Raw genomic sequence first — 57,178 nt, forward strand, 5'->3', positions numbered from 1 at the left:
TCGCCGACGCCACCCGGCCCGGCGACAACACCCCCCGGATCATGCGTACGACAGGGGCAGTAAGTCATACCGGACCGAGCGACCGAGCAGTCCCCTGCTGGGGGACGATCAAAAAGGTAACGGGGCGCCGGGCCGGCCGGGCCTGCCGGGCCGGGCTCGGGTCAGATGACGGTGAAGGCTGGAGGGAGGGATGCTCGGCCGGTCAGGGCGCGGAGGACGGTGGGGCCCTCGCCGATCGCTGCTGCCATGCGGGCTGCCAGGGCTGCGGTCTCGGCGAGGGTGTCGGGGTCGAAGGTGATCGGCTGGCCGGAGGCCGTGGCGGCGTCGGTGGCGTGGACCACCAGTTCGAAGGTTCTGGTGGGCAGCCAGTCCTGGACTCGCATGCCGCCCGCCGGGGTGGCGATCAGGTCGTCGTTGCCGGCGGCGGCCAGGGCGGCGGTGGCCTGGCCCACGAAACCGCTCACGGCGCCGGCGGGGTCGTCGCCGAGGGCTCGGCCGGTGGTGCGGGCGTCCTCGGTCGAGGCGGTCCGGGCCGCGGCCAGCAGGTCCTTCGGGGCGCGGTGGATCGCGGCGAAGTAGGCCTCGGGTGTGGGCACGGCCAGCATCGGAGCCTGCTGGGACAGCGCCTGCGGTACCTGGCGCAACGCCGAGCTGACCGTGTGGCCCAGCAGGTCGCGCAGCGTCCACTCGCCCAGGCCCGGGCCGTCGAGGCGGTCGGCGGGGATCCGGGAGACCAGGTCGGCGAAGGCGATGGCGGCGGAACGGTACGTGCGGCGGTAGTCCATGTCACCAACCTGCCATGTGCGGGGCGGGGGAGCGAGCAGCGGCCGTACCCTGCGGTCGTGTTGCTTCCCGTGCCGGACGGCGAATTTCAGGCGTATCTGTTCGACTGCGACGGAACGATCACCGACTCGATGCCGGCGCACTACCTGGCCTGGCAGGCGGCGCTCGCCGAGTGGGGCTGCGACTTCCCGGAGGAGTTGTTCTACTCGTGGGGCGGCCGGCCGCTCGCCGACATCGTGGCCTCGCTGAACGAGCAGCAGAACCTGGACATGCCGGTCCACCGGGTCGCGGAACGGCAGGAGGAGCTGTTCCGGGCCGGGCTGCCCAGCATCAAGGGCGTGCCGGGGGTGCTGGAGCACATCGAGGACGCGTACGGCCGGCTGCCGATCGGGGTGGTCTCCGGCAGCACCCGGCTGTCCGTGACGGCGTCGCTGGAGGCGCTCGATCTGCTCGACCGGTTCGAGGTGCTGGTGTGCGCCGGGGACTACGAGCGGCCCAAGCCGTTTCCGGACGCGTACCTGCTCGGGGCGTCGCTGCTCGGCGTCGATCCGGCGCGGTGCCTGGTGTTCGAGGACACCGAACTCGGCATGCGGGCCGCCGCGGCCGCCGGAATGGCCGCGGTCCGGGTGCCGCCGCCGTGGGAGCGGAAGGTGCAGGAGGGGGCGTAGCCGCAAATCACGCTCCGCCCCGGACGGGAGGCCGGTGGGGTTGCCGGGGTTCACTAGGCTCGAAGGATGCTGACGGCCGAACGTAAGAGCATGTGGCGATCGCAGTATGCGCTGTCCCGGGACGGGGTTCCGGTCGCCTCATGGGACTCCAGCAACTGGACCAGCGGTGGTCGCTTCACGCTCGAGGGCCGGGAATATCGGGTGCGGGCCAACGCCTGGGGCAGCCGGTACTCGATGACGGACAGCGACGGCGCCGTCGTCGCCTCGGCCGCGAAGGTCCACCGCAAGAACTGGACCGTCGAGGCCGGCGGGCGGGTCTACGACTTCGAGCGCACCTCGATCTGGCGCAACGAGCAGCAGATGATGCACAACGGGATTCCGGTCGGTGTGATCCGGCGGACCAGTGCGTGGACCGGCAATCTCGAGGCCGACCTGCCCGGGCTGCCGCTGGCCGTGCAGATCTTCGTGGTGGGTGTGCTGATCGCCGTGGCGGAGGCTTCGGCCGCGGCCGCCGCCTGACCGATTCGTCCTGCCGGGTGGGCGGGTGCTTCGGGTACGGCTTGCGGGGCGTGCCGGTGGCGGGCAGCCTGATCATGGGTGCCGCCTGCTGATGGAGAGACGCATGCCGGGGTTTGAGAGTGTTCCGCCGACGACGCTGGCCGATGTGCTGGGACGTTCACAGGTCATGGACATCGGGATTCGGCCACTGTGGACGCCTGTTCCGCGGGTGGCCGGGCCGGCGTTCACGGTTCGCTGCCCGCCGGGGGACAACCTCATGCTGCACGCGGCGATCTATCGGGCCGCGCCCGGTTCGGTGATCGTGGTGCAGTCCGGGGATCTCGACCATGCGCTGGCCGGGGGCAACGTCTGCGCGGTGGCGCATCGGCGCGGGGTGGCGGCCTTCGTGCTCGACGGGTTGATCAGGGATCTGGGCGAGGTGCGGGAGATCGGGTTCCCGGTCTTCGCGCGCGGCGTCATTCCGATTCCGGGATCAAAGACCCAGATGGGTACGCACGGAGCAGCGATCACCTGCGGCGGGGTGACGGTCAGCGCCGGTGACATCGTCGTGGCGGACGAGGAGGGCGTCGTGGTCGTCCCCGGCGGGCGGCACGACGAGGTGCTGGCGGCCGCCCGGGCGAAGCTCGCCGCGGAGGAGGCGCAGTCGCTCGACGACTGGGAGCGGGCCCACCGCGCCCGCATCGAGAAGACGCTGGCGGACCACGGCTTCGCATAGACGCCGGCTCCGGGAGGGCGCCGGCTCCGGGAGGGCGCCGGCGGAGAGAAGGGGCGCGGGCTCCGAGAGGGTGCCGGCTCCTAGGAACGGGGCACGCCCTCGGAGGGTGACGGACCGCCGGGGCCCGCGGTTGCGGGCGCCGGCGGGAAGGGGCCGCAGGGTTTGTGGGGCGGGGACCCGTCAATCCGGCGGGGCGTGCCGCTCATTTCGTACAAATGGGAAGAAACGATCGGCCAGGATGTGCGCTGCGAAAAGGTGGAAGCCGACCAGCAGCGGAATCGTGGCAGGGACGGTCAGGGCCAGGAAGAAGGCGAGCACGCTGGTGGCCGCGATCGCCGCTGTCGCCTTCGGCCGGGTCCAGGCCTCGCGGGCCGCTTCACGCCAGGGCTGGGGCTCCCGGCGACCGAGAATGACCAGGGTGAGGGCTGCCACGCCGGCCAGCCAGGCGATCGCGGCGGCGGTCAGGAGCAGCAGCGGGGGACCGCCCGGGACCCAGCCCCGGGCCACCGCCGTCAGGTCCAGCAGCAGGGCCGCGGCGGCCAGGACGACCGGCAGGCCGCGGAGCAGACCGTGCCGGAAGCGGTGGAGCATCGGGCGGAGCGGGGGGAGACCGCCGCTGGCGTAGCGATGCCGGATCGCCGCCGAACCGGCCGCCAGCGCTGCCGGCGCGGTGAGCACCGGCAGCGCGAAGACGGTCGTGACGATGCCGATCAGCGCGAGATCGGTCGCCAGGGAGAGGCGCTCCCGCCAGTCCGGGCGCGGGACCACGTGCTCCTCGACCGGCCACTGCATGGTCATCCCTTCAGGCCCGTCGTGTTGATGCCCTCGACGAGCATCCGCTGGAAGGCCACGAAGAAGAGGAAGACCGGGGCCAGCGACAGCACCGACATGGCGAACATCGGCCCGACCGCGGACTGGCCGCTGGAGTCGATGAACAGGGTCAGCGCCACCGGGGCCGTGTACTTCTCCAGGTCGGAGAGGTACACCAGCTGGCGGAAGAAGTCGTTCCAGGTCCAGATGAACGAGAAGATCGCGGTGGAGACCAGGGCCGGCCGGGACAGCGGCAGGATGACGTGCCGGAACACGCCGTAGGCCGTGCAACCGTCGATCTTCGCGGCGTCGTCCAGCTCGCGCGGCACGCCGCGCATGAACTGGACCATCAGGAAGACGAAGAACGCCTCGGTGGCGAGCAGCTGCGGGACGATCAGCGGGGCGTAGGGCCAGTCGCCGCCCACCCAGCCGAACGCCTTGAACATCACGAACTGCGGGACGATCAGCACGTGGCCGGGGAGGAGCAGGGTCCCGATCATGATGGCGAACCAGAAGCCGCGGAGCCGGAAACGGAGACGCGCGAAGGCGTACGCCGCGAGCAGGCAGGAGATGCAGTTCGCCACCACCGTGAGGATCGCGACGAGGGCGCTGTTCAGGAAGAACCGGCCGAACGCCACGTCGAAGTGACCCCAGCCGTCGGTGTAGTTGCCCGGGGTGAAGTTCCGCGGGAACACCGACATGTTGTTGAGCACCTCCTCCGGCGACTTGAAGGAGCTGCCGAGCATCCACACCAGCGGGTAGAGGACGATCGCGGTGAGCACGACCAGGATGACGGGCCTTACCGAGACGCGCATCAGTCCTCACCGTCCGAGTAGTGCACCCAGAACTTGCCGGTGCGGAAGATGACCACAGTGAGCAGGCCGATCGCGAGCAGGAAGACCCAGGCCATCGCGGACGCGTAGCCCATCTGGTACTCGGTGAAGCCCTTGTTGTAGAGGTGCAGGGTGTACATGAGCGTCGAGTCGACCGGGCCGCCGGTGCCGCCGGAGAGCACGAACGCCGAGGTGAAGCCCTGGAAGCCGTTGATCGTCTCGAGCACCAGGTTGAAGAAGATGACCGGGGACAGGATCGGCAGGGTCACCGCGAAGAACTGGCGTACCGGGCCGGCGCCGTCCACCGACGCCGCCTCGTAGAGCTCCTGCGGCACCTGCTTCAGGCCGGCCAGGAAGATCACCATTGGGGCGCCGAACTGCCAGACCGCCAGCAGGATCAGCGTGCCGAGCGCGTAGTCCGGATCGTTCACCCAGGCCTTGCCCTCGATGCCGAACCAGCCGAGGAACGAGTTGAACGCGCCGTCCCGGTTGAACATGTTGACCCAGACGATCGCCACCGCGACGCTGCCGCCGAGCAGCGACGGCAGGTAGAACAGGCCGCGGAAGAGGCCGTCGCCGCGGAACGCCTTGTTCAGCAGCAGTGCCACCCCGAGCGCCGCGGCCAGCTTCAGCGGCGTCGCGACCAGGGCGAACGTGATGGTGACCCGGACCGCGTGCCAGAACGAGGGGTCCTCGGTCATCATCTGGCGGTAGTTGTCCAGGCCGACCCACTCGGTCGACGACCAGTCGCTGAGCACGTCGTAGTTGGTGAAGCTGAGGTAGAGCGACATCAGCATCGGGATCGCCGTGATGGCGGCGAACCCGAGCAGCCAGGGGGAGAGGAAGATGTAGCCGGCCGCGCCGTCCGACTTGTGCCGGGCGGGCCGGCCCCGCCGCCGAGGGGCGGCGGGACCGGCGATCGGCGCTGGCGACGGCGCCTGGGTGACTGCCACGGGACTCACCGGCTGACTGCCGCCTGGCTGGCGGCGAAGAACTGCTCGGCGGCCTGCGCCGGGGTGGCGCGTCCGTACTGGGCCTCCTCGGCCGCCTTGATCAGCTCGCTGCGGACCGTGCTGTGGCCCTTCGGCGGGACGGTCGGCGACGGGCCGTAGCTCTTGGACAGCTCGTCGATGGTGGCGATGGTCTGCTTCATCGACGCGTTGTCGGTGGTGGCGGCGACCGAGGCGCGGATGTCCAGGTTCGACGGCAGGCCCCGGTCGGTGCCGAGGATCGCGCCGGCCTCCGGGTCGTTCGCCAGGAAGTTGATCACGTCGGCGGCGACGTCCTTGTGGTCGGTGCCGCGGAACACCGAGAAGTACATCGAGGCGCGCGGCCACTGCTTGCTCGCGTCACCGGGGTACGCGACCAGGCCGAGCTCGTCCTGCGTGTTCTTCTGCAGCTCGGGCATCTGGTTCGCCCACACCCACGAGGTGAGCGCCTTGTTCGTCACCACGAGCTGCTTGGTGATGTCGGTGGCGTTGCCCTCGTGGATCACGTCGGCGGACGGGGTCGCCTTGGAGTCGCGGGCGCCCTTCCACAGCTCGAACCAGGCCTGCACGTCGGCCGCGGTGAAGCCGAGCTCGTTGCCGTTGTACATCTCCTTGCCCTGCTGGCGCAGCCACACCCAGAACGCCTTGTAGTCGGCGCTCGGGTCCTGCGTGCCGGCCAGCCCGGCGGCGGCGCCCGCCTTCTGCGCCCAGGCGATGTGCTCCTCCCAGCTCATCCCAGTCGTCGGCAGAGGCTGCTTCGCCGCCTCCAATTTGGACTTGTTGAAGACCAGGCCCTGGGTGTTCTCACCGAACGCGAGGCCGGCCAGCTTGCCGTCGACCACGCCGTACTTCCACAGGCCCTCGGGGAACTTCGAGGTGTCCACCTTGCCGGAGGACTGGTACGGGGTCAGGTCGAGGGTGACGTTGCGGGTCGCGTACTCGGAGAGGTAGTTGTCGTCGATCTGGAAGATGTCCGGCGCGTCGTCGCCGGCCGTCAGCGTGGCCAGCTTGTCGAAGTAGCCCTGGTTGGCCTGCCAGGTCTTCTTGAACGTGACGTCCGGGTGCTTCGCGGTGTAGAGGTCGAGCGCCTTCGCGGTGAGCTCGGCGCGGGCCTCGCCTCCCCACCAGAAGAAGCTCAGCTCCACCTTGCCGTCGTCGTCGCCCGAGTCGTCGCCGCCGCAGGCGCCGAGGACCAGGGGAAGGGCGAGCATGCCGGCTACGAGGGTGCGCAGGAAACGGCGCCGGGGCGGGTGAGTTGCGGTCATGGCTTGTCGTCACTCCTTGACGTATGCGGCGACCTCAGCGGTGGTCGCACCGGCCGGCAGGTACGGACCCGGACCGGTGGAGTTGCGGATGACAAGGTCGGTGTGCAGGTTGATCTGTCCGGTGGAGCCGTCGTCGCCCTGTTGCAGGAGCATGTCGACGGCGGCCCGCCCGGCGGCCGCGGTCGGGTTCGCCACCGTGGTGAGCTGGGGACGGACCAGAACGCTGGCAGCGATGTCGTCGATGCCGACGACGCTGACCTCTCCGGGGACCGCGACGTCCCGGTCCTGGAGGGCCTGGAGCAGGCCGATCGCCATCAGGTCGTTGTAGGCGAGCACCGCGGTGGCGCCGGTGGCCAGCACGGCCTCGGCCGCCGCGGCGCCGGCCGACGTGACCGGCTGGTGCGGACCGAGGACGGTGAGGTCCGCGCCGGCCGCCCGGGCGGTGGCCCCGGCGGCTCTGCGGATCTCCCGGTTGGTCCACGAGCCACGTGGTCCGGACAGGTAGACCAGGTGGCGGTGACCCAGGTCGAGCAGGTGACGCACGGCGGACCGGGCGCCCTGCCCCACGTCCATGACCACCGCGGGCAAGCCGGTGATCATGCGGTTGATGACGACCAGCGGCACCTCGCGGCGGAGCTGCTCGATCTGGTCGTCGGTCATCCGGGGGCTGCAGAGCAGGATCCCGTCGACCTGTTTCGCCAGGGCCTGAACCAGGTCGGCCTCGACGATCGGGTCCTCATCGGTGTCGGCGACGAAGACGTGGTAGTCCCGCCGCCGGGCATGTGTCTCGGCCGCCTTGATCAGCGGCGGGAAGAACGGGTTCGCTATGTCGGCCACGATCAGGCCGATGTTGTGGGTACGACCGGTGATCAGTGCCCGGGCCGCCCGGTTCGGGCGGTAGCCGAGCTGCTCCGCGGTGGCCAGAACCCGGGAACGGGTCTCGGGGTTGACCAGGTGCGGCGCCGAGAAGGTGCGCGACACCGTGGAGATGTGCACTCCGGACGCTCGTGCTACGTCCCGGATCGTCACGGCCACGATGCCCTCCTCGATGGTCGAGCGAGCAGAAGCCGGTGTGACCCCTGTCTCTCTGGTGACACATTGATGCAAACGGTTGCTGGCGTGTCAACCCCTGTCGATGTCGATCTTGTGGCGCGGGGGTTTCCTGATACGGAGGAATCAGGACGATTTCGGGCAGGATATTGACTTGCGTCGAGGCGGTGCCGCTAACCTGCTGCAAACGTTTGCCGACAACGGAGGCGACGGAATGCCCCTCTCACCCCGCCGCCGGTACGCCCTCGTGGGCGCCGGCGCCCGGGCCGGTCTCTTCCTCAGGGCCCTGGCCACCGACCATGCCGACGTGGCCGAGCTGGTCGCCCTGGCCGACACCAACCCGGCCCGGCCCGCGGTCCACAACGAACGGTTGCGGCGCCTCGGCGCCCCGCCGGTCCCGGTCTACGACGCGGCCGACTTCACCGGCATGCTCAAGCGCGAGCGGGTGGACGTCGCCCTGGTCACGACCGTGGACCGGTACCACGCCGACTACATCGTGGCGGCGCTCGAGGCCGGCTGCGACGCGATCACCGAGAAGCCGATGACGGTGGACGCCGACGGCTGCCGGCGGATCCTGGAGGCCACCACGAGAACCGGCCGGAACGTCCAGGTCACGTTCAACTACCGCTACAACCCGTTGCACGAGGCGGTGAAGCGGATCATCCAGAGCGGCGAGATCGGCGAGATCGGCTCGGTGCACTTCGAGTGGCTGCTCGACGTGCGGCACGGCGCCGACTACTTCCGCCGCTGGCACCGGGACAAGGCCAACTCCGGCGGCCTGCTCGTGCACAAGGCGAGCCACCACTTCGACCTGGTCAACTGGTGGCTCGACGACGAGCCGGAGGAGGTCTTCGCGGCCGGCCGGCTCTTCTTCTACGGCGATCAGGGGCGGCGGCACGGGTATGCGCGCTCCTACGGCCGTGCCCACGAGGCCGCCGACGCCGCCGACGACCCGTTCGCGTTGAAGCTGCGCGACGAGCCCGGCCTCAAGGAGCTCTACCTCGACGCCGAGCACCACGACGGCTACCACCGCGACCAGAACGTGTTCGCGCCCGGCGTATCCATCGAGGACGATATGGCGGTGCTGGTCCGCTACGCCGGTGGCGCCTCGATGAGCTACCACCTGACCGCCTACGCGCCGTGGGAGGGCTACCGGCTCATGATCAACGGCAGCCGGGGGCGGCTCGAACTCGAGGTCGTGGAGAGCGACCACGTGGCGCCCGCGGCGGCCGGCGCGGTGAAGGGTGAGCCGGGCGCCGAGTCGACGGCGGAGCGGGGCTTCAAGCGGCTGCTGGTCCGGCCGTACTGGGCGCCGCCGCGCGAGGTGGTCGTCGAGGGGCTGTCCCGGGGCGGGCACGGCGGCGCGGACGTCCGGATGCTCGCGGATCTGGTCGGCGGTCACGAGGACCCGCTCGGCCGGATGGCGACCGCGACCGACGGCGCCCGGGCCCTGCTCACCGGCCTCGCCGCCAACGAGTCGATCAGGACCGGCACGGCCGTCCGCGTGACAGACGTCCTGAACATCGAGGAGATCATCAGGTGACCCATCTCTTTCCCTCCGACCCGGCGCAGCGGCGGATCGCCGCCGAGCTCTACGACCAGGTCAAGGGCCTGCCGCTGATCAGCCCGCACGGGCACGTCGACCCGGCGCTGCTGGCCGGCGACACCCCGTTCCCGGACCCGGCACGGCTCTTCGTGGTGCCGGACCACTACGTCACCCGGATGCTGGCGAGCCAGGGCATCCCGCAGAGCCGGCTCGGGGTGCCGAGCATCGACGGCTCCCCGGTGGAGCAGGACGGCCGGGAGATCTGGCGGCTGCTCGCGAAGCACTGGTACCTGTTCCGCGGGACGCCGTCCCGGCTGTGGACCGAGAAGGTGTTCGCGGAGGTCTTCGGCATTTTCGAGAAGCTGGGCCCAGCAACTGCCGACAACATCTATGACGAAATTTCGGAGAAATTGCGTCAGGCCGAGTTCCGGCCCCGCGCCCTCTTCACCCGCTTCAACATCGAGGTCCTGGCCACCACCGAGAGCCCCCTGGACGAGCTGACCTCGCACGCCAAGCTCGCCGCCGACGGCTGGGGCGACCGGGTCATCACCACGTTCCGCCCGGACGACCTCGTCGACCCGGAATGGCCCGGCTGGCAGGAGCGGGTCGCCGCGCTGGGCGCGCTCACCGGCACGGACGTCGGCACGTACCCGGGCTTCCTGAACGCCCTCCGCGCGCGGCGGGAGCTCTTCATCGCGGCCGGCGCCACCAGCTCCGACCACGGGCACCCGACCGCCGCGACGCTGGTGCTCGACGACGCCGAGGCGGCGGTGCTGTACCGCAAGGCGCTCGGCGGCGGGGCGGACGCGAAGGACGCCGAGGCGTTCCGGGCGCACATGCTCGTCGAGTTCGCCCGGATGTCCCTCGAGGACGGCCTGGTCATGCAGCTGCACCCGGGGTCGGTGCGGAACCACGCCCGGTCGCTCCACCGGCGCCACGGCCGGGACGTGGGCGGGGACATCCCCTCGGCCACCGACTACGTGCGCGGTCTGCGGCCGCTGCTCGACGCGTACGGCGACGACCCCCGGCTGCGGATCGTGCTCTACACGCTCGACGAGACGACGTTCACCCGCGAGCTGGCGCCGCTGGCCGGCGGCTATCCGGCCCTCTACCTCGGCGCGCCGTGGTGGTTCCTGGACAGCCCGGAGGGTCTGCGCCGGTTCCGCGAGGCGGTCACCGAGACGGCCGGCTTCTACAACACGGCCGGGTTCGCCGACGACACCCGCGCGTTCTGCTCGATCCCGGCCCGGCACGACGTGGCCCGCCGGATCGACGCGGGCTTCCTGGCGCGGCTGGTCGCCGAGGATCGGCTGCCGCTGGACGAGGCCGCCGAGACGATCGCGGATCTCGCCTATCACCTGCCGAAGCGCGTGTTCCGGTTGGACAAGCCGTGATCACCGACGTGCGCGTCCACGACGTCCGGTTTCCCACATCGCGCGAGAAGGACGGCTCGGACGCCATCAACCTCGGTGACTATTCAGCGACATATGTGGAAATAGAGTCGGACAGCGGACTCGTCGGCACCGGGCTCACCTTCACCAACGGCCGGGGCAACGAGATCACCTGCGCCGCCGTCCGTGCCCTCGCCATCCACGTCGTCGGCCGGGAGCCGGAGGAGGTCCGGGTCCGGGAACTCACCCAGGACCCGCAACTGCGCTGGCTCGGCCCGGAGAAGGGCGTCATCGCGATGGCGTCCGGCGCGCTGATCAACGCGCTCTGGGATCTGCGGGCCCGGGCCGCCGGCAAGCCGATGTGGCGGTACCTGGCCGAGCTTCCGGTCGACGACCTCATCGACTCCGTCGATTTCGGTCACCTCAGCGATGCGATCACCCCCGGCGAGGCGCGCGAGATCCTGGAGAAGGGCCTTGAGGGGTACGCCGACCGTCTCGCTCTTCTCGAGTCCGCGGGCTTTCCGGCGTACACCACGAGCGTCGGATGGCTCGGCTACCCGGACGACAAGGTCCGCGACCTGACCCGGCAGGCGGTGGCCGACGGCTGGCGGGCCGTGAAGATGAAGGTCGGCGGACCGCTCGAGGACGACGTCCGGCGGGCGGCGATCATCCGGGCCGAGCTGCCGCCCGGCGCGCTGCTCATGATGGACGCGAACCAGGTGTGGGACGTCGACCAGGCGATCGCCGCGATGGGCCGGCTCGCCGGGTTCGACCCGTACTGGATCGAGGAGCCGACCCACGCCGACGACGTGCTCGGCCACGCCCGGGTGGCGCAGGCCGTCGCCCCGGTCAAGGTCGCGACCGGCGAGGCCGCCGCCAACCGGGTGATCTTCAAGCAGCTGATGCAGGCCGGCGCGATCGGCGTCTGCCAGGTCGACTCCTGCCGGGTGGCCGGCGTCAACGAGGTCCTCGCGATCCTGCTGCTCGCCGCGAAGTTCGGGGTGCCGGTCTGCCCGCACGCCGGCGGCGTCGGCCTCTGCGAGTACGTCCAGCACCTCGCGATCTTCGACTACCTGCGGGTCGGCCGGTCCCTCGACGGCCGGATGATCGAGTACGTCGACCACCTGCACGAGCACTTCACCGACCCGGTGACCGTGGTGGGCGGCCGCTACCGGCTGCCGTCGAAGCCCGGCTACAGCGTCGAGATGAGGCCGGAGTCGATCGCCGAGTTCCGCTTCCCGGACGGCCCGGCATGGCGGTGATCTCCCGGCTGGCACTCTCCTCGCTCGGCGGGCTGCCGATCGCGAGCCGCCCGCTGGTCCAGCCCGGCGAGGTCCGCCCCGGCATCGTCCACCTCGGACTCGGCGCGTTCCACCGGGCGCACCAGGCCGTCTACACCGAGTCGGCGGTGGCCGCGTCCGGCGGGGACTGGGGGATCGCCGGCGTCGCGCCGCGCTCCCGCGAGATCCTCGACCGGCTCCGCGAGCAGGACCGGCTCTACAGCGTGCTGACCGCCGGCCCCTCCGGCGACCGGGCGCGGGCCGTCGGCATCCTGTCCGGGCTCGCGCACGCGGCCGGCGACCCGTACGGGGTGGTCGCCGCGATCGCCGACCCCGGCATCCGGATCGTCTCGCTCACGGTGACCGAGAAGGCCTACCGGCTGCCTGCCGACCTCCTGCCCCAGCTGACCGGGGACGCGCCGCCGGTCTCGGTGCCGGCCCTGCTCGTCCGCGGGATTCTGGGCCGCCGCGGCGCGCCGCTGACCGTGCTCTGCTGCGACAACCTCCAGGGCAACGGTCCCCGGGTGCGCGCCCTGATCGCCCGGGCCATGGAGGCGGCCGGCGCGGAACTGCCGGACGACGTCGCGTTCCCGTCCACGATGGTCGACCGGATCGTGCCGGCCACCAGCGCGGACCACCGGAGGCGGGCCGCCGCCGCGCTCGGTGCCGACGACGCCGTGCCGGTGGTGGCCGAGCCGTTCAGCCAGTGGGTGATCGAGGACGACTTCCCGGGCGGGCGGCCGGACTGGGCGGCCGCCGGCGCGATCCTGACCGGCGACGTCACCCCGTGGGAGACGCTCAAGCTGCGCGCCCTCAACGCCGTGCACTCGGCGCTCGCCTACCTGGGCGCGCTCGCCGGTCGCGAGCTGATCGCCGACGCCCTCGAGATGCCCGGCATGACCACGGTGCTGCAGCGGTTCCTCGCCGACGAGGTGGCGCTCACCGTCACTCCGCCGCCCGGCGCCACGGTGACCGGATACGGCGCGACGGTCCTGACCCGCTTCGCGAACCGCGAGCTCGGCCACCGCACCCTCCAGGTCGCCATGGACGGCACCCAGAAGTTGCCGCATCGGCTGCTCGGCACCATCCAGGACCTGCGCGATCGGGGCGGGACGCCCTGCTGGGCGGGGCTGTTCCTGGCCGCGTGGATGCGCTTCGCGCGAGGGTACGCCGACAGCGGCACGACCATCCCCCTCGACGACCCCTCGGCCTCCCGCATCCGGGAGTCCCTGTCCGCCGTCCCCGACACGCCGAATGGGGTGACCAGCGCGTTGTTCGCTCTCACCGAGGTCTTCCCGCCGTCGCTGGCCGGCGACGACGTGCTGCGCCGCGAGGTGGTCCGCTGGTACGCCGAGCTGGACCGGCACGGCGCCGAGGCGACGACCCGGGAGGCGGGAAGATGAGCCCCCGGGTCGCGCTCATCGGCGCCGGTGGGCACGGGCTGTCGCACCGCCGTACGCTGCAGCGCCTCTCCGACGAGGGCCGGATCGCGGTGGCCGGGCTCTGCGACCGGCAGCCGTTCGACCCGGACCCGTCGGCGCCGCTCGACGGCGTGCCGTTCTTCACCGACCACGCGGCGCTGCTCGCGGCCACCCGGCCGGACGTCGTGGTGATCTGCACGCCGCCGCACACCCACCTGCCGATCGCCCTCGACGTGCTCGCGTCCGGCGCGGACCTGCTGCTGGAGAAGCCGCCGGTGATGTCCTCGGCCGAGCACCGCGAACTGGCCGCCGCCGTCGCCGCCTCCGGCCGCCTCTGCCAGGTCGGATTCCAGGCGCTCGGCTCGGCGGCCCTCGCCGCCCTGCTCGCCGCCCTCGACCCGGCCGGGCGGAACGAGGCTCGCGGCGACCTGTCCGGCGGGCCGATCGCTGTCTTCGGGGCCTGGTGGCGGCCGGACAGCTACTACACCCGGGCGCCGTGGGCCGGGCGCCGGGTCGTCGGCGGGCGGCCGGTCTTCGACGGGGCGCTGGTCAACCCGTTCGCGCACGCGCTCATGCAGGCGCTGGTGATCGCCGGCCCGGGGTACCGGCCGGTCGCCCTGGAGCTGGAGGCCTACCGGACCCGGGACATCGCCACCGACGACACCACGTTCCTGCGGGTCACCGGGGAGGACGGCCGGCGGATCACGGCCGGGGTGACCCTCGCGTCGGCGGTCTTCCTGGCCGGCGAGATCCAGGTGGGCGGTGCGGCCCTGGAGTATCCGACCGACCGGCTGCGGCTGCCCGGCGCACCGGACTTCACCGCGGTGCCGGGCCGGGCCGGGCTCCTCGAGAACCTCCTCGACCACCGGGCCGACCCGGCGGTGCCGCTGCTGGCGCCCCTGGAGCGGACCGCCACGTTCACGGCGATCGGCGAGGCGATCGTGGGGTCGGCGCCGCCCGCCGTGATCGACGCGAAGTGGCTCACCGAGCATCCGGACGGCGGCGGGCGGGTGCTGCCCGGCGTCGACGAGGTCGTCCGGCAGGTCGCCGCCACCGGCGAACTGCCCTCCGAACGCGGTGTTCCGTGGTCGGTCCCGCCCCAGCGAATCCCTTTGTCCGAGGAAGGAAAACCGTGCGCAAATTAGCCGTCAAGGAATTGCAGGATCACCATCGCGGTCCGACGTTCACCAGCGTTCTGCCGGGGCACGTGGTGCAGCGCGGCGGATTCCGGGTCTACGCCCAGCCGCAATTCCGCACGCATGACGAACCGGGCCGGCACGTGCATTCCGTACCCGAGGTGTTCGTCATCATCCAGGGCAGTGGCGTCATCGAGATCGAGGGCGCCGAGGTGGACGAGTTCGAGGCGGGCGAGGCCATCGTCTTCGAACCGGGGGAGGACCACCACCTGATCAGCCGGGGCGCGGATCCGCTGGTCTTCACGTGGATGCACCTGGAACCGGCGGAGTAGGCCCGCCATGCGCTCCCGGCTCACGCTCTGCGCGGCGCTCGCGATCGTCCTCGCGTCCTCGTCCGCCGCCGTCGCCTCCGTCCCCGCGTCCTCCACCGCCTCTCTCCCCGCGGCCTCTCTCACCGCCTCTCTCCCCGCCGCCTCTCTCCCCGCTGCCGCCCGGCAGGCGCTGCCCGCGAACGACGGGTGGGCGGCCGCCACCACCGGCACCACCGGTGGGTCGGCGGCCGACGACGCCCATGTCTTCGTCGTGCGCAATCGTGCCGAGCTGGCCGCCGCGCTGGCCGGCGGCACCGATCCCACCCCGCGGATCGTGCTGGTCGCCGGCACCATCCGGGCCAACACCGACGACGCCGGCAACGCGCTGACCTGCGACGATTACGCCGACCCGGCCTATTCGCTGGACGCCTACCTGGCCGCCTACGACCCGGCCGTGTGGGGCACCGCCACCCGGCCGGCCGGGCCGCTCGAGGAGGCCCGGGTGCGGTCCGCGCGCAACCAGGCCGCCCGGATCCAGCTGCGCGTCGGGCCGAACACCACCATCTTCGGCCTGCCGAACGCCCGCCTCATCGGCGCCAACCTGCTGATCCAGAACGTCGACAACGTGATCGTCCGCAATCTGCGGCTCGAGGACGCGGCCGACTGCTTCCCGGCCTGGGACCCGACCGACGGCTCGGCCGGGAACTGGAACTCGGCCTACGACCTGATCACGCTGACCGGCGCCACGCACGTCTGGGCCGACCACAACACGCTGAGCGACGGCAACAACGTCGACTCCCTGCAGCCGCTCCATTTCGGCCGGCCCTATCAGGTGCACGACGGCGCGCTCGACGTGATCCGGGCGTCGGATTACGTGACGGTCTCCTGGAACACCTTCCAGGAACACGACAAGACGATGCTGATCGGCTCCACCAACACGGTCGGCGCCGACGTCGGAAGACTGCGCGTCACCCTGCACCACAACAAATTCGCGAACGTCGGGCAGCGGGTTCCGCGCGTGCGATTCGGGCAGGTCGACGTCTACAACAACTACTATTACCTGACCGACGAGGACGACTATTCGTACTCGTGGGGTGTGGGTGTCTATTCGGCTATCTACGCCGAGAACAACTTCCTGCTGCGCAGCGCCGACATCGGGCTGGACGAGTTCGTCTACGACTGGGGCGGCACCGCGATGACCGAGATCGGCACGGCCACCCGGGTCGGGACCGGTCCGGTCCGGCCGGTCAGCCTGCTCGCCGAGTACAACGCCACCCACGAGCCGGATCTCGGCGCCGACGCGGGGTGGACCCCGTCGTTGCGGGCCGCGCCGCCGGCGCCGGCCGCGGCCGTCCCCGCTCTCGTGAACGCGGGCGCCGGAGCGGGCCGCATTTAGAAAGCACCCGATCGCGGCGACGGGCGCACACGCCACGGGGACGTGTGCGCCCGTCGCCGTGTCCGTGCTGGTAGACCGGGGTTCGGCCTGATCAGAAACGGTCAAGTTTCTTAAGAGGGCAGCCCCTCAAATCTTAAGTTCTCCTTTATTTCGATCCCTCGTGGGAGCGTTCCCGTATGGACCGTCGAGAAGGTGGTCCGACAGGAAGGCACGAAGATGAGGCGCTACCGGAGCTACCGGAGCAACGGGGGAACGAACGCTCGGCGCTGGAAGGTGGCCGGCGTCGCGGGTGTCGCGGTGGCCCTGGTCGGAGTCGGACTCGGGGTGGCGGCCGCGGCCGACGGCGCGGTGCCCACGGTGAACTGCCCGGCCGTCAACATCGCGGTGGCGGTGCCGGCCTCGGCGCAGGCCGAGATCACCCGGAACCTCCAGCTGCTGAACACCCAGATCCAGGAGGCGAACGCCCGGATCGTCAGCACGCAGGGTCAGGGCGGCCCGAACTTCATCCAGAACGCGATCCTCGGCCCGCTGAAGGACAAGCGGTTCGCCACGATCAACCGGATGGAGACGGCGATCGGCCGGACCGCGGCGAAGCCGGATCTGAACGCCGAGGGTCTGTCGACGTGCGGCCTGAACGAGAACGGCGGCTCCTCCGCGGCGCAGCCGACCGCGGTCCCGGGCGCCGGGGCCGGCGACAACGGCGGCAACAACAACGGCGGCAACGGTGGCGACAACGGCGGGAACGGCGACGACGACGCCGCGGCCGACGGGCTGCCGACGGTGAACTGCCCGGTCGTGAACATCGGCGTGGCGGTCCCGGCGCAGGCCGCGGCCGAGGTGGCCCGCAACCTGGAGCTGCTCAACACGCAGATCGAGGAGGCGAACACCCGGATCCGCAACACGGTCGGCCAGGGTGGCGCCAACTTCATCAACAACGCGATCCTCGGGCCGCTGGAGGACAAGCGGTTCGCCACGATCAACCGGATCGAGACGGCGATCGGCCGCAACGCCGCGAAGCCGGACCTCAACGCCGAGGGCCTCGCCCCGTGCACGCTGAACGAGGACGGCGGCGCCTCCGCGGAGCGGCCGACGGCGGTGCCGAGCGCGGCGGCCGGCGGCAACGGCAACGCGGGGAACGGCGGCAACGCCGGCAACGGCGCGGTCCCGACCGTGAACTGCCCGGCCGTGAACATCGGCGTGGCGATCCCGGCTCAGGCCGCGGCCGAGGTGGCCCGCAACCTGGAGCTGCTGCAGACCCAGATCGACGAGGCGAACGCCCGGATCGTCAGCACGCAGGGTCAGGGTGGCCCGAACTTCATCCAGAACGCGATCCTCGGCCCGCTGGAGGACAAGCGGTTCGCCGCGATCAACCGGATGGAGACGGCGATCGGCCGCAACGCCGCGAAGCCGGACCTCAACGCCGAGGGCCTCGCCCCCTGCAGCCTGAACCAGTGAGCCCCGTGCAGCCTGAACCAGTGAACTGACCGCTGAACCGAACGGCCCGGCCACCACGGTGACCGGGCCGTTTCGCGGCGGTGGTCACCCCTCGGTGTCCAGCAGGCCGTCCAGGCCGGGACGGGACGCCTGCCGGGCCAGCCGCACGTCCTGCTCCACGATCCGGGTCTCCTCGGCGAGGACCTCGGCCGCCACCTCGGCCACGTGTGCCTCGTGCCGCACCTGCGCCGTCTCGGCGAGCGCCCGGTCGTACTCGTCCCGCGCCGCCTCCACGTTCCGCGGGTCCAAGCCGGACGATCCGGCGTGCTCCCAGATGGCGTTCAGTTGCGTGACGCTGAGCTCACCTCTCCGGTACGCGTCCAGCGCCGCCCGCTGCACCAGATGGTTGTCCGGCTCGGAGCGCACCTCCCACTGCGCCGCCAGGTACTTCTGCTCGGCCTCGGAACTGGCCTGCTCGGCAGACTCGGCCCGGAACCGCGCTTCGTCGGCGGCCACCACCGCCCGTTCCGCCGCGGCCCGGACCGCCTCGGCCTCGGCGACCAGTTCGTCGTCCACTTCGTCGATGATCTCGGGTCTCGGTTGCCGCCCCTTGCTGATCGCCCAGCCGCCCAGCAGAGCGGCGAGGATCACCACGGCAACGACGAGGGTCCATCCCATCCGGTCGTTCCTTCCTTTTCTGCGACCGTATGGTGATCAACCGGACCTCGCCACCCGGCAGCGGAATCGCGCCGGAAGCCCACAGTCCGGTAGCGTTCCGGCCCGCGCGTAACACCCGCGTGGTAGAAAGCCCGGCGAACTTCGAGAAATGGGGCTCCGGCGTGAAGCAGCTCAACGACCTGATCGCGGACTTCTGGGCGGACTATGCCGCACTGGTCCTGCTCGGCGGTGGTCTGCTCGGCGTGATCGCCCTGATCGGGCTGTTCGTCTGGGCGAAGAAGTCGCAGAAGCCGCTGCGCCCGATCGCCCTCGCCTTCAGCATGAACCTCGCGCTGCTGCTCAACGCCGAGGGCATGTGGGTCATCGCGGTCGACCAGCTCAAGCTGCCGAAGATCTTCGCGGTGCTGGTCTTCGCGGTCTTCGAGATCTGCTTCCTGACCGCGACCTCGCTCGCGGCCGAGCAGTATCGCCGGACCACCGTCTACGGGCCGGACGGCAGGATCCTCACACCGGGTCACCCGGGTCCGATGCTCTACATCGCCGCGCTGATCGCCGCGATCTCCGGCATCATCGTGGCGAGCAACGCCGTCACCGGCACCGAGAAACTGCTCCGTCTCGCCGTACCCTGTGTGATCTTCCTGATGTGGTGGGCGGCACTCACCGCTGCCGGTCAGCGCGTTCGCCGCGGCCGGTTCGCCTACAGCCCGCGCCGGATGGCCGAACGCTGGGGCTGGCTCATCCCGGACGACGACCCCGACCTGGTGCGGATGGCCTCCGAGCGGCAGGTGCGCCGGATGGTCGTCAACTACCACCGGGTGAGCGGCGGGCGCTGGCCGAAGGCGTGGTGGAAGTCGCGGCTGCTCAAGGACGCGCGCACGGCCGGTGAGCCGGTGGTGGCCGACGTGATCGAGCAGCTGGCCCGCATCCAGCGCGTCATGGACCTGCTGGTGCCGGGCAGCATCCGGGTGGCCGCGCCGGTGATGCCGGGCGGGGCCGCAGCGCTCCTCGCCGGTCCGGGGTCGTCCGAGTCCGCCGGTGTCGGTGTCGGTGTCGGTGTCGGTGGCTCTGGCATGGCCGGTGCCGGTGCCGGTGCCGGTGCCGGTGGCTCCGGTGTGGCTGGTGCCGGTGGCTCCGGTATCAACGGTTCCGCGGTCAACGGGTCCGGTGTGAACGGTGCCGGTTTCCGCGGCGCCGGTCTGCCGGCCGGCCCGGACGGCGGGCGGGCCGCTGAGGATCCCGTCTCGCCGGCCGCGCCGCAGGTCCGGTTCGTGCAGCCGGTGGTGGCCGACGCACCGGACGACTTCGTGACCGAGGCGCTGGCCGAGGCCCTCGCCGCCCAGCGGAACGGCTCGGTGGGGGTGCCCGTCCCGCGCCGCCCGGCCGAGGAGCCCCCGGTCGCCCAGGCGCCGGTCGCGCCAGTCCCTGATGTGGTCTCCGGTCCGGCGCCCACCCCGCCCGCGCCGGTCTCGTCTCCTTCGGCCCCGCCTGCTCCCGTCTCGCCTGCTCCCGTCTCGGCCGCTCCCGGCTCCTCCGGCCCGGCCATCCCGGCGTGGGCCGCCATCGGCACCGGCGCCCGGCCCGCGGTCAGCATCGTGGGGTCGCCCTGGTGGCGGCTCGCCGTGGACCGGCTGAGCAAGCAGGTGGCGCAGGAGATCAGCGTCGAGGACCTGCCCGACATGACCTACCCGCGGATCACCGAGCTGGCCCGGAACCTCGCGGCCCGCAACACCGAGCTCGGCGAGGGCGTCGTGAAGGCCTTCGTGAACGACTACATCCGGGAGCTGAACGGCGAGTACGGCGAGGTGGCGTACCCCTGGCGCGACTTCCTCCCGCCGCCCGCCACCGCAGCCCCCGGTTCGCCGGCGTGGCAGGCCGCGCTCGAGGAGCTGCGCACCGCCCTGGAGGAGGAGCTCAGCCAGGGTGTGCCGGCCGACCCGTACGAGCTGAGCGACCTGCTCATCCCGGCCGCGCCGCGCCTCGACGAGGAGACGGTCCGCACGTTCATCGGCGACTACCTGCTCGCGCTGAACGGCCAGGCCGGCTCCGGCAGCGACCAGCCGTGGCAGCACCTCCTCCCGCGCCCGCAGAGCGCCCGCTCCGCCACCGACGAGGAGATCCTGGAGGCGTACGGCAGTCAGCTCGGGGAGTACCTCGCCGCCAACGGCCGGATCACCCGCAACCGCGTCCAGTCGATCACGGGGATCAAGAGCCGCCTCCAGGCCGACCGCATCAAGGCCATCCTCGAGGAGCGGGCCGGGGTCCCGATCAGCTGATCGTCATCGCGCCAGCCACACGTCCCGGGTGCTGCGGAGCGTGAGGCCGGTCCGCGCCTGGAGCGAACCGGGCTCGAGGAGCTCGTCGAGCGCGGCGAGGTCGGTTCCGGTCAGGCGGTCGGTGAGGGTCGCCCGGTATCGGGCCAGGATCGTGGTGGCGTAGCGCAGGGCGTTCTCGGTCAGGGGAGCGGGCAGCTCCACCGTCAGGGTGCGCTCCTCCCGAAGGGTGAAGCCGGCCTCGGCGAGCCGGGCCGACCAGGGGGAGCCGAGGTGGGGCAGGTGCTCGGCCTTCGCCTCGGCCGCCGCGGCGAGGCAGCGTTCCTCCAGGTCGCCGGCGAATCCGGGCGGCAGGAAGCGCGGCATGCTCTCCATCTCGATCATCACGAACAGGCCGCCGGGTTCGAGGGCGGCGCGGATGTCGCGGAGCACGCGGTCCGGGTCGGCCATGTGGTGCATCGACGAGGAGGCCCAGATCAGGTCGGCTTTTCCGGTCTCGGGCCAGCCCGCGTCGAGGTCGGCGCGCAGCATGGTGATGCGGTCCGCCAGGCCGTGGCGGGCGGCGCTTCCGGTCAGGTGCTCCAGCATGTCGTCGGCGGTGTCGACGGTCGTCGCGGTCGCCGACGGGAAGCGTTCGAGGAGGGCGAAGGTGCCGGTGCCGGTACCGGCGCCGATGTCGAGGATGGTCCGCACCGGGTGGTCGCCGAGGCGGTCGGCGATGTGCGCGGTCAGGGCTTCGAGCTGGGGGCGGGCCACCTCGGCGTCGAGGTCGAGAACATTCCGCAGCGTCGTGTCACCACCGTGCTGGTGGCCGTGAGCGTGCGGGGCATGGGGGTGGCCGTGGTGGCCGTGTGCGTGGGGCATGGTTCGACGATACGAGGCGCTTGCCCCAAGCGCATACAATCTTGCGTATGACGCAAGACGCTGAGGTGGACGCGCTCGTCCGGGCGCGGATTCGAGGGCTGCGGATCGCCAAGGGGTGGTCGCTCGACGAGCTGGCGGCGCGGTGCTATCTGAGCCCGTCCACGCTCAGCCGGATCGAGACCGGGCACCGGCGGATCGGGCTCGATCAGCTCACCGCCATCGCGCGGGCGCTCGGGGCGAGCCTCGACGCGCTCGTCGAGACGGCCGGCGACGAGGTGGTGATCAAGCCGCACCACCATCCGGAGCGGGGGATCACCACGTGGGTGCTCAACCACGAGCCGGGCCGGCAGGGGATGACGGTGTCCCGGATCCGGGTGACCCGGCCGCCCGAGCGCGACGTGCTGCGGGTGCATCCGGGGCGGGACTGGTTCACGGTGCTGTCCGGGACCGTCGAGCTGGTGCTCGGCGAGCGGACGATCCTGGTCGAGGCGGGGCAGGCCGCGGCGTTCTCGACGATGATCCCGCACGCGTTCGGCGCCCGGGGCGGCCCGGCCGAGGTGATCGCGATCCTGGATCACGACGGCGAGCGGGTGCACCTCGACGCCTGAGAGGGCTCGGGCGATCACCCCGCGGGCGCCGTGCAACTGGACCGCCAGGCGATCGTCGCCTCGGCCGGCTCGGTACGCGGGCACGGGTCGTCCCCGAGCGCCAGCGCCATCGCGCGCTCGCCCATCTCCACCATCGGCAGCCGGACCGTGGTGAGGGCCGGGGTCACGTCCCGGGCGATCGGCATGTCGTCGAAACCGGTCACCGACATGTCCTCGGGGACGCGGACGCCGCGCTCGCGCAGGGTGGCGAGCGCGCCGACGGCCATCGAGTCGTTCAGCGCCACCAGGACGGTCGGCGCCGGGTCGGCGGCGAGCAGGGCGGTGGTCGCCTCCACGCCGCCGTCCCGGGTGAAGTCGGCGTGCACCACCCGCGGCTCGACGCCCGCCTCGGTGAACGCCCGGCGGAAACCGGTGAGGCGGTCGGTCGTCGTGGTCAGGGTGCGCGGGCCGGCGATCACGCCGACCCGCCGATGCCCCTGGGCGAGGATGCGCCGGCCCAGCTCGTACGCCCCGGCCTCGTTCGCCGGCAGGACCGCCGAGCCGACCAGCCGGTGCCGGCCGATCACCGCGACCCGGCCGCCGGAGTGCTGGTAGGCGGAGAGCTCGGCGTTCAGCCGGTCGGTGAACGCGTCGTCGTGGTAGCCGGAGCCGGCCAGGATCAGCGCGTGCACCTGCTGGGCCCGGAGCAGGGCCACGTAGGCGAGCTCCCGCTCCGGTTCCCGGTAGCTGTTGCAGATGACCAGCAGCCGGCCGTGGTGCCCGGCCTGGCGCTGGAGACCCCGGGTGATCTCGGCGAAGTAGGGGTCCGAGACGTCGTGGACGATCACGCCCACCGCCGCCTGCCGCGGCCGGGCGACGTGCTGCGCATGCGCATTGGGTACGTAGTGAAGCTGCGCGACGGCGGCCAGGACCCGCTCGCGGAGGTCCTCGTTGACCTTTTTCGCACTGTCGTTGATCACGCGGGAGACGGTCGCGGGGGAGACCCCGGCGAGCCGGGCCACATCTGCCAAGGTGACCGCCATCGGGACAGTCTAGAGATTAACTCCGGCCCAGCAGGCGCAGCGTGTCCACGACGCGGTTCGCGAAGCCCCACTCGTTGTCGTACCAGGCCACGGCCTTGACCAACCGGCCCTGCGCGGCGGTCAGCAGCGAGTCGAAGATGGAGGACGCCGGATTGCCGGTGATGTCGGCCGAGACCAGCGGATCGGACGAGTACTCGAGGACGCCGCGCAGCGGCCCCGCGGCCGCCGCCTCGAACGCGCTGTTGATCTCCTCGACCGTGACCGGGCGCTCCACCAGGGCGTTCAGCTCGACCAGCGAGCCGACCGGGACCGGCACGCGCACCGAGTACCCGGTGAGCCGGCCGGCCAGGCGCGGCAGGACGCTGCCGATCGCGGTCGCCGCGCCGGTGGTGGTCGGCGCGATGTTGAGGGCGGCGGCGCGGGCCCGCCGCAGGTCGCGGTGCGGGCCGTCCTGGAGGTTCTGCTCCTGGGTGTACGCGTGGATCGTCGTCATCGAGCCGGTCTCGATCCCGGCCAGGTCGTCGAGGACCGCCGCGACCGGGGCGAGGCCGTTCGTCGTGCAGGAGGCGTTCGAGACGACGTCGTGCGCGACCGGGTCGTAGTCGCCGTGGTTCAGGCCGTACGCGATGGTGATGTCGGCGCCCTTCGACGGCGCGCTGACCAGGACCTTGCGGGCGCCGGCCGCGAGGTGGGCGCGGGCGTCGGCGGCCGCGGTGAACCGGCCGGTCGCCTCCAGGGCGACGTCGATCTCCTTCCAGGCGAGCTGCGACGGGTCGCGCTCGGCGGTCACCTCGATGCGCCGGCCGTTGACGATCAGGTGGTCGTCGTGGGCTTCGACCGACCCGGGGAAGCGGCCGAGGGTGCTGTCGTAGCGGAGCAGGTGGGCGAGGGTCGCCGCGTCGGTGAGGTCGTTGACGGCGACGATCTGGAGGTCACCGTCCTGTGCGGCGGCGCGGAGGACGTTCCGGCCGATGCGGCCGAAGCCGTTGATCGCGATTCGTGTCATGTCCCCATCGTCATGTGCTGATAAAGACGGATAAAGGGGGTGGAGCGTCAGGCAGCGTCAGGATCCCGCCAGCGGAACGTCCGCCGATACTCGGTCGGCGTCGTGGCGAGCACCCGCTGGAAGTGCAGCCGCAGGTTCGCGCCGGTGCCGAGCCCGACCCGCGCCGCCACCTGGTCCACCCCGAGGCCGGTGGTCTCCAGCAGCTCCCGGGCCAGGTCGACGCGCGCCCGCAGCACCCACTGCATCGGGGTGTATCCGGTGTCCTCGACGAACCGCCGGCCGAACGTGCGCTCGGAGACCCGCGCGTGCCGGGCCAGCGCCGTGAGGGTGAGCGGCTCGCCGAGGTGCTTCAGCGCCCACTCCCGGGTCGCCGCGAACACGTCGCCGAGCGGCTCCGGGATGGTCCGCGGGATGTACTGGGACTGGCCGCCGCTGCGGTACGGCGCCGCCACGATGACCCGGGCCACCGCGTTGGAGGCCTGCACCCCGTGGTCGCGCCGGATGATGTGCAGGCAGAGGTCGATGCCGGCGGCGACCCCGGCCGAGGTGAGCACCTGCCCCTCGTCGACGAAGAGCACGTCGCCGTCGACCTGCACCTTCGGATATTCGCGGGCCAGCACCGGGGCGAGCTGCCAGTGCGTGGTGGCGCGCCGGCCGTCCAGCAGGCCGGCCTGGGCCAGCGCGAACGCGCCGCCGCAGATGGAGACCATCCGCGCGCCCCGGAAGGCGGCGTCCCGCAGCGCGTCGAGGGCCCGCGGGTCGACCGGGCGGGCCGGGTTGCGATAGCCGGGGCAGATGACGGTGTCGGCGGTGGCGAGCGCCTCCAGGCCGGCCTCGACCACGAAGCCGAGCCCGTCCCGGCCGGGGACCGGGCCGGGGGCGAGCGAGCAGTGGACCACGTCGTACGCCGGGATGCCGTGCCGCCGCGAGAAGACCTGCGACGTGACGCCGACGTCGAGCGGGGAAGCGCCCGGCAGAACCAGTACAGCGATCTTGTGGTTTGCGGTCACATGACCACAATGCCGGTCGCGCGCCACGGCACGGAACTGACGGGAGGGACAGGATCCGTAAGGATATCGCCAAGCGGACTACCCTCTTGACGCATATGCACGTGTACCGTGTGTCGGTCGCGTGAGGCGATGCGGAACAGGCGCGTCCGGCGACGCGGAAAGGACGGCCGGCGATGCGGGATGAACGGAGCCGCTCGACAGGGCGACCCACGCTGGAGGAGGTCGCGGCCCGGGCCGGTGTCGGCCGGGGCACGGTGTCCCGCGTCGTCAACGGGTCGGCGCAGGTCAGCCCCCGGGCGAAGAAGGCGGTCGAGGAGGCCATCGACGCGCTCGGCTACGTGCCGAACCGCGCGGCGCGCGCGCTCGTCACCCAGCGAACCGATTCGATAGCCCTGGTGATCTTCGAGTCCGGCGAGCGGTTCTTCGCCGAGCCGTTCTTCGGGCGGATCGTGCAGTCGATCTCGTCGGTGCTGGTGGCGCGCAACCTCCAGATGGTGCTGATGATCGCGCAGGCCCCCGAGGAGCGCCGCCAGCTCGAGCAGTACCTCACCCGCCAGCACGTCGACGGCGCGCTGCTGCTGTCGCTGCACGGCGAGGACCCGCTGCCCGGGATCCTGGAGGCGCGCGGGCTGCCGACCGTGCGGGTCGGCCGGCCGGTCCACCCGGACGCGCTCAGCTACGTCGACGCCGACAACCGCGGTGGCGCCCGGGCGGCCGTCACCTACCTGCGCGACCAGGGGCGCCGCTGCATCGCCACGATCACCGGCCCGCTGGACATGGGCGTCGGCATCGCCCGGTACGACGGATACCGCGACGTGGTCGGCGACGGCCCGGCCGCCCGCGGCGACTTCGGCGAGCTGAGCGGCGCCACCGCGATGGAGTGGCTGCTCCAGCAGTACCCGCAGATCGACGCCGTCTTCGCGGCCTCGGACATGATGGCGGCCGGTGCGCTGCGCGTGCTGCGCCGTGCGGGCCGCCGGGTGCCGCAGGACGTCGCCGTGATCGGCTTCGACGACTCGGTCATCGCCCGGCACACCGACCCGCCGCTGACCAGCGTCTACCAGCCGATCGAGCAGATGGGCCAGGAGATGGTCCGGCTGCTGCTGGCGAGGCTGGACGGCGAGGACCCGGTCGACTGGGAGACCATCCTGCCGACCCGCCTGATCCTGCGCGGCTCGGCCTGACCCCGGCCTCCGGTTCCGCGATCTTGTTGATCCGTGCGGGGGCGGGCCTGCCTCGTTTCACAAGATCGCGGCTAGCCCGGCCTCCGGTTCCGCGATCTTGTTGATCCGTGCGGGGGCGGGCCTGCCCCGTTTCACAAGATCGCGGCAAGAAGCGGTCTCGCGGCCGAGCGGCGCCGGGTCAGGCGGAGGCGCTGCGCAGATCGGTGAGGCGGTCCTGGAGGCGGGCCGCCTGCGACTCGGTGAGGCCCCCTTCACCCAGGCGCTGACGGACCTTGCGGCTCAGCAGGTCGACCTGATCGTCCACCTGCACGTCGGAGCCGCCGTCCAGCTGGCCCAGCAGGTTGAGGAAGTCCAGGGCCACGTCGGGCCGGATCTCGCCGGCCTCCTCGCCCTGCTCGACGGCGTCGCGGACCCGGCTCACCGCGGTGTCCACGGTGAGCGTCGACTTCGGCGTCACGGATTTCGCGGCGGCGGTCGGCGGTGCCGGCGGCGGGGTGGTCGCGGCCGGGCTGCTGGCCGCCGGTGAGGCGCTCGGCGGCGCCGCGAACTGGGCCTCGTCGTCCGGCTGGCTGACCGTGTTGACCAGCACCACGAACGAGCCGGCCACCACCGCCAGGCCGACGCCGAGGGCGATCCGGCGGCGGTTCAGCGACGGGTCGCCGGCCGGCCGCGGGACGACCCGCGCGCTGCCGGTCGGCGGCGGCGCCGGCAGCGGGATGGTGCGGCGGGCCGCGGTCGACGGGATGAGCCGGGACAGCGTCCGGCGCGCCTCGGACGCGGACGGGCGGCGGTACGGGTCCTCCTCGAGGCACCGGCCGATCAGGTCCCGGAGCCGTTCCGGCAGGGTCTCGGGGAGCTTCGCGGGACCGTACTGCTGGGCCGCCGCGAGCTCCTCCCAGGTGTCCACCGAGTAGGGCGGCTCCCCGCACACCATCTCGAAGAGCAGCACGCCCAGGCCGTAGAGGTCGGTCGCGGGCTCGGCCGGCTTGCCGTCGAGGCGTTCCGGCGCCGCGTACGCCGGGGTGCCGAACGTGGCGCCGGTGTCGTCGTCGTCCGGCTCGCCGGCCGTCGCGCTGATCCCGAAGTCGAGCAGTTTCACCCCGCCGGGGCAGAGCATCACGTTGCCCGGCTTGATGTCGCGGTGCACCACCCCGGCGGCGTGCGCGGCGGCGAGCGCCTCGGCCACGGCCGCGCCGATCGAGACGGCCTCGCCCCACGGCATCGGGCCGTCGGCGATGCGGGCCGCCACGGTCTCCCCGCTGAGCAGTTCCATCACCACGAACGGTGCTACCGAGCCGTCCGGGCGGACCGCCTCGCGGTAGTCGTGCACGGCCGCGATGCCGGGGTGCGAGAGCCGGGCGGCGAGGCGGGCCTCCCGCCACGCCAGGTGCGCGGCCCGGGTGTCGCCGGCCGGGAGCTTGACCGCGACGGGGCGGTCGAGCAGCTCGTCGGTGGCCCGCCAGACCTGCGCCATGCCGCCCGTCTCCAGCAAGGTGACGAGGCGGTACCGCGAGGCGAGGAGGATCCCCGGGGCCGGCCAGACATCGTGCATGCGAGGACATTCGCGGAGTCCGGCGGGCATGTCAACCGCTGCGGGCCCGGAAGGGCCGGTTTGGACGGCAACCGTCCGGCAACCGTGCCCGCTACCGGCCCGAACCCAGCGCTGCGGATCGTAGTGGGCAACCAACCGGTAGTAGGGAGTCCACAGTCATGCGTATGCGCCGCACCGCCGCCGCGATCGTCATCGCCGCGGCCGTCACCGTCTCCGCCGCCGGTACCGGCGTGGCCTACGCCGCGTCGCCCGCCACCGGCAAGGCGCCGGCGGCCGCGAAGAAGCCGGCGTCCACAAAGCCCACCAAGGCCCCGACCAAGGCCCCGACCAAGGCCCCGGCCACCAAGGCCCCCGCGAAGAAGGCCCCCGCCAAGAAGAAGGTCAAGGTTGCCTTCTCCGCCAACGGCACGGTCACCGCGGCCGACGCCGCGAAGGGCACCATCACGGTGAAGGTCACCAGCGGCACCAAGGACGTCAAGGGCAAGTCCGTCACGATCGCCGTGCCGTCCTCCCTGCAGATCAAGCTGAACGGCAAGCGGGTCGCCCTGAGCGCCCTCGGCGCCGGCCAGAAGGTGCAGATCACCGGCACCCGGATCGACGCCGCCTACACGGCCGCGAAGCTCGTCGCCACCGGTAGGAAGACCGTGAAGCCGGCCCCGAGCCCTTCGGTCACGCCGACCCCGGCGCCGTCCGAGACCGTGACGCCGGCCCCGGAGCAGACCGAGGCTCCGGAGGCCCCGGAGGCCCCCGAGGCTCCGGAGGCTCCCGAGGCAACGGAGACGCCGGAGCCGGCCGAGTCCGCATAGATAGAGCATAAATAGATCAGTCGACGGTGGGCGGGAGGACCCGGGCGGCCTCCCGCAGCGCCGCCGCCGCGGCGGTGTACGGGTTGTAGGTGTACGTCCGGGAGATCGTCCCCGGCACGGTGAAGTAGCTCGCCGCGAGCTTCGCCGGGTCGGTGGCGATCTCGCCGCGGGCCACCGCGTCGTTGCCGTCGTCCCAGCCCCACGGCGCGTTGGCCGAGTTCGTCCCGCACGACCAGGTGCCGGTCCCGCAGCCGCCGCTCGTGTCGCCCGCGAACGTGCCGAGGCCCGCGAACAGGCTCGTGGTGTTCCGCTGGGCCCAGAGGCCGCCGGCGGCGAACACGTCGACGAGCCGGTACCGCACGTCCCTGTCGTCCGGGCCGGACGGCGCCTCCGCCACGGTCGAGGACGGGTAGTAGACGATCCCGTCGCCGTCGATGGCGTACTGCGGGTAGGCCTTCAGCCCGTGCCCGCGGGCCTCCTGCGCGGTGACCGGGTGGGCGAAGGCGTCGTGCGGCGACGACGCGGTCCGCAGCGTGCCGTCGATCGTCTCGCTGCCGTTCGACCACGTGCTGCCGGCCGGCGTGTACGAGAAGAAGTCGCTGTGCGCCACGGTCACGGCGGCCCGCAGCACCCCGTAGTCCGAGCCGTCCCGCTCGACCACGATCAGCACACCCTCGCCGTCGTTCTCGTGCTCGGTCTCGAAGAACGGGTGGTCGATCCAGTCCCGGGGGTGGAAGAACAGGTACGTCAGATACCAGTGGGTGGCGGTCTCGGCCACCGACCAGTACGCGTACGCGGTGGTGTCCGACCCCGCGTTGTCCCAGTTGTTGCGGCCGTTCAGGTCGCCGTCGAAGTCGTACCGGGTGATCATGTCGGCCTTGCCGGCCAGGGCGTGCGTGCCCGTCGCGTCGACGTCCTGGTAGTGGACCGGCGCCCAGCGCTGCGCCAGCTCCGCCCGGCTCACCGCGGCCCGCGCCGGCACCGCCGGGACCGCCGCGATCAGCATGCCCGCCGCCACGGCGGCCACAGCTCTTCTGAGATACATGAGCGTCAATTTAGCTAAGGCGATGCGGATTCCAGCCGATCGCTGGCGGAGATCGCAGAAGAACGGGAGACGAACAGATGCCCGCAGCGGCGCCCCTGAGGCGCGACCCGGCACTCGTCGTGCTCCTGCTGGGCGGACTCCTGCTGACCGGCGCCTACACGCTCGATCTCGGCAGCAGCCGGGCGCAGATCCTCGCCGCCTGGCTGGCCATCCCCGTGCTCGACCTGCTGCAGGCGTACTGGGCCCGGTCGGTGGCGCGCACACCCGGCCTCCCGGCGGCGTCCCGGCGCTTCTGGCAGGCCATCGCCGCGTCCGGCGTCGTCTTCCTCTGCGGCGACGCAATCCAGTGCGTGACCCTGCTCGCCGATCCGTCCGACGACGGGCTCACCCTCCATCCCGCGCAGAACGCCGCCGCCCTGATCGGCGTGCTGCTGATCTGCGTGGCCGCGCTGCGATATCCGGCCGGCTCGTGGCGGAGCGTCCGGACCACCCGGTTCCTGCTGGATGCCGGGATCACCGGCACGGCGGCGGCGGTGATCGCCTGGTGCCTGGTGACCCGCCCGGGTGTGCCCGGCGCCGGCGCGCACGTCTACGTCCCGCTCGCCTTCGGCGCCGGGCTGCTGCTGTGTGCCGTGTTCCTGGTGGTGCGGGTGGCGATCAGCGGGAACAGCCCGTTGTCCCGGCCGGCCGCGACCCTGCTGGTCACCGCCGTGCTGATCCAGGTGCTGGCGGCCGCGGTGGGGCCGACCCTGGACGCCCGCCACTTCCACCTGCAGATGATGCTCGCCTTCCTGCCCTGCCTGCTGACCGCCGCCGGTCCGCGGGTGCAGCTGCTGATCGGCTCCGATGGGGGACGGTCCCGGCAGGGCGGCGGCGGCCGCCGCCGGTACAGCGTCCTGCCGTACACGGGAACGGTGATCTGCGCGGCCGCGCTTGTGATCGTCCTCGCCACCGGCGGGCTCGGCCTGACCGCGTGGGGCGCCCTGGCCGGGCTCATCGCCAACGTGGGGCTCGTGGTGGCCCGCCAGGCGCTGTCGCTCGCCGAGAACAACCGCCTGCTCGACCGGCTCGACGACAGCCTCGCCGAGATCAGCCGTCGGGAACAGCTCCTCGAGTCGATGCTCCGGCATTCCAGCGAGATCATCTCGATAGCCGCGCCGGACGGTAGATTCCTCTTCGTGAGCCCGGCCGTCGAACGCCTGCTCGGCCTGCCGGTCGCCCACGTGCTCGGCCGCTCGTCCCGGGAGATCCTGCACCCGGAGGACGAGGAGCGCCTCGGCGCCGACCTGGACCACCTCTTCCGTACGCCCGGCGCCGAGATGGCCTACGAAGGGCGCTACCGGCGCGCCGACGGCACCTGGCGCTGGCTCGAGGTGTTCGCGATGAACCAGAGCCACGTACCCGGCATCGGCGGTCTCATCTGCAACGCCCGCGACGTGACCGAGGCCCGGGAACTGCACGAGCGGCTGCGCTACCAGGCCGGCCACGACGAGCTGACCGGGCTGGCGAACCGGCGCGAGTTCACCGCGGCGATGCGTCGCGAGCCCGGTGAGGCGGCGGTTCTCCTGATCGACCTCAACGGCTTCAAGCAGATAAATGATTCGTACGGGCACGCGACCGGCGACGCGGTGCTGAGGCACGTGGCCGCGCTGCTGATCGAGTGCGCCGAACCGGGTGACGTGCCGGCCCGGCTCGGCGGCGACGAGTTCGCGGTGCTCTCGGCCGGCGGCGATCGGGCCGCCGCCGACCGGCTGGCGGAGCGCCTGCGCACGGCGCTGTCCCGGCCGGCCGAGGTCGGCGGCCGCGCGCTCGCCGTGGGCGCCAGCATCGGCGTGGCCGCGGGCTCCACCGGCGACCCGGACCAGCTGCTCAATTCCGCGGACCTCCGGATGTACGAGGAGAAGCAGCGCTCGAGAGCGGTCCCACGGTGATCGCCGCGCTCGTCGCCGTCCTCGGCGTGGCCTGGTACCTGTTCTGGTCGGCGACCGGGACCGGGCCGGCGGCCGTCGCCTACCTGTTCATGCCGGCCGGCCTGCTCGCCGCCCTGGCCGCCCTCCGGTCGATGCGCCGCGCGACGGCGCTGCCCCCGGTGGCGGCCCGGTTCTGGCGGACCCTGGAGATCGCCTGCTGGCTGCTGACCGGCGGGTACGGCATCCTGGCCGGCGCCGCGTTCCGGTCCTCGCCGGAGCTGCCGGTCATGCCGATCCCCTCGGTCGTGCTGGCCGGCGCCGGGATGCTGCTGGCCATGGTCGCGGTGGCCCGGGTGCCGCTCGGCGTGGACGGCTCGCGGGAGCGCGGCAAGCAGCGCCTCGACCGGCTCATCGCGTTCCTCGGCTGCGCCACCGTGCTCTGGCACTTCGGGCTGGCCCCGATGATCATGGCGCCGGAGCCGTGGAGCACGCCGGTGCTCGCCATCGTGCTGCTGGCGTTTCTCTTCGCGGCCGCCGCCATCACGAAGGTCTCGTACATCCGCGGCGGGCCGGTGGACCGGAGAGCGGTCCGGCTGGTCGCCGGCACCGGCCTGGTCGCGGCGGTGGTCGCCGTGGCGGCGGTGGCCGGCGGCGCGGACGGGCCGGTCCAGGCGCAGGCGCTCTGCCTGCCGCTGGTCCCGCTGCTGGTCGCGCTGGCCGCCCGCCGGCAGCGGGTCGCCGCGGTCGCGCCGGCCCGGACCCGGGACGTCATGCTCCCGTACCTCGCCATGCTCGCCTCCGACGTGGCGGTCGCGCACGTGCTGTTCGGCGCCGCGCCGCGCACCGAGACCCGGATCGTGGTGATCGCCTCGCTGATGGTCACGGCGCTGGTCACGGTCCGGCAGTACCTCGCGTTCCGGGAGAACGACGCGCTGCTGCGAGAGAAGCGCGAGTCCGAGGCCCGGCTCGTCTACGAGGCCACCCACGACCCGCTCACCGGGCTCGCCAACCGGTCGCTGTTCCGCCGCCGCCTCGACGAGACCCTGGCCGCCGGGGAGGGCGTGATCCTCCTCGTCGACCTGGACGACTTCAAGACCGTCAACGACTCGCTCGGGCACGACGTCGGCGACGAGCTGCTCGTCGCGTTCGCCGGCGCGCTGACCGCGGCGGCCGGGGCGGACGGCGAGGTGGCCCGGCTGGGCGGCGACGAGTTCGCGATCCTGGTCGCCGAGCCGGCCCGCGGCGAGGCCGTGGCCGCGCGGGTGATGGCCGCGACGGACGGCCCGGTCGGCCCGGACCGGCTGCTCGTGCACGTGAGCGCCGGCCTCGCCGCGGCGCCGCCGGGAACCGCCGCGAGCGCCCTGCTGCGGGCCGCCGACACCGCCATGCACGTGGCCAAGGAGCGCGGCAAGAACAACTGGGTACGGTACGCGGCGGGCATGGAACGCGCCGCCCAGCAGCACGCCCGGCTCGGCGGCGAGCTCCGCCGGGGCCTGGACGAGGGCGAGTTCCGGGTCGTCTACCAGCCGCTGGTCGGGCTCGCCGACGGCCGGATCGTCGGCGTCGAGGCGCTGGTCCGGTGGCAGCACCCGGAGCGCGGGCTGATCCCGCCGGCCGAGTTCATCCCGGCGGCCGAGCGGACCGGGCTGATCGTGCCGCTCGGCCGGTTCGTGCTGCGCGAGACCTGCCGGCAGGCGGCCGCGTGGATCGGCGAGTTCGGGCCGGGCGTGCTCGCCAAGGTGGCGCCGAACGTCTCGGTGCGCCAGCTGCACGACCCGGACTTCGTCACCGACGTGCGGGCCGCGCTCGCCGACTCCGGGCTGGGCGCCGAGCTCCTGGTCCTGGAGCTCACCGAGTCGGCCGTGCTGCGCGGGCCGCGGGTGCTGCGGGTGCTGCACGAGCTGCACGGCATGGGCGTGCGGCTGGCGCTCGACGACTTCGGCACCGGCGAGTCGTCGCTGAGCCTGCTCCGGGCGTTCCCGGCCGCGATCGTGAAGCTGGACAAGTCGTTCGTCGACGGCATCGAGCTCGACGAGCCGGGCACGCCGCAGGCCGACGCCCGGCAGGCGGTCGCCCGCGCGGTGATCCAGCTGGCCGGCGCGCTCGGCCTGGACACGGTGGCCGAGGGCATCGAGAACCAGGAGCAGGCCGACCGCCTGCACCGGCTCGGCTACACCGTGGGCCAGGGCTATCACCTGGGGCGGCCGGTGGGTCCCCGGGAGATCTCCGCGCGCTTCGCGGCGGAGACCCGGCTGCGTGCGCAAGCTCCGGCAGCCGCCTGATCAGGTCGGCCCGATATCGTACGTCGGTGGACACGGCGGATGACGGCACCAGCACCGCCCGGTCGCTCGCTGCCTACCTGGCGGGGGTCACCTTCGCCGACCTGACCGAGAGCCAGGCCACGGCCCGGCTCGTCGACGCGATCGCGGCCTGGGGCGGCGAACAGGGCTGGCGGGTCTACCGCCGGGCGCCGAGCGTCTTCCCGCTGCCCCCGCCGCTGCGCGGCAACTCGGTGCTCGACGTCGCCTGCGCGCGTGCCGGCGGCCCGCCGATCGCGATCGAGGTGGACCGCAGCGACCGGCAGCGCACCGTCGACAAGCTGCTCGCCGAGGCCGCGGCCGGCCGGCTCGCCATCTGGGTGCGCTGGGGCGCCGGGCCGTTCACGCCACCGCCGATGCCGGTGCACCTGGTGACCCGGGAGGCGGTCCGGCGCTCCGGCCGGTGGCACACCGCGACCGACATGCCCCCGCCACAGCACTCGGATCGGTTACCCTCCGGTAACATCGCGGAACTGCCTCTGGAGGACGCATGACCGAGCACCCCTACCGGCTGGCCTGGCGGGTCACCGAGCCGATCCACGCGATGATCTACTTCGTGCCCGAGGCGCCCGAGGCGTACGCGAAGGCGGGTCTCGACGACGGCGGCGCCGCGTACTTCGCGTCCCGGGGCGCCGTGTTCGGCCCGTGCGGACCCGGCGTCGTGGCCGCGACGTTCTACAACTTCAACCCGGCTCTGGTGGCCCGGGCGCTGCCGGCCGCCTGGCAGAAGACCACCCCGGAGGCGCTGCTCGCGGCCCGGCACGACGCCGTCACCGCGGCCCTGACCCGCGGGCTCGGCGCCGACGTGCTGGACGGCCCGGAGGTCACCGAGGCCGCCGCGCTGGCCCGGACCGCCGCCGAGGCCGCGACCGCGCTCCCGCAGGGCCGGCCGCTGTTCGCCGCGCACGCCGAGCAGCAGTGGCCGGACCGGCCGCACCTGGCGCTCTTCCACGCGCAGACGCTGCTCCGCGAGTTCCGGGGCGACGGCCACGTGGCGGCGCTGCTGGCGGCCGGCGTGAGCGGCATCGAGGCGGTCGTGCTGCACGTGGCGAGCGGCCAGGCGGACGAGCGGTTCCTGCGGGTGACCCGGGGCTGGAGCCGGGACGCGTGGGCGGAGGCGCAGGAGGGCCTGCGGTCGCGCGGGCTGCTGGACGGCGACGGCCTCGCCGAGGCGGGGCAGCGGCTGCGCGCCGAGATCGAGGAGCGTACCGACCGGCTGGCCGAACCGGCCTACGCGGCGCTCGGCGAGGAGGGCGCGCTACGCCTCGCCGCGTTGACCCGGCCGCTCAGCCGTACGCTGGTGAAAGCGGGTTTTCTGGCCCCTGGCGGCCGGACTCGCTGAGCCAACCGGAACGTGAAAAGTCGCACCTTTTGAATCGTTGTCGTGAGCGTAGCGAGGGCGTCACTCTTAGTTGGTGACCCAAGAACGGAGACACCCCGCGTCCTGGTGGGCGCAGTTCCAAGAGGCCTCCGACCGATTCGACACCGCGTACCTGACCGAGGGGCTCGGTGATCTGATCAATGCGAAGATCTCGGCGCCGCTGCTGCGGCGTGAGGCCCAGATAGCCTCGGACATCGTCGTCCGGCACCTGAACAAACCGAACAGCGAGGAGCTGGCCGAGCGCTCGGCCAAGGCCGTCGAGCGGCTCGTCGAGACGGTGAAACGGCTCGAGGAGCGCTCCGGCGACGGATTCGAGCTCACCGAGGCGAACGCCCTCTGCCACCTGCTCGAGGGCCGGATCGCCGAGGCCGCCTCGGAGGCCGAGGAGTTCGTGAAGACCCAGCAGATCCTGCGGGTCTTCGTGGGCGCGCTGCGCATGGAGAGGTTCGACAACGACCTCGCCGTCCGCATGCTCGCGGCCGGCCACACCCCCGGCGCCGCCCTCGGCTCCGGTGCGGTGGTCGGCAAGTACAGCTGGTGGCCGAGCTGGCTCATGAAGGTGGTGACCGAGCGCGCCATGGCCGGCCGCCTCGACGAGCAGACCATCTCGGCGCTGGACCGGTGCGCGTACGCCGAACTGAGCCCGGCCCAGTCCCGCATCGCCCGGCGCCTCCTCTCCGGCGAGGAGGCCCTGGTCGAGACCACAGCCACCCGCCTCGAAGCGCTGAACGAACCCCGAGCCGCAAAACTTCTGCGCGAGGGCGACCTCACCGCCGTAGCCCTGGCAGCCCGCCTGATCCCCCTCTAACCCACCCCTCCACCCTCACCACCCCTCACCGCCCCCGCCGCCCCCTCTCCCTGCGATCTTGTGAATCTCTGCAGCAACGGGCCTGCGCAGACTCACAAGATCGCGGGGAGAGGGGGAGGCGTGGGGAGAAACGGGCGTAGGAGGCGTGGGCGGGGTGAGGCCGGCGGGCGGGTGCGGGTGGGGGCGGTTCTGGTTGTGGGCTATGCGCCGCCCTCTTCGAGGGTCACCGTGGTGGGCTGGAAGGTGGCGCCGTTGACGTCTACGCCGGCGGCCTTGGCTGCCTCGATCGCCTGGGTGATGTAGTCGTTGGTGTAGGCGAGACCCTCGGGGGCCTTGGTCAGCACCGTGTCGCCGGTCTGGTTCTTCGTGGTCATCGAGATGTCGACGGTCTGCTTCCAGGCCGCCTCGTCGATGACGCCGATGCCGCCGGTGGACGGCCAGATCAGCTTGCTGGTCTCGTTCATCTGCCACAGCTGGTGGCTCTTGCCGAGCTTCGAGCCCTTCGCCACCACCAGGTCACGGCACTTCTCCGCGTTGTCCCGGCAGAACGCCCAGCCCTTGATCGTGCCGGTCAGGAATTTGACGGTCTGCTGCTGGTACGCCGGGTCGTTCAGTTTCTCGGTGTTCGCCCAGACGGCGTCCTGGAGCATCGACGACCCCTCGGTCTTCCAGTCGATGATCGAGAAGTCGTCGGCCGTGTAGAGCTCGCCGGTGGCCGGGTTCTTCGCTTCGAGCAGCTGGGCGTACTCGTTGTAGCTCATCGCCTGGGCCGCGTCGATCTCCTTCTTCAGCAGCGCCTGCATGTCGAACTGCTGCTGGACCAGGGTGACGTCCCTGCCCGGGTCGATGCCCGCCTTGGTCATGCCGGCGAAGAGCTCGAACTCGTTGCCGAAGCCCCAGTTGCCGACCTTCTTGCCCTTGAGGTCGGCGGCGGTCTTGATGCCGCTGTCCGCCCACGCCACCTGGTAGGTGCCGGACCGGGCGAAGATCTGGCCGACGTCGGTGATCCCGGCGCCCTGCTCGCGGGAGGCGAGGGCCTTCGGCACCCAGGCCACCGCGTAGTCGGCCTTGCCCTGGGCGAGCACGGTCTGCGGGACGATGTCGACGCCGCCCTCCAGCAGTTCGACGTCGAGTCCCTGCTCGGCGTAGAAGCCCTGGTCGACGGCGGCGATGTAGCCGGCGAACTGGGCCTGGTAGAACCACTGCAGCTGGAGCTTGATCGGGGTGAGCGCGCCGCTCGCGCCCGGGGTGGCGGTGGTGGGGGTGTCGGCCGTGCCGCAGCCGGCCAGGACCAGGACGGAAGCGGCGACGAGGGAGGCAAGAGGAGTAAGACGCATGAGGGGACCTCTCAGGAGATGAGCCGCTGCCGCCACGGCATGGCGAGCCGTTCCAGCAGCAGTGTGGCGAGGTAGAAGGTCAGTCCGAGGAGGCAGGCGCCGGCCACGAAGGCCCAGGCACGGGGGTAGGCCGTGAACGCCGCGGCGGAGGTGATCCGCGCGCCGAGCCCGTCCTGCAGCCCGCCGAAGTACTCGGCGACGACCGCGGCGATCACGGCCAGCGACGACGCCTGCCGCAGGCCGGTGAAGAGGTGGGGGAGCGCGCCCGGCAGGCGCACCTTGCGGGCGAAGGTCCAGCCGCTCGCCGCGTACGTGCGCATCAGCTCCTGGTGGACCGGGTTCACCTCGCGCAGGCCGCGCAGCAGGTTCAGGAAGACCGGGAAGAACACCACGATCGCGGTGACCAGGCGGCGCGGCACGCTGCTGGTCGACTCGAACATGTTGTTGAGGATCGGGGCGAGCGCGATGATCGGCAGCGCGTTGATCACCGCGGCGAACGGGACCGAGACCTCGCCGAGGATCCGTGACCGGCTCGCCAGCAGCGCCGCGAGGATCGCGAGCAGGCTGCCGAAGATCAGTCCGACCAGGGCGTTGGCGCCGCTCGCGAGCGCCGCGTCCCACACGTTCCCGCGCTGGACGAGCAGTTCCCGCCCGATCGCCGAGGGGGCCGGCAGGATGAACGGCGCGATCCGCCCGAGCGTGACGGTGAGCTCCCAGAGGACCAGGGCCAGAATGCCGGCGATCACCGGTGGCAGCACGCGTCTCATGAGCGCAGCGCCTGCCGTACCTCGGTGATCTTCTCGAAGTAGATCGGGGCCTGCCGGCCGGCCTCGTCGCGGGACGGCAGCTTCACGTCGATCGCCGCGGTGATCCGGCCGGGCCGGGCCGACATCACCACCACCCGGTCGGAGAGGAAGACCGCCTCGGAGATCGAGTGGGTGACGAAGACCGTGCTGGTCCCGGTCGTCGCGCAGATCCGGAGCAGCTCGGCCTGGAGGCGCTCGCGGGTCATCTCGTCCAGCGCGCCGAACGGCTCGTCCATCAGCAGCAGCGGCGGCCGCACGGCGAGGGCCCGGGCGATCGCGACCCGCTGCTGCATGCCGCCGGAGAGCTGGCCCGGGTAGTGCCCGGCGAAGTCGGCCAGGCCGACCAGCTCCAGCATCTCCTCGGCCTTGGCCCGGCGCTCGGCCCGCCCGGCGCCGCGCAGCTCGAGGGGCAGCTCGACGTTGCGGCGCACGGTCCGCCACTCGAAGAGGCCGGCCTGCTGGAACGCGATGCCGTAGCCCTGCTCCTCGCGGGCCGCCGCCGCGGTCTTGCCGGCCACGGTGACCGTGCCGGTGGTGGGCGGGATCAGGTCGGCGATCAGGCGGAGCAGGGTGCTCTTGCCGCAGCCGGACGGCCCGATCAGGGACACGAACTCGCCGTCGCCGACCGTGAGGTCCACCTCGGACAGCGCCGTGACCTCGTCCCCCCGCCCCTTGTTGAACACCTTCGTCACGCCCTCGACTGCCACGGCGGTCATAGGGTCACCACCTCCACGTGGCGCCGGTGCCGCATGAGCGGCAGTTCCAGGAGACTGACGGCGCCGGCCACGAGCAGGCCGAGCAGCGCCGCGCCGAGCATGGCCGTGTAGACCTTGGCGGGGTCCGAGGTGGCCTCCCGCGAGTACTCGATGATCAGGCGGCCGATGCCGCCGCGGGTGCCGGTGGAGATCTCGCCGACCACGGCCCCGACCACCGCGGCGGCGCCGGCCAGGCGCAGCGCCGGGAAGAGGTAGGGCAGCGCCGCCGGGAAACGGAGCTTCATCAGCGTGCGCCACCAGCCCGCGGCGTAGCTGCGCATCAGCTCGACGCCGGCGGCGGACGGCGACTGCAGGCCGCGCAGCATGCCCACCGCGACCGGGAAGAACGCGAGATAGGCCGCGATCACGGCGACGGTCGCCCAGGGCGGCATCACGACGCCGCCCCAGCCGGCGATCAGCGGCGCGAGCGCCACGAGGGGCACGGTCTGGGAGAGGATCACGTACGGCAGGAGCCCGCGCTCCACGATCCGGAAGCGCTGCATCGCGACCGCCAGCGCCAGCCCGATCACCGCGCCGGCCAGGAATCCCACGGCGGTGATGCCGAGCGTGAAGACGCAGGCGTCGAGCACGACCTGCCAGACCGGCCGGCCGCCGGCCAGCTCGGGGGAGCCGAGCCGGTCGGCGATCGTCCAGAGGTGCGGCATCGAGAGGTCGTCGGCGCGCGGGAGGACCCGCACGCCGAACAGCACCGTCCCCTCGGGGTTGCCGGCCGCCTTGTAGCCTTCCCAGAGCAGCGCCGCCACGATCAGGCCGGCGACGACCGAGAGGATTCTCCTCATCCGAACGCCGGGATGACGCTCTCGCCGTACGCGGCAAGGGTTTGATCTTTCGCGTCGTGCTGGAGGTAGACCGCGAACTGGTCGACGCCCAGCTCCTTGAGCTGCTGGAGCTTCTTCAGGTGGCTCTCCACCGGCCCGAGGACGCAGAAGCGGTCGACGATCTCGTCGGGCACGAACGTGGTGTGGCTGTTGCCGGCCCGCCCGTGCTCGGCGTAGTCGTAGCCCTGCCGTGCCTTGATGTAGTCGGTCAGCGCCCGCGGGACGGCCCCCGACGATCCATAGCGTTCCACGATGTCCGCGACGTGGTTGCCGACCATGCCGCCGAACCACCGGGTCTGCTCGCGCTGATGATCCAGGTCGTCGCCGACGTAGGCCGGCGCCGCGACGCAGAACTTGACGGCGTCCGGATCCCGGCCCTTGGCGGCGGCCGCCTTCCGGACCGCGGCGATCATCCACTCCGCGATGTCCGGGTCGGCGAGCTGCAGGATGTACCCGTCGCCCACCTCACCGGTGATCGCGAGCGCCTTCGGCCCGTACGCGGCCACCCAGACCTCGAGGCGGCTCTCCGCCGCCCAGGCGAACTGGATCTCGTTGCCGCGGACCGTCACCTTCTCCCCGTTGCCGAGGCCCTTGATCACCTGCACGCTCTCGCGCAGCTGGCCGAGGGTCTGCGGGGTGAGGCCGAGGACGCGCAGGGCCGAGTCGCCGCGCCCGATGCCGCAGACGGTCCGGTTGCCGTACATCTCGTTGAGTGTCGCGAAGAGCGAGGCGGTGACCGTCCAGTCCCGGGTGCCCGGGTTGGTCACCATCGGCCCGACCACGATCCGCTCGGTGGCGCCGAGGACGGCCGAGTAGACGACGTACGGCTCCTGCCAGAGCACGTGCGAGTCGAACGTCCAGAAGTGGCTGAAGCCGGCCGCCTCGGCCTTCTTCGCCCACTCCACGATCTCCAGCGCCGGCGGGTCGTTCTGGAGAACCACACCGATGTCCATGAGGCCTCCCTAGACCAGGTAGTCGCTGAGGCCGCGCTTGACGTACCGGCCGCGGCCGGCCCGCCCGGTGTACTCGCCACCGGAGGCGATCACCTCGCCGCGGGAGATCACCGTGTCGACCCTGCCGTCGATCTCCCAGCCCTCCCAGGCGGAGTGGTCCATGTTCATGTGGTGCGTCTCGACGCTGATCCGGGTCCGGCCGTCCGGGTCGTAGAGCACGATGTCGGCGTCCGAGCCGGGCGCGATCACGCCCTTCCTCGGGTAGAGGCCGAACATCCGGGCCGGGGTGGTCGCGATCGTCTCCACCCAGCGGGCCAGCGACAGCTTGCCGTCGACGACGCCCTGGTAGATCAGGTCGACCCGGTGCTCGACGCTGCCGATCCCGTTCGGGATCTTGGAGAAGTCGCCGCGGCCCAGCTCCTTCTGGTCCTTGAAGCAGAACGGGCAGTGGTCGGTGGAGACCACCGACAGGTCGTTGGTGCGCAGGCCCTGCCACAGGTCGGCGCGGTGGCTCTCGTGCTTGCTGCGCAGCGGCGTCGAGCAGACCCACTTGGCGCCCTCGAAGCCGGGCGCGCCGAGCTGGTCCTCCAGCGTGAGGTAGAGGTACTGCGGGCAGGTCTCGGCGAACACGTTGCGTCCCCGGTCCCGCGCCTCGGCGACCTGTTCGAGGGCCTTCGACGCGGAGAGGTGCACGATGTAGAGCGGGCAGTCCGCCGCGACGCTCGCGAGCCAGATCGCCCGGCTCGTCGCCTCCGCCTCGAGCTCCTGCGGCCGGGTCAGGCCGTGGTGGATCGGGTCCGTCTCGCCGCGCTCGAGGGCCTGCTTGACCAGCACGTCGATGGCCGGCCCGTTCTCCGCGTGCATCATGATCATGGCGCCGTTGTCGCGCGCCTTCTGCATGGCGCGCAGGATCTGGCCGTCGTCCGAATAGAAGACCCCGGGGTACGCCATGAACAGCTTGAAGCTGCTGATCCCCTCGTTGGTGACCAGGTGGTCCATGGCCTTGAGGGACTCGTCGTCCACCCCGCCGAGGATCATGTGGAAGGCGTAGTCGATGTGGCAGTTGCCGTCCGCCTTGCCGTGCCAGGCGGCCAGCCCGTCCTGCACGACCTCGCCGTATCGCTGGACCGCGAAGTCGACGATCGTGGTGGTGCCGCCGATCGCGGCCGCCTTCGTGCCGGTGTCGAAGGTGTCGCTCGCCGCGGTGCCGCCGAACGGCAGCTGCATGTGGGTGTGCGCGTCGACGGCGCCGGGGATGACGTACTTCCCGGTCGCGTCGATCGTGTGGGCGATCTCGGGTGCGCTGCCCGGCGCGAACAGGGCGACGATCGTCTCGCCGTCGACGAGCACGTCCGCCTTGACGGGTCCGGTGGGACCCACGACGGTCCCGCCCTTGATGAGCATGCTCATGGCCGCACCAGGTCCCCGTAGGCGTCCGGCCGGCGGTCCCGGTAGAACTGCCAGCGGTCGCGGACCGTGGCGAGCAGGCTCATGTCCAGGTCGCGCACGATCAGCTCGGGGTGGTGCGTGTCGCCGACGTCGCCGACGAACTTCCCCTCCGGGTCGACGAAGTAGGTCTGCCCGTAGAAGTCGTTGTCACCGAGGTCCTCGACGCCCACCCGGTTGATCGCGCCGATGAAGTACTCGTTCGCCACCGCGCTCGCCGGTTGTTCCAATTGCCAGAGGTACGAGGAGAGGCCGCGACTGGTCGCCGACGGGTTGAAGACGATCTGCGCGCCGTTCAGTCCGAGCGCCCGCCAGCCCTCCGGGAAATGGCGGTCGTAACAGATGTAGACGCCCACCTTGCCGACCGCCGTGTCGAATACCGGATAACCGAGGTTGCCGGGGCGGAAGTAGAACTTCTCCCAGAAACCCTTGACCTGGGGAATGTGGTTCTTGCGGTATTTGCCGAGGTATTTCCCGTCGGCGTCGACCACGGCGGCGGTGTTGTAGAGGACGCCCGGCTGCTCCTGCTCGTACATCGGCAGGACCATGACCATGCCGAGCTCGGCGGCGAGGGCCTGGAAGCGCTCGGTGGTGGGGCCGGGGATGGACTCCGCGTACTCGTAGTAGGCGGCGTCCTGCACCTGGCAGAAGTACGGGCCGTAGAAGAGCTCCTGGAAGCAGATCACTTTCGCGCCCTGGGCGGCGGCCTCACGAGCGTAATCCTCGTGGACCTTGATCATCGATTCCTTGTCGCCCGTCCAGGTGGTCTGGACGAGGGCGGCGCGGACGACTCCGGTCGTCATTTGCGGCCCCTCTCAAATTGATCTTCATGCACGCTTCGTTTTCGGAGGCGACAGCGCGCGGCGCCTGTGATCGTGTGTTTACTCCTCGTCGTGTGTCCTGCGCTAGCTCTTGCTTGTCGGCGCCGGATGCCGTAGGACACTAACGACACACATTGAGGCGGACAATTGCCCGAACGTTACGGAATGTTTCGGAGAGGATAATTTGCTGACTCTGATCACCGGGGCGGTTCAGGACCGCAGCGCCCGCGGCATCGCGGCGGCCGTGAGCCGTCTGATCACCGCCGGGCGGCTGCCGGCCGGGATCCGGCTGCCCACCGTGCGGTCGGTCGCGACCGAGCTCGGTGTCAGCCCGACCACGGTGAGCGAGGCGTGGCGCAGCCTCATCCACGCCGGCGCGATCCAGACGCGCGGCCGTTCCGGCACGTTCGTCTCCGGGCCCCTGCCGCCGCGGGAGCGGTTGCGGTACACGCAGCTCGGCGGGGTGAACGCCGCCCTGCCCCGGGACCTCTCCACCGGCGTGCCCGACCCGGCCCTGCTGCCGGACCTCAGCGAGGCGCTGCGCCGGATCGGCGACGGCCGGTGGGCCGGCAGCTATCTCGACGCGCCGGTGCTCCCGGAGCTGGAGGCCGTGCTGCGGGAGCGGTGGCCGTACCCTCCGGAGCGCCTCACCGTGGTGGACGGCGCCATGGACGCCCTGGACCGGATCGCCGGCGCCGTGCTCCGGTTCGGCGACCACGTGCTCGTCGAGAACCCGGCCTTCGCGCCGCTGCTCGACCTGCTCCAGGCGCTCGGCGCCACCGTGGTCGGCGTGCCGATGGACGCCGGCGGCCTGGACCCGGCGGCGCTGCGGCAGGCCCTGCGCGACTACCGGCCGGTCGCCCTCTTCCTCCAGCCGCGCGCCCAGAACCCGACCGGGACCAGCATGGACGGCCGGCGCGCGCTGGTCCTCGCGCAGGCACTGCTGGACGCGCCGAACGTGCTGATCGTCGAGGACGACCACGCCGGCGACATCGCCTCGGCGCCGCCGGTCAGCATCGGCACGCACCTGCCGGACCGGACCGTCACGGTGGCCGGCTTCGCCAAGAGCCACGGCCCGGACCTGCGGCTCGCCGCGGTCGGCGGCCCGGCGCACGTCATCGACGCGGTGGCCGACCGCAGGCTGCTCGGGCCCGGCTGGTCCAGCCGCCTCCTCCAGGGCGTGCTCCTCGACCTGCTCACCGACCCGCGCGTGATCGCCCAGGTGGCGACCGCGCGGGACACCTACGCGGCCCGGCGCGCCGCCCTCCTCGCGGTGCTCGCGGCCCGCGGGGTGCAGGCCACCGCGGCCGACGGCATCAACCTCTGGATGACCGTTCCCGATCAGCAGAACGCGATGGTGGCGCTGGCCGCGCACGGGGTCGCCGCCGCGCCCGGCGCGCCGTTCTGCGTGCAGCCGCTGCCGGACGACCACCTGCGGATCACCGCGGGCCTGGTGGCCGGCGGGTACGACGACCTGGCCGGGGTGCTCGCCGCGGCCGCGCAGCAGACCAGCCGCGGCAGCGGACGGCGGGGGCAGGGGCACCCGCACGGCTGGAGATGACCTTCAGGAGGTTCGGATGAGTCTGTTGGAACGGCACCGAGCGGTGATGCCGGGCTGGATGCCGGTGTATTACGGCGACGACGCCCTCGAGATCGTGTCCGGGAAGGATCGCCGGGTCACCGACGCCTCCGGCCGGACCTACCTGGACTTCTTCGGCGGGGTGCTGACCACCATGGTCGGCTACGACATCGCCGAGATCAGCGACGCGGTGCGGCGGCAGCTCGGCACCGGCGTGGCGCACACCTCCACGCTCTACCTGATCCGGCAGCAGGTCGAGCTCGCCGAGAAGATCGCCCGGGTCTCCGGTATACCGGACGCGCGGGTCTTCTTCACCAACTCGGGCAGCGAGGCGAACGAGTCGGCGCTGCTCTTCGCCGCGAACGTGCGCCGGTCCAACCAGATCCTGGCGATCAAGAACAGCTACCACGGCCGGACGTTCGCGACCATGGCGGTGACCGGTCACCGCAGCTGGTCGTCGAGCTCGCTGAGCCCGCTCACCGTCAACTGGCTCTCCTCGGCCGACCGGCTGCGCGGGCGGATGGCCGGGCTCGCCGACGGCGACCTGATCGACGCGGCCGTCGACGACCTGCGGGAGGTGCTCGCCACGGTCACGGCCGGCGACGTGGCCGCGCTGATCGCCGAGCCGATCCAGGGCGTCGGCGGATTCGTGGCCGGCCCGGACGGGCTGCTCGGCGCGTACCAGAAGGTGCTCGGCGAGCACGGCATCCTGCTGATCGCGGACGAGGTGCAGACCGGCTGGGGCCGTACCGGCGACCATTTCTGGGGCTATCAGGCGCACGGCGTGACGCCGGATCTGATCACGTTCGCGAAGGGCATCGGCAACGGGTTCGCGCTCGGCGGCGTGGTCGGCCGGGCCGAGGTCATGAACGCGGTCCCGGCGATCAGTTTCTCCACCTTCGGCGGCAATCCGGTCAGTGCCGCGGCCGGCAACGCGGTCCTCGACTACGTTCTCGACCACGACCTCCAGGGCAACGCGCGCCGGGTGGGGTCGCTCCTGCTGAGTGGGTTGCGGGATCTTTCGTACGGAATCCTCGGGCAGGTCCGGGGGCGGGGCCTGATGATCGCGCTGGAGTTCGTCCGGCCCGGGACCGCCGAGCCGGACGCGGCCGTGACGGCGCGCGTCTTCGACCTCTGCCGCGAGGGCGGTCTCCTGGTGGGCAAGGGCGGCCTCTACGGCAACGTGATCCGGATCGGCCCGCCGCTGACGCTGACCGACGACGAGGCCCGGGAGGGCCTGGCGGCGCTGACCGCGGCGATCGCGGCCGCCGACGCGGAGTCGCGCATCGACTCCTGACCGATTCCGAGCCGAACCCCGCGGTCCTGACCGCGGGGTTTTGCTGTATGTGCGGGAACTTTTGCTAGATCTGAAGAAACTTCTCTTCACTGTGGACGAAACGCCTCGGTAATGTCTCGATGCATGTGAATGGATCGATGGGGGAGGACCGCAATGCCGCAGTCACTCAGCCGACGCAGCCTTCTGGGCGCCGCGGCCGCAGCCGGAGCCGCCGGCGCGCTCGCCGCACCCACCGCCGCCACCGCAGGTGGCGCCGGGCACGGCCGGGGCCGCGTCCCACGCGACCAGATCAGTGTGCAGCTCTACACGCTGCGCAACCAGCTCAGCATCGACCTCGAAGCGAGCCTCGCGGAGCTCGCCGAGATCGGCTACACCCGCGTCGAGCACGCCGGCTTCGTCGGCCGCACCGCCGCACAGTTCCGCGCCGCTCTCGACAACGCCGGCCTGCGCGCCACCTCGGGTCACGTCGGCATCCCGCAGCCGTTCGACGCCGACACCTGGAAGCGCTCCCTCGAGGAGGCGGCGATCGTCGGCAACAAGTACATCGTCCACCCGTACTTCGGGTTCGGCGCCGACGGGCCGATCCGCGACGCCGCCGTCTACCGGGCGTTCGCGGCCGACCTCGACCGGGCCGGCGCGCTGGCCCGCCGGGCCGGGCTGAGCTTCGGCTACCACAACCACCAGGCCGAGTTCTTCCCGCAGACCCGGAACGTCCGCCCCGGGACCCGGGTGACCGGTTTCGACATCATCACCGGGGAGACCGACCCGCGGAACGTCCACCTCGAGGTCGACCTCTTCTGGGCCTTCCGGGGCGCCAGCGACCCGGTCGACCTGATCAAGAAGCACCGCGGGCGGATCCGCCAGGTCCACGTCAAGGACCTGGACGCGAACGCCGGCTTCGCGGATCCCGGCGACGGCGTCATCGACTTCGGCCGGATCTTCGAGCACTCCCGCGAGGCGGGCCTGGTCGAGTACATCGTCGAACGTGACGACGCCGGCTCACCGCCCCGGACATCCGCCGACGCCCTGGTCACCGCTCAGCGCGGATACGCGTACCTGGAAGGGCTCCGATTCTGATGTTGCGCAGACTCGCAGTTCTCACCATCGCCGGAGCGGCCGTGCTGGTCGCTCCGGTGGCCGCCGCCGCCCACCCCGGGCACGACCTGCCACCCTCGTCCGACTTCCAGAAGGTCACCCTCGACGACTTCCCGGGTGAGCCGATCGCGCTCGCCGTCCTGCCCGACCGGCGGGTCCTGCACACCGCGCGGACCGGCGAGGTCCGCATCCACGAGCCGTCCACCGGACGGAATGTCCTGGCCGCGACGATCCCGGTCTACCTGCACGACGAGGAGGGCGTGCAGGGCATCGCGATCGACCCGGACTTCCAGCACAACAAGTGGGTCTACGTCTACTACTCGCCGGTGCTGAACACCCCGACCGACGACCCGGCCACCCCGGGGGTCAACGAGGGCGACGCGCCGGCCGAGGGCACGGCCGCCGACTTCGCGCCGTACAAGGGCCACCTCCAGCTGTCCCGCTTCAAGCTGGTGGGCAACACGCTGAAGCTCGGCACCGAGCAGAAGATCCTCCAGGTGCCGACCGACCGCGGGCAGTGCTGCCACGTGGGCGGCAAGATCGATTTCGACCGGTCGGGCAACCTGCTGCTCTCCACCGGTGACGACAGCAACCCGTTCTTCTCGGACGGGTACGCGCCGATCGACGAGCGGGCGAACCGCAACCCGGTCTTCGACGCGCAGCGCAGCTCGGCCAACACCAACGATCTGCGCGGCAAGCTGCTGCGGATCAAGGTCTCGCCGTCCGGGAAGTACTCGATCCCGCGCGGCAACCTGTTCCGGCCGGGCACGCCCAAGACCAAGCCCGAGATCTACGCGATGGGCCTGCGGAACCCGTTCCGGTTCACCGTCGACCCGGACACCAACGTGATCTACATGGCCGACTACTCACCGGACGCGCAGAACGCCAACCCGGCGCGCGGCCCGGCCGGCCAGGGCCGCTGGATGGCGATCGACAAGCCGGCGAACTACGGCTGGCCGTACTGCGTCGCGCCGGACCAGCCCTACATCGACTACGACTTCGCCACCGGGGTCTCCGGCGCGCCGTTCAACTGCGCCGCGCCGGTCAACGAGTCGCCCAACAACACCGGGCTGCGCACCCTGCCGCCGGTCGAGCGGGCCGAGGTCATCTATTCGTACGGCCCCAGCGCGCAGTGGCCCGAGCTCGGCACCGGCGGCATCGGGCCGATGGGTGGCCCGGCCTACGACTACGACCCGCGGTCGCGCTCGCAGATCAAGTGGCCCCAGACGTTCGACGGGCTGCCGCTGTTCGCCGAGTGGACCCGGGACTACGTGAAGGCGTTCCACCTGGACCGCCGCAACCAGGTCACGCAGATCGACCCGGTGCTGCCGGAGCTCGTCTTCGACAATCCGATGGACCTGGAGTTCGGCCCGGACGGCGCGCTCTACGTCCTGGAGTACGGCGACGGCTACTTCGCCGAGAACCCGGACGCGCAGCTCTCCCGGTTCGACTTCGTCCGCGGCAACCGGACGCCGATCCCGCGCGTGACCGCCACGCCGACGTCCGGGGAGGCGCCGCTCACGGTGTCGTTCTCCAGCGCCGGCACGACCGACCCGGACGGCGACGCCCTGCGCTACGCGTGGGACTTCGACGCCGACGGCCGGGTGGACTCGCGGCAGGCGAACGGCACCTTCACGTTCACCGAGAACGGCAACTACCGCCCGGTTCTCAAGGTCACCGACAGCACCGGCCGGTCCGCGTCGGCCGAGGTGATCCTGCCGGTCGGCACCCTGGCGCCGGTCGTCACGTTCGTGTCGCCGGTCGAGGGCCAGCCGTTCGAGTTCGGTGACACGGTGAACTACGAGGTCGCGGTCACCGACGACCAGCCGTTCGACTGCAGCCGGGTGACGGTGACCTACATCCTCGGGCACGCCGAGCACGGTCACCCGCTCTCCACGTCGGCCGGCTGCACCGGCTCGATCACGACCTTCGTCGACCCGGGACACGCCGGCGCCGAGGGGCTGACCGCGGTGTTCGTCGCCTCGTACACGGACACGGGCAACCCGCCGCAGACCGGGACCGCGGAGATCGTGCTGGACCCGGCAGATTGATGTCGCTCTAAGTTGCTGGAGAACCGGCCGGGCCCTCGGGCCCGGCCGGTTTTTCGTTTTCCGCCGAATGGACATAAACAACTATTCATTCGGCGTCCGTTGACGTGACGCTGCGTCCTTCCGGAGATCACTCCGCGTTCACATTTGGGAAACGTGAGGTAAACGCGAGGGGAAACCTATACATGTCCCGTTCTCCCCCTGGCAGCCGCACAGCTTCCTCCGTCACGATCACGCTCGTGACAGAAACATCCGTGATCTTGGCGCTGGTGGTCCTCACGGCCCTGGCCTTCGATTTCACCAACGGGTTCCATGACACCGCGAACGCGATGGCCACCTCCATCGCGACCAAGGCGCTACGGCCCAAGACCGCCGTCGCGCTCTCCGGCATCCTGAACCTGGTCGGCGCCTTCCTCTCCGTCGAGGTCGCGCTCACCGTCACCAACGCCGTCGTGAAGATCCAGGACAAAAGCGGCGCCCCGAAGGCGGAACTCCTCGCCGACGGCGGCAGCGCCCTCCTGCTGATCATCCTGGCCGGCCTGGTCGGCGGCATCGTCTGGAACCTGCTGACCTGGCTCGTGGGTCTGCCGTCCAGCTCCTCGCACGCGCTCTTCGGCGGCCTCGTCGGCGCCACGATCGCCGGCCTCGGCTTCAGCGGCGTCAACTGGAACGGCGACGGCTCGAAGCTCGACGGCGTCGTCGGCAAGGTGCTCCTGCCGGCGGTGCTGTCGCCGGTCATCGCGGCCGTCGTCGCCGCGGTCGGCACCTGGATCATCTTCAAGATCACGGCCGGGGTCGCGGCGCGCTTCACCGACAAGGGCTTCCGCTGGGGCCAGATCGGCAGCGCCTCGCTCGTCTCCCTGGCGCACGGCACCAACGACGCGCAGAAGACGATGGGCGTGATCACCCTCGCCCTGATCGCGAGCGGTCACTGGAGCGACACCGAGAACATCCCGCTCTGGGTGAAGGTCTCGGCCGCGCTCGCCATCGCGCTCGGCACCTACCTCGGCGGCTGGCGGATCATCCGTACGCTGGGCAAGGGTCTCACCGACATCAACCCGCCGCAGGGCACCGCGGCGCAGTCCGGCGCCGCCGCTGTCATCCTGGCCTCCAGCCACCTCGGGTTCGCGCTCTCCACCACGCACGTCGCCACCGGCTCGGTCCTCGGCTCCGGCATCGGCCGCCCCGGCGCGAAGGTCCGCTGGGCCGTCGCCGGCCGGATGGTCGCCGCCTGGCTGATCACGCTGCCGGCCGCCGGCATCGTCGGCGCGGCCATGTGGTGGGTCGGCGACGTGATCGGCGGGACGGCCGGCGCCCTCGTCGTCTTCACCCTGCTGGTCCTCGCCTCGCTGGCGATGTACCTGCGGTCCCGGTCCGCCCGCGTCGACTCGTCGAACGTCAACGACGAGTGGGAGTCCTCCGAGGCTCCCGGCAAGCCCGTCTCCGTCCCCGCTGAGGTGTCCTGATCATGCACAATCTCGGATTCGCCCTCGACGGCGCCTGGCGGGTTCTGCTCGCCGGCCTGGTCCTCGGCGCCGGGCTGCCGGTGCTCTTCGCCCTCGGCATCCGGTCGCTCGCCTGGGGAGCCGGGGAGGCCACCGTCAACCAGAGCGGGGTCACCGTTCCCGGGACGCGGCGGCCGGCCGGCACGGTGATCGGGTACGCGCTCTTCGCGATCGTGGTGCTCGGCGTGCTGCTGGGGCTGACGTTCATCGTGGCGACGGGGTTCGGCTACAAGCTCGACTTCTCCGGATTTTTCCCGACATTGGTAGCGAAGTAAGGAAGGGCCCGGCGTGGTGCCGGGCCCTTCCTCTTTCCTCTTTTTTCAGATGAGCGTGCGGGCGAGGACGCCGACGTCGGGGTTGTCGGTGAACAGGCCGTCGATGCCGGTCTTCAGGAACGTGACCTGCTCGTCGATGGCCTTGCCGTAGGCGGCCGGGTCGGTGCCGACCCGCAGCTCGGCCGGGAGGAACGAGTTCTCCGCCCGGAACGTGTACGGGATGACCTTGAGGCCGGCCCGGTGCGCGTTCGCGACCAGGCTCGTCGGCGTGCCGAGGGTGCCGTCCGCCTTCCGCGGGATGATCTGGCTCTTCTCCGGGCCGAGGCCGTCGACGAAGTCGTTCAGCTCCTTCAGGCCGGCCGGGGTCAGGTAGTCGGCGTACGAGCGGGTGTCGCCGAACGGCCCGCCCGACGCGCCGGTCAGGAACACCAGCGGCACCTGGATCCGGTGCCGGTCGGCGAGCTCCCGCAGGTTCGCCGCCTCGAACGACTGCACGAACACCTTCGCGCCGCGCCTGTCCAGGCCGTTCCGGCGCAGCGTACGGACCAGCGGGCCCTCCAGGGCGAGGCCGAGCTTCTGGAAGTACGTCGGGTGCTTGGTCTCCGGGAAGACACCCAGGTCGCGGTCGAGCTCCTTGGAGAGCCGCTTGCGCAGGTCGAGGACCTCCTGGAAGGTCGGCACCGGGAAGCGGCCGTCGTACAGGGTGTTGCGCTGCCGGATCGCCGGGATCCGCTCGGTGGCGCGCAGCGTCTTCAGCTCGGCCAGCGTGAAGTCCTCGGTGAACCAGCCGGTCACGCTGACGCCGTCGAGCAGCACGGTCTTCTTCCGGCTCGCGAACTCGGGCCGGGACGCCACATCGGTGGTGCCGCCGATCTCCGGCTCGTGCCGGCACACCAGCACGCCGTCCTTCGTGATGACCAGGTCCGGCTCCATGTAGTCGGCGCCCATCCGCGCCGCCAGCTCGTAGGACGCGAGCGTGTGCTCCGGCCGGTACCCGGAAGCCCCCCGGTGGCCCACCACGAGCGGCGCGGCCTTCCCGTGCCTCGCCTCGGCCAGCGCGGGTGCGGCGACGGTTCCGGCCAGCGCCGGTGCGGCGGCGGCCGCGGCCCCGATGCGCAGCACCTGACGGCGATCTGCCACGTGATCCTCCACGATTCGGTGTCCGGCGCGAGCCGCCGGACTGTCCGCCGAAAGTCCAGAAGACCGATTCGTCGCCCAGGCGAAGACATGATGGCAATACCGCGAACCCCCGGCGTTTTTTCAGCACCCACCCCTGGGTGTGGGGCGACATTTCGGGCAGCTGCTCAGCCCTGGTGTTCAGCCGGTCGGGTGTGGCTGTACGGGAGGGCGACATTTCGGGCAGCAACTCAGCCCTGGTGTTCAGCCGGTCGGGTGTGGCTGTACGGGAGGGCGACATTTCGGGCAGGAGCCCCCGCGCCAGCGTCCAGCCGGAGAGCTGCCGGCAGGTCGGCCGCGCCGACAGCAATACGCCGCAGCCGTAATTCCTCGTAGCGGCAGTACGCGCGCCAGGGCGCCGGGGACGCAGGCGGACGCGTCACGGCCTCGGGTCACGGATGGCGAGGCGACGCTCCGGCCCTATGTTGCACGGACCCCGATCGCGGCCTCCAACCTCCGCGCCTCGCGCAGCAATCGGGAACCGCCCGCCCTCCCGGCGACGACGGCGAGCTCGGGAATCGCAACCCGGACACCCAGATCCCCGGCCACCCGCGTCCCCAGCTCCAGCAGATCCGGCAACCCGCGTGGCCCCGCCACCAGCAGCGCCGGCAGAGCGGCCTCGATCACCTGCCAGACAGCCGTCCCGCCGCCGGCGTGGAAGGCCTCGGTGAGAGCGCCCGCCACCCTGCTCGGCTTGACCGTCCCGTCCGAGCAGAGATCACCGAGCGCCGCCCCGACCGCGGGGGCGCAGGCCGCGAGGGGCAGGAACGCGTCCACGGCCGCTATCCGGTCGGCGGCATGGCGGGCACCCAGGCCGTAGGCCACGGCCAGGATCACCGCCGGGCCGATCGGGCCGGTGCGGTCGGCCAGCATCGGGAGCAGGGAGGCGTCGCGGGCGTCCTGATCGGCCAGGGCGGCGATGTCGGGCAGCGCCCACGCGGCGGTCACCTCGCGGTGGTGGGGGAGGACCATCGCGAGCACGTCCGGGCGGTAGGTCTGCAGCCCCTTGAGGTCGGGGTGCGGGCTGCGCGTCACCGTGACGAGCGCGTCCTCCAGGAGGAGGCGATCCCCATCGGTACGGGCGGACTCCACGTTCACGACCACCCGGCGGAACGCGGCGCCGGCCCGGCGCTGCTCGAAGCGTGTGGTGATCGGGTCGGGGAGTCCGCCGCCGGTCAGCCAGCGGGCCAGCCGTCTGCCGTGCGGGCTCGTCAACTGCCCGGCCCGCTCCGGTACCGGGCCGCGGGGCACCCGCAGCAGCGCCTGCTGGTAGTCGAGGGGCCACGGCTCCCGCCCCTCCGCCTCGAGCCGGGCCATCCGGTCGGCGAGCACCCCGGCGTCGACGCTGCCGGTCACGTCGGTGGGGGTGGCGAGCAGCTCCGGAAGCGGGGAACGGCCCACCTGCACGGCCAGTTCGGCGATCCGCAGGGTCAGGACGTCGGCCGGCGTGTCGATGAGTGAACGGTCGGTGCCGGTCCAGGAGCGCTGTACGGCACCGAGCAGCCGTTCCCGCACCACGGGGTCGACCGGCAGCCCGGCCCGGGCCCGGATCGCCGCACCGAGGGCGGGCACGCGGCCCCAGGGCGCCCCGAACCGCTCATGCCGATCCAGCACCGGCCCGAGTGCCTCCGCGAGCCCGTCGGCCGGCAGCGCCACGACGGCCGCCATGATCCGTTCCCACCGCACCCCGGCCGGCTCCCGGAGAACCGCCACCACTTCCTCGGCGAGCTCCGCGGCGCTCCGCACGCCCTCAGGCATGGCGGCAGGCGGACGGACCACCTCGGACGGAGCCGCCGCAGCAGGAGGCGCCGCGTCGAAAGTCGTCCCGGGCCGGTATCGGGACAGCAGGGCACGAGCGCGCTCCCGGATGTCGAGGACCGGGCTCCCGGCGGCCACCTCCACCGCCTCCAGCACCGCCGGGATCTGTGCGGGGTCGCGCCGGCACAGCTGTCCGAGCCAGGTCAGCTGCGCCTTGACCAGGGTCTTCTCGGGCCGGGCCAGGGCCTCGGCGCTGACGTCGGGCGGCGGGACCACCACGCCGGCCCCGCGGAGGGTCCGCTGGGCCAGGCCGGCGATCGGGGAGGGGCCGGACGCCAGCAGGGTCGCGTAGGAGGAGGCGTGCTCGGCCACCTCGTCCGCCACCGGGGCGAGGATGTCGTGCAGGAGGGCGAACGGGCGCAGGGCCGCCGGGCGGTCGCCCCGGACGAGACGGTCCACCGTGGCGGCCAGGACGACCGCGCGGTCGAGGCGGCCCTCCGCCGTGAGCCGGGCGATCGCGGCCGGGAGGGCCGGCACCGGGTCCCAGGTCGCGCCGTCCCAGCCGGCGGCCGGGATCCGGGCGCCCAGGCCGTCGATCGTGAAGACCGCCGGGAGGAGCGGGTCGAGGAAGCGGGACGCGCGCAGCCGTTTCGCGAGGGTGGACGGGCGTCCCTGGTGGGCGGCGCGCAGCCAGGCCAGCACCACGCCCTCGGTGACCGGCGGCTCGGCCTCGCCCTCGTCGAGCAGGGCGACCACGAAGTCCCACTCGGCCGGCAGCAGCAGCTCGCCGGCGCGGATCCGGCCGGCCAGCCGGACGCCGAGATCACCGGCCCAGGGCAGGCCGCGCGCCCGGGCGATCGCGAGGAACCGGCCGGCCGGGATGGTGTGCCACTGCCGCAGCTCGCGCCGGCCGAGCAGCGCGGCCGCGCGGGCCGCCGAGGGAGCGCCGGCGATCACGGCGAGGGCATGGAACGCCACGGGCACCGGGCCCGGCGCCACGAGCGGATCGCGAAGGCGTTCGGAGAGCCGCTCGAGGAGGGATCGGCGGGCCGGCTCGTCCGCGTCGAGCAGCAGAGCCGTGAGCCCGCCGAGATCTCCCTCGCGCACGCATCGGTCGAAGGCAACAGTGGTCAGCGCCATGCCGGACAACCTAGACCGGAGGTCCGACAGAAAGCAGAGGCTCAGAGCCTCAGCTGCGACCAGTCCAGCAGACCCTCACCGAGATCCCGCACCCGCGCCAGCAGCCCGAGCCGGGCGGCCCGCACCGCCGGATCGTCGGCCATCACGAACACCTCGTCGAAGAACGTGTTCAACGGCCCGACCAGCCCGCGGGTCGACTCGACAAATCCGGAAATGTCGGAAAAGTCGCCAACTACGCCGACCGACTCGTGCAACGCCAGCTCTGCCGGCTCCTTCAGAACCGAGGGGTCGTAGGAGGCCGGCGTCCCCTCCGGAACGATCCGCCGGGCCCGCTGCACGGCCGCCGCGACGGCCAGGAAGCCCGGATCCTCGTCGAGCGCCGCCAGCTGCCCGAGCAGCACGTCGACATGGGACGGCCGGGCGTGGTGGGCGATCACGGCACGTACCCGGTCGACGGGTTTGCCCTCCTCGACCAGCACCTGCTCGAGCCGCTTCGCGAGGAAATCGGAGCAGGCGTCGAGAACCGCGGCGGAGACCGGGACCGGCTGCCCGGCAGCGGCGGCGGCGAGGCCTTCGCGGAGGTCGAGCGACGCCAGGGCGGGCGTGGCCCGGTGCACCGCCAGCAGGCCGAGGACGGCCCGCCGCACCGCGAACGGGTCGCTGCTGCCGGTGGGCAGCCCGACCGTGGCGGCCAGCCCGGCGATCACGTCGAGGCGGTCGGCGACCGAGAGCAGAGCGCCCGCGACGGTCCGGGGCAGCTCGTCCCCGGTGTTCCGGGGGAGCTCGGCCTCGTACACGGCCTGGGCGACCGCCCGGTCCTCCCCGGCGTGCAGCGCGTAGTCCCGCGCCATCACCCCGGCCAGGCGGGTCATCTCGGTGACGAGCTGCGATCCGAGGTCGAACTTGACGAGGGCGGCGGCCCGCTCCAGAACGGACGACGAGATCCCCAGGGCAGCGGCCAGCGACGACGCGAGAGCGGCGATCCGGGACGCCCGGTCCGCCATCGAGCCGAGCCGGTCGGTGAACGTGAGTCGCGACAGCCGCGACCGCAGATCGGCGAGCGGGGTGGCGCGGTCGGCGCGGTAGAAGAACGCGGCGTCCTCGTACCGGGCGCGCAGCACCGCCTCGTTGCCGGCCCGCACCAGCTCCACGTCGACCGGACCGTTCGCGACGGTCACGAACATCGGCAGCAGGCCGCCGCTCTCCACGTCGCGGACCGGCAGGTAGCGCTGGTGCTTGCGCATCACCGTGGTGAGCACCGCGGCGGGCAGGTCGAGGTAGGTCTCGTCGAACGTCCCGAGCAGCGGCAACGGCTGCTCCACCAGGTCGGTGATCTGGTCGATGAGCGCGGCTTCGCCCTTCACGTCGATCCGGCCGTCCGGGTAGACCAGGTCCTGCGCGCCGATGACGATCAGCTCCCGGCGGTCCTCGTGGTCGGCGACGATCCCGTTCACCCCGAGGGTCTCCAGGAACGTCTCGGCCGACTCGACGGCGATCACCGGTTCGGCGGCGGTGCGCAGCAGGCGCGTCTCGCGGCCGGCCGCCAGCCCGGACACCGCCACCGGCACCACGTCGTCGCCCCAGAGGGCGGTGAGCCAGCGGATCGGGCGGCTGAAGGCGAGCTTCGGGTCGTTCCAGCGCATGTTCTTGGCGGCCCGCAGCCCGGTCACGACCTGCGCGAGCACGGTGGCGAGCACGGCGGGTGCGGCGCGTCCGGCTTCGTGCTTCTCCAGCACGACATGGGGTACGCCGGAAAGCTCGGCGACGGTCACCGCGGAGATCGGCACGCCCTGTGACCTGACGAAGCCTTCGAGCGCTCGCGTGGGAGCGCCGTCCGCCCCGTACGCGGCCCGGGTCTTCGGTCCTTTCACCAAGCGCACGTGATCGTCCTCGCGCGCCCCCACGCCCTGGACGACGGCGATGAGCCGGCGGGGCGTCCCGTAGACGCGGATCTCGCCGTGTGCCAGCCGGGTGCCCGCGAGACCCTCGGTGACCAGCCGCAACACCTGCGCGCGGGCGGACCGCAGCTCGGCCGGCGGAAGCTCCTCGGTGCCGATCTCGAAGACCAGGGCGCGCGGCTCGTCGCCGGTCTGCGCCGTGGCGGGCGGCCGTGCGCTCTCGATCACCGGGGACTCGCCGAGGGGCAGGCCGAGCTCGGTGCGGCGCTCCACCCAGAGCTTCGCGACCTCGCCGGCGAGGCGGCGCATCCGGCCGAACTCGGCGGCCCGGTCGGCGGTGGAGACGGCGCCGCGCGCGTCCAGCACGTTGAACGCCTGCGAGCACTTCAGCACGAACGTGTGCGCCGGGACCGGCAGGCCGGCGTCGATCATCCGCTGCGC

The 57,178-nt window shown here is 72.0% G+C and carries 49 protein-coding genes (1 of these 49 cut by a window edge); 26 read left to right on the forward strand and 23 right to left on the reverse strand.

Annotation, left to right across the window (positions count from 1 at the left end; all coding sequences use genetic code 11):
* Window positions 1-161: 161 nt before the first annotated feature.
* Complete coding sequence (locus AB0G10_RS41580; protein WP_360935548.1) at window positions 162-785, reverse strand: maleylpyruvate isomerase N-terminal domain-containing protein; 624 nt, start codon at window positions 783-785, stop codon at window positions 162-164.
* 57 nt (window positions 786-842) lie between these two features.
* Here AB0G10_RS41580 and AB0G10_RS41585 point away from each other — a divergent pair, with 57 nt between their 5' ends.
* The 3 genes from AB0G10_RS41585 (at window position 843) to AB0G10_RS41595 (ending at window position 2,685) form a co-directional block, all read left to right on the forward strand.
* Window positions 843-1,451, forward strand: coding sequence for an HAD family phosphatase (locus AB0G10_RS41585; protein WP_360935551.1), 609 nt, complete (start codon window positions 843-845; stop codon window positions 1,449-1,451).
* 66 nt (window positions 1,452-1,517) lie between these two features.
* Window positions 1,518-1,970, forward strand: coding sequence for a hypothetical protein (locus AB0G10_RS41590; protein ID WP_360935554.1), 453 nt, complete (start codon window positions 1,518-1,520; stop codon window positions 1,968-1,970).
* 103 nt (window positions 1,971-2,073) lie between these two features.
* Window positions 2,074-2,685, forward strand: coding sequence for an RraA family protein (locus AB0G10_RS41595; RefSeq protein WP_360935557.1), 612 nt, complete (start codon window positions 2,074-2,076; stop codon window positions 2,683-2,685).
* Window positions 2,686-2,865: 180 nt separating this feature from the next.
* On the opposite strand, the gene AB0G10_RS41600 is transcribed toward AB0G10_RS41595, so the two are convergent.
* Genes AB0G10_RS41600 through AB0G10_RS41620 form a run of 5 tightly spaced genes read right to left on the reverse strand, consistent with a single transcriptional unit; the run spans window position 2,866 to window position 7,617 of the window.
* Complete coding sequence (locus AB0G10_RS41600; RefSeq protein ID WP_360935560.1) at window positions 2,866-3,483, reverse strand: hypothetical protein; 618 nt, start codon at window positions 3,481-3,483, stop codon at window positions 2,866-2,868.
* Entirely contained in the window at window positions 3,480-4,310 is an 831-nt protein-coding gene (locus AB0G10_RS41605) for a carbohydrate ABC transporter permease (RefSeq protein ID WP_360935563.1), read from the reverse strand. The genes AB0G10_RS41600 and AB0G10_RS41605 overlap by 4 nt, the downstream gene beginning before the upstream one ends.
* Window positions 4,310-5,281, reverse strand: coding sequence for a sugar ABC transporter permease (locus AB0G10_RS41610; RefSeq protein WP_360935566.1), 972 nt, complete (start codon window positions 5,279-5,281; stop codon window positions 4,310-4,312). The genes AB0G10_RS41605 and AB0G10_RS41610 overlap by 1 nt, the downstream gene beginning before the upstream one ends.
* A 5-nt stretch (window positions 5,282-5,286) precedes the next feature.
* Complete coding sequence (locus AB0G10_RS41615; RefSeq protein ID WP_360935569.1) at window positions 5,287-6,582, reverse strand: extracellular solute-binding protein; 1,296 nt, start codon at window positions 6,580-6,582, stop codon at window positions 5,287-5,289.
* 9 nt (window positions 6,583-6,591) lie between these two features.
* Entirely contained in the window at window positions 6,592-7,617 is a 1,026-nt protein-coding gene (locus AB0G10_RS41620) for a LacI family DNA-binding transcriptional regulator (protein ID WP_360935571.1), read from the reverse strand.
* A 229-nt stretch (window positions 7,618-7,846) separates the two neighbouring features.
* Between AB0G10_RS41620 and AB0G10_RS41625 the strand changes: the two genes are divergently transcribed.
* The 8 genes from AB0G10_RS41625 to AB0G10_RS41660 all read left to right on the forward strand — a co-directional run bounded on the left by AB0G10_RS41625 (window position 7,847) and on the right by AB0G10_RS41660 (window position 17,568).
* A complete protein-coding gene (locus AB0G10_RS41625) occupies window positions 7,847-9,175 on the forward strand; it encodes a Gfo/Idh/MocA family oxidoreductase (protein ID WP_360935573.1) in 1,329 nt (442 codons plus the stop codon).
* On the forward strand, window positions 9,172-10,572 hold the full coding sequence (gene uxaC, locus AB0G10_RS41630) for a glucuronate isomerase (protein ID WP_360935576.1): 1,401 nt from the start codon (window positions 9,172-9,174) through the stop codon (window positions 10,570-10,572). The genes AB0G10_RS41625 and uxaC overlap by 4 nt, the downstream gene beginning before the upstream one ends.
* Entirely contained in the window at window positions 10,569-11,831 is a 1,263-nt protein-coding gene (locus AB0G10_RS41635) for an enolase C-terminal domain-like protein (RefSeq protein ID WP_360935579.1), read from the forward strand. The genes uxaC and AB0G10_RS41635 overlap by 4 nt, the downstream gene beginning before the upstream one ends.
* Window positions 11,822-13,252 carry a mannitol dehydrogenase family protein gene (locus AB0G10_RS41640; protein ID WP_360935582.1) on the forward strand — a complete coding sequence of 477 codons (1,431 nt, stop codon included), beginning with the start codon at window positions 11,822-11,824 and terminating at the stop codon, window positions 13,250-13,252. Before AB0G10_RS41635 ends, AB0G10_RS41640 begins: the two co-directional genes overlap by 10 nt.
* Complete coding sequence (locus AB0G10_RS41645; protein ID WP_360935585.1) at window positions 13,249-14,415, forward strand: Gfo/Idh/MocA family oxidoreductase; 1,167 nt, start codon at window positions 13,249-13,251, stop codon at window positions 14,413-14,415. Before AB0G10_RS41640 ends, AB0G10_RS41645 begins: the two co-directional genes overlap by 4 nt.
* Window positions 14,403-14,738 carry a cupin domain-containing protein gene (locus tag AB0G10_RS41650; RefSeq protein WP_360935588.1) on the forward strand — a complete coding sequence of 112 codons (336 nt, stop codon included), beginning with the start codon at window positions 14,403-14,405 and terminating at the stop codon, window positions 14,736-14,738. Before AB0G10_RS41645 ends, AB0G10_RS41650 begins: the two co-directional genes overlap by 13 nt.
* A gap of 7 nt (window positions 14,739-14,745) precedes the next feature.
* Entirely contained in the window at window positions 14,746-16,113 is a 1,368-nt protein-coding gene (locus tag AB0G10_RS41655) for a polysaccharide lyase family 1 protein (RefSeq protein WP_360935591.1), read from the forward strand.
* 216 nt (window positions 16,114-16,329) lie between these two features.
* Window positions 16,330-17,568, forward strand: coding sequence for a hypothetical protein (locus AB0G10_RS41660; protein ID WP_360935593.1), 1,239 nt, complete (start codon window positions 16,330-16,332; stop codon window positions 17,566-17,568).
* Between the two features lie 84 nt (window positions 17,569-17,652).
* On the opposite strand, the gene AB0G10_RS41665 is transcribed toward AB0G10_RS41660, so the two are convergent.
* On the reverse strand, window positions 17,653-18,225 hold the full coding sequence (locus AB0G10_RS41665; protein ID WP_360935596.1) for a hypothetical protein: 573 nt from the start codon (window positions 18,223-18,225) through the stop codon (window positions 17,653-17,655).
* 161 nt (window positions 18,226-18,386) lie between these two features.
* On the opposite strand from AB0G10_RS41665, the gene AB0G10_RS41670 reads away from it, so the two are divergent.
* Window positions 18,387-20,498 (forward strand): MFS transporter, encoded by a 2,112-nt coding sequence (locus tag AB0G10_RS41670; RefSeq protein WP_360935599.1) that lies wholly within the window; start codon window positions 18,387-18,389, stop codon window positions 20,496-20,498.
* 3 nt (window positions 20,499-20,501) lie between these two features.
* Here AB0G10_RS41670 and AB0G10_RS41675 read toward each other — a convergent pair whose 3' ends face one another.
* Entirely contained in the window at window positions 20,502-21,359 is an 858-nt protein-coding gene (locus AB0G10_RS41675; RefSeq protein ID WP_360935602.1) for a class I SAM-dependent methyltransferase, read from the reverse strand.
* Window positions 21,360-21,406: 47 nt separating this feature from the next.
* Here AB0G10_RS41675 and AB0G10_RS41680 point away from each other — a divergent pair, with 47 nt between their 5' ends.
* The gene (locus AB0G10_RS41680; protein ID WP_360935605.1) at window positions 21,407-21,967 is read left to right on the forward strand and encodes an XRE family transcriptional regulator; all 561 of its coding nucleotides are present in this window, start codon (window positions 21,407-21,409) and stop codon (window positions 21,965-21,967) included.
* Between the two features lie 14 nt (window positions 21,968-21,981).
* Here the strand turns inward: AB0G10_RS41680 and AB0G10_RS41685 are convergent, their stop codons facing one another.
* From AB0G10_RS41685 to AB0G10_RS41695, 3 genes are read right to left on the reverse strand one after another with little or no spacing between them, the layout of a single operon-like run.
* Complete coding sequence (locus AB0G10_RS41685; RefSeq protein ID WP_360935608.1) at window positions 21,982-22,989, reverse strand: LacI family DNA-binding transcriptional regulator; 1,008 nt, start codon at window positions 22,987-22,989, stop codon at window positions 21,982-21,984.
* Window positions 22,990-23,005: 16 nt separating this feature from the next.
* A complete protein-coding gene (gene gap, locus AB0G10_RS41690; protein ID WP_360935611.1) occupies window positions 23,006-23,995 on the reverse strand; it encodes a type I glyceraldehyde-3-phosphate dehydrogenase in 990 nt (329 codons plus the stop codon).
* Between the two features lie 47 nt (window positions 23,996-24,042).
* Entirely contained in the window at window positions 24,043-25,005 is a 963-nt protein-coding gene (locus AB0G10_RS41695) for a helix-turn-helix domain-containing protein (RefSeq protein WP_360935614.1), read from the reverse strand.
* Between the two features lie 173 nt (window positions 25,006-25,178).
* Between AB0G10_RS41695 and AB0G10_RS41700 the strand changes: the two genes are divergently transcribed.
* On the forward strand, window positions 25,179-26,189 hold the full coding sequence (locus AB0G10_RS41700; RefSeq protein WP_360935617.1) for a LacI family DNA-binding transcriptional regulator: 1,011 nt from the start codon (window positions 25,179-25,181) through the stop codon (window positions 26,187-26,189).
* A 178-nt stretch (window positions 26,190-26,367) separates the two neighbouring features.
* Here the strand turns inward: AB0G10_RS41700 and AB0G10_RS41705 are convergent, their stop codons facing one another.
* Entirely contained in the window at window positions 26,368-27,741 is a 1,374-nt protein-coding gene (locus tag AB0G10_RS41705) for a serine/threonine-protein kinase (RefSeq protein WP_360935620.1), read from the reverse strand.
* A 158-nt stretch (window positions 27,742-27,899) separates the two neighbouring features.
* Here AB0G10_RS41705 and AB0G10_RS41710 point away from each other — a divergent pair, with 158 nt between their 5' ends.
* On the forward strand, window positions 27,900-28,547 hold the full coding sequence (locus AB0G10_RS41710; RefSeq protein WP_360935623.1) for a hypothetical protein: 648 nt from the start codon (window positions 27,900-27,902) through the stop codon (window positions 28,545-28,547).
* A gap of 16 nt (window positions 28,548-28,563) precedes the next feature.
* On the opposite strand, the gene AB0G10_RS41715 is transcribed toward AB0G10_RS41710, so the two are convergent.
* Entirely contained in the window at window positions 28,564-29,592 is a 1,029-nt protein-coding gene (locus AB0G10_RS41715) for a hypothetical protein (RefSeq protein WP_360935626.1), read from the reverse strand.
* 77 nt (window positions 29,593-29,669) lie between these two features.
* Between AB0G10_RS41715 and AB0G10_RS41720 the strand changes: the two genes are divergently transcribed.
* The 5 genes from AB0G10_RS41720 to AB0G10_RS41740 all read left to right on the forward strand — a co-directional run bounded on the left by AB0G10_RS41720 (window position 29,670) and on the right by AB0G10_RS41740 (window position 36,009).
* The gene (locus tag AB0G10_RS41720) at window positions 29,670-31,523 is read left to right on the forward strand and encodes a diguanylate cyclase (protein WP_360935629.1); all 1,854 of its coding nucleotides are present in this window, start codon (window positions 29,670-29,672) and stop codon (window positions 31,521-31,523) included.
* Entirely contained in the window at window positions 31,520-33,784 is a 2,265-nt protein-coding gene (locus tag AB0G10_RS41725) for a bifunctional diguanylate cyclase/phosphodiesterase (RefSeq protein ID WP_360935632.1), read from the forward strand. Before AB0G10_RS41720 ends, AB0G10_RS41725 begins: the two co-directional genes overlap by 4 nt.
* A gap of 26 nt (window positions 33,785-33,810) precedes the next feature.
* Window positions 33,811-34,314, forward strand: coding sequence for a hypothetical protein (locus tag AB0G10_RS41730; RefSeq protein WP_360935635.1), 504 nt, complete (start codon window positions 33,811-33,813; stop codon window positions 34,312-34,314).
* Window positions 34,311-35,162 carry a hypothetical protein gene (locus AB0G10_RS41735; protein ID WP_360935638.1) on the forward strand — a complete coding sequence of 284 codons (852 nt, stop codon included), beginning with the start codon at window positions 34,311-34,313 and terminating at the stop codon, window positions 35,160-35,162. Before AB0G10_RS41730 ends, AB0G10_RS41735 begins: the two co-directional genes overlap by 4 nt.
* A 73-nt stretch (window positions 35,163-35,235) precedes the next feature.
* Window positions 35,236-36,009: a hypothetical protein gene (locus tag AB0G10_RS41740; RefSeq protein WP_360935641.1), complete on the forward strand. Its 774-nt coding sequence runs from the start codon at window positions 35,236-35,238 to the stop codon at window positions 36,007-36,009.
* A gap of 200 nt (window positions 36,010-36,209) precedes the next feature.
* On the opposite strand, the gene AB0G10_RS41745 is transcribed toward AB0G10_RS41740, so the two are convergent.
* Genes AB0G10_RS41745 through AB0G10_RS41775 form a run of 7 tightly spaced genes read right to left on the reverse strand, consistent with a single transcriptional unit; the run spans window position 36,210 to window position 42,948 of the window.
* Entirely contained in the window at window positions 36,210-37,346 is a 1,137-nt protein-coding gene (locus AB0G10_RS41745) for an ABC transporter substrate-binding protein (protein WP_360935643.1), read from the reverse strand.
* Between the two features lie 11 nt (window positions 37,347-37,357).
* Window positions 37,358-38,113, reverse strand: coding sequence for an ABC transporter permease (locus tag AB0G10_RS41750; RefSeq protein ID WP_360935646.1), 756 nt, complete (start codon window positions 38,111-38,113; stop codon window positions 37,358-37,360).
* Entirely contained in the window at window positions 38,110-38,868 is a 759-nt protein-coding gene (locus tag AB0G10_RS41755; protein WP_360935649.1) for an ABC transporter ATP-binding protein, read from the reverse strand. The genes AB0G10_RS41750 and AB0G10_RS41755 overlap by 4 nt, the downstream gene beginning before the upstream one ends.
* A complete protein-coding gene (locus tag AB0G10_RS41760) occupies window positions 38,865-39,707 on the reverse strand; it encodes an ABC transporter permease subunit (RefSeq protein ID WP_360935652.1) in 843 nt (280 codons plus the stop codon). The genes AB0G10_RS41755 and AB0G10_RS41760 overlap by 4 nt, the downstream gene beginning before the upstream one ends.
* On the reverse strand, window positions 39,704-40,699 hold the full coding sequence (locus AB0G10_RS41765; RefSeq protein ID WP_360935655.1) for a TIGR03842 family LLM class F420-dependent oxidoreductase: 996 nt from the start codon (window positions 40,697-40,699) through the stop codon (window positions 39,704-39,706). Before AB0G10_RS41765 ends, AB0G10_RS41760 begins: the two co-directional genes overlap by 4 nt.
* Before the next feature lie 9 nt (window positions 40,700-40,708).
* Window positions 40,709-42,109 carry a dihydropyrimidinase gene (gene hydA / locus AB0G10_RS41770; protein ID WP_360935658.1) on the reverse strand — a complete coding sequence of 467 codons (1,401 nt, stop codon included), beginning with the start codon at window positions 42,107-42,109 and terminating at the stop codon, window positions 40,709-40,711.
* The gene (locus tag AB0G10_RS41775; RefSeq protein WP_360935661.1) at window positions 42,106-42,948 is read right to left on the reverse strand and encodes a nitrilase-related carbon-nitrogen hydrolase; all 843 of its coding nucleotides are present in this window, start codon (window positions 42,946-42,948) and stop codon (window positions 42,106-42,108) included. Before AB0G10_RS41775 ends, hydA begins: the two co-directional genes overlap by 4 nt.
* 202 nt (window positions 42,949-43,150) lie before the next feature.
* Here AB0G10_RS41775 and AB0G10_RS41780 point away from each other — a divergent pair, with 202 nt between their 5' ends.
* The 6 genes from AB0G10_RS41780 to AB0G10_RS41805 all read left to right on the forward strand — a co-directional run bounded on the left by AB0G10_RS41780 (window position 43,151) and on the right by AB0G10_RS41805 (window position 50,765).
* Window positions 43,151-44,527, forward strand: coding sequence for an aminotransferase class I/II-fold pyridoxal phosphate-dependent enzyme (locus AB0G10_RS41780; RefSeq protein ID WP_360935664.1), 1,377 nt, complete (start codon window positions 43,151-43,153; stop codon window positions 44,525-44,527).
* 16 nt (window positions 44,528-44,543) lie between these two features.
* Window positions 44,544-45,842 carry an aspartate aminotransferase family protein gene (locus AB0G10_RS41785; protein WP_360935667.1) on the forward strand — a complete coding sequence of 433 codons (1,299 nt, stop codon included), beginning with the start codon at window positions 44,544-44,546 and terminating at the stop codon, window positions 45,840-45,842.
* 153 nt (window positions 45,843-45,995) lie between these two features.
* Window positions 45,996-46,919 carry a sugar phosphate isomerase/epimerase gene (locus tag AB0G10_RS41790; protein ID WP_360935670.1) on the forward strand — a complete coding sequence of 308 codons (924 nt, stop codon included), beginning with the start codon at window positions 45,996-45,998 and terminating at the stop codon, window positions 46,917-46,919.
* Window positions 46,919-48,988, forward strand: coding sequence for a PQQ-dependent sugar dehydrogenase (locus tag AB0G10_RS41795; RefSeq protein WP_360935673.1), 2,070 nt, complete (start codon window positions 46,919-46,921; stop codon window positions 48,986-48,988). Before AB0G10_RS41790 ends, AB0G10_RS41795 begins: the two co-directional genes overlap by 1 nt.
* Window positions 48,989-49,224: 236 nt before the next feature.
* Window positions 49,225-50,451, forward strand: a complete 1,227-nt coding sequence (locus AB0G10_RS41800) for an inorganic phosphate transporter (protein ID WP_360935676.1) — start codon at window positions 49,225-49,227, stop codon at window positions 50,449-50,451.
* Between the two features lie 2 nt (window positions 50,452-50,453).
* On the forward strand, window positions 50,454-50,765 hold the full coding sequence (locus AB0G10_RS41805) for a hypothetical protein (protein ID WP_360935679.1): 312 nt from the start codon (window positions 50,454-50,456) through the stop codon (window positions 50,763-50,765).
* Window positions 50,766-50,810: 45 nt separating this feature from the next.
* Here AB0G10_RS41805 and AB0G10_RS41810 read toward each other — a convergent pair whose 3' ends face one another.
* The 3 genes from AB0G10_RS41810 to AB0G10_RS41820 all read right to left on the reverse strand — a co-directional run.
* Window positions 50,811-51,905, reverse strand: coding sequence for a glycerophosphodiester phosphodiesterase (locus tag AB0G10_RS41810; protein WP_360935682.1), 1,095 nt, complete (start codon window positions 51,903-51,905; stop codon window positions 50,811-50,813).
* A 456-nt stretch (window positions 51,906-52,361) separates the two neighbouring features.
* Window positions 52,362-54,839, reverse strand: a complete 2,478-nt coding sequence (locus AB0G10_RS41815) for a hypothetical protein (RefSeq protein WP_360935685.1) — start codon at window positions 54,837-54,839, stop codon at window positions 52,362-52,364.
* Between the two features lie 41 nt (window positions 54,840-54,880).
* On the reverse strand, window positions 54,881-57,178 hold the 3' portion of the coding sequence (locus AB0G10_RS41820; RefSeq protein WP_360935688.1) for a glycine--tRNA ligase. 660 nt of this gene lie beyond the right edge of the window; only the last 2,298 of its 2,958 coding nucleotides appear in the window; the start codon falls outside the window, past its right edge; its stop codon occupies window positions 54,881-54,883.

Source organism: Actinoplanes sp. NPDC023714, from assembly GCF_040639855.1.
In the GTDB taxonomy this organism is placed as follows: Bacteria; Actinomycetota; Actinomycetes; order Mycobacteriales; family Micromonosporaceae; genus Actinoplanes.

Coding starts and splice junctions, on each gene's coding strand:
- AB0G10_RS41590 (WP_360935554.1), top strand. CDS start 1,518: ATGCTGACGGCCGAACGTAAGAGCATGTGGCGATCGCAGTATGCGCTG.
- AB0G10_RS41580 (WP_360935548.1), bottom strand. CDS start 785: ATGGACTACCGCCGCACGTACCGTTCCGCCGCCATCGCCTTCGCCGAC.
- AB0G10_RS41785 (WP_360935667.1), top strand. CDS start 44,544: ATGAGTCTGTTGGAACGGCACCGAGCGGTGATGCCGGGCTGGATGCCG.
- AB0G10_RS41790 (WP_360935670.1), top strand. CDS start 45,996: ATGCCGCAGTCACTCAGCCGACGCAGCCTTCTGGGCGCCGCGGCCGCA.
- AB0G10_RS41735 (WP_360935638.1), top strand. CDS start 34,311: ATGACCGAGCACCCCTACCGGCTGGCCTGGCGGGTCACCGAGCCGATC.
- AB0G10_RS41805 (WP_360935679.1), top strand. CDS start 50,454: ATGCACAATCTCGGATTCGCCCTCGACGGCGCCTGGCGGGTTCTGCTC.
- AB0G10_RS41600 (WP_360935560.1), bottom strand. CDS start 3,483: ATGACCATGCAGTGGCCGGTCGAGGAGCACGTGGTCCCGCGCCCGGAC.
- AB0G10_RS41765 (WP_360935655.1), bottom strand. CDS start 40,699: ATGGACATCGGTGTGGTTCTCCAGAACGACCCGCCGGCGCTGGAGATC.
- AB0G10_RS41640 (WP_360935582.1), top strand. CDS start 11,822: ATGGCGGTGATCTCCCGGCTGGCACTCTCCTCGCTCGGCGGGCTGCCG.
- AB0G10_RS41710 (WP_360935623.1), top strand. CDS start 27,900: ATGCGTATGCGCCGCACCGCCGCCGCGATCGTCATCGCCGCGGCCGTC.
- AB0G10_RS41750 (WP_360935646.1), bottom strand. CDS start 38,113: ATGAGACGCGTGCTGCCACCGGTGATCGCCGGCATTCTGGCCCTGGTC.
- AB0G10_RS41605 (WP_360935563.1), bottom strand. CDS start 4,310: ATGCGCGTCTCGGTAAGGCCCGTCATCCTGGTCGTGCTCACCGCGATC.
- AB0G10_RS41665 (WP_360935596.1), bottom strand. CDS start 18,225: ATGGGATGGACCCTCGTCGTTGCCGTGGTGATCCTCGCCGCTCTGCTG.
- AB0G10_RS41775 (WP_360935661.1), bottom strand. CDS start 42,948: ATGACGACCGGAGTCGTCCGCGCCGCCCTCGTCCAGACCACCTGGACG.
- AB0G10_RS41655 (WP_360935591.1), top strand. CDS start 14,746: ATGCGCTCCCGGCTCACGCTCTGCGCGGCGCTCGCGATCGTCCTCGCG.
- AB0G10_RS41720 (WP_360935629.1), top strand. CDS start 29,670: ATGCCCGCAGCGGCGCCCCTGAGGCGCGACCCGGCACTCGTCGTGCTC.
- AB0G10_RS41705 (WP_360935620.1), bottom strand. CDS start 27,741: ATGCACGATGTCTGGCCGGCCCCGGGGATCCTCCTCGCCTCGCGGTAC.
- AB0G10_RS41685 (WP_360935608.1), bottom strand. CDS start 22,989: ATGGCGGTCACCTTGGCAGATGTGGCCCGGCTCGCCGGGGTCTCCCCC.
- AB0G10_RS41755 (WP_360935649.1), bottom strand. CDS start 38,868: ATGACCGCCGTGGCAGTCGAGGGCGTGACGAAGGTGTTCAACAAGGGG.
- AB0G10_RS41795 (WP_360935673.1), top strand. CDS start 46,919: ATGTTGCGCAGACTCGCAGTTCTCACCATCGCCGGAGCGGCCGTGCTG.
- AB0G10_RS41745 (WP_360935643.1), bottom strand. CDS start 37,346: ATGCGTCTTACTCCTCTTGCCTCCCTCGTCGCCGCTTCCGTCCTGGTC.
- AB0G10_RS41615 (WP_360935569.1), bottom strand. CDS start 6,582: ATGACCGCAACTCACCCGCCCCGGCGCCGTTTCCTGCGCACCCTCGTA.
- gap (WP_360935611.1), bottom strand. CDS start 23,995: ATGACACGAATCGCGATCAACGGCTTCGGCCGCATCGGCCGGAACGTC.
- AB0G10_RS41645 (WP_360935585.1), top strand. CDS start 13,249: ATGAGCCCCCGGGTCGCGCTCATCGGCGCCGGTGGGCACGGGCTGTCG.
- AB0G10_RS41760 (WP_360935652.1), bottom strand. CDS start 39,707: ATGAGGAGAATCCTCTCGGTCGTCGCCGGCCTGATCGTGGCGGCGCTG.
- AB0G10_RS41625 (WP_360935573.1), top strand. CDS start 7,847: ATGCCCCTCTCACCCCGCCGCCGGTACGCCCTCGTGGGCGCCGGCGCC.
- AB0G10_RS41660 (WP_360935593.1), top strand. CDS start 16,330: ATGAGGCGCTACCGGAGCTACCGGAGCAACGGGGGAACGAACGCTCGG.
- AB0G10_RS41680 (WP_360935605.1), top strand. CDS start 21,407: ATGACGCAAGACGCTGAGGTGGACGCGCTCGTCCGGGCGCGGATTCGA.
- hydA (WP_360935658.1), bottom strand. CDS start 42,109: ATGAGCATGCTCATCAAGGGCGGGACCGTCGTGGGTCCCACCGGACCC.
- AB0G10_RS41715 (WP_360935626.1), bottom strand. CDS start 29,592: ATGTATCTCAGAAGAGCTGTGGCCGCCGTGGCGGCGGGCATGCTGATC.
- AB0G10_RS41595 (WP_360935557.1), top strand. CDS start 2,074: ATGCCGGGGTTTGAGAGTGTTCCGCCGACGACGCTGGCCGATGTGCTG.
- AB0G10_RS41675 (WP_360935602.1), bottom strand. CDS start 21,359: ATGCCCCACGCACACGGCCACCACGGCCACCCCCATGCCCCGCACGCT.
- AB0G10_RS41815 (WP_360935685.1), bottom strand. CDS start 54,839: ATGGCGCTGACCACTGTTGCCTTCGACCGATGCGTGCGCGAGGGAGAT.
- AB0G10_RS41700 (WP_360935617.1), top strand. CDS start 25,179: ATGCGGGATGAACGGAGCCGCTCGACAGGGCGACCCACGCTGGAGGAG.